The following is a 57,671-nucleotide window of genomic DNA, read 5'->3' as shown; positions in this document are numbered from 1 at the left end:
ACCTCGCCGAGCATGTTCGGCGCGCGGTCGAATTCCCAGCCGTCCTCGGTGCGGACCAGGGAGCCGGAGGAGGAGAAGATGCCGACCACGGTCAGATTGTCGCCGTCCGGATCGGTGGCGCCGGCCAGCAGCGCCGCCATCGATATCGCCAGACCGTGGCAGGCCACCACGTCGGGAAGATGCACCGCGCCGGAGACGCGGGGCGCGCGGTTGCGGTGATCCGGCGCCGGCGGGTCGCGCGGTCTGTCGCCGCCGCCACCTCCTCCGCCGCCACCTCCTCCGCCACCGCCACTGCCACCACCGGAGCCGGAGTCCTCCTGGCGAGGCCGGTGGTTGTCGTTGGCGATCTTCGGACTCGCGCCGGACCCCTTGTTGTTCAGCTCGGGCTTGTCGGTGCGCGCCTGGGCGCTGAAATCGGTCGCACCGCCGCCTACGGCGCGCTCCTCCTCGGCGTGCGCGACGATCCTGCCCTCCTCGGTCCAGCCCGACGACCGGGGCGGCTCAGGCTGCTCCTCCGCGGGCTCCTCGGCCGCCGCGAGCGCGTCCTCCTTCAGGTTCTCCTCCTCACCCGAGCCGCGGACCTTTTCACGGTCCTCGCTGGCCCCCAGCTTCATTGGCAGGAAGCTCTTGAGGTAGGCTGTGCAGGATCCGACGATGAGCAAGAAGATCAGCGGCACGAAGCGGCGGCTGCGATCCTGCTTCTCTTCGTAGTCCTCGCGGCCGGGGGCAGTCTCGACGGTGGACTTGCGGGTGGCCTGGACGTTGATCATGCAGGCCTCCGCATTTGGGCTTCTACGGGAATCGTGCCGGCCGGGGTTAGCGCGGAAGGCTGCAGGACAGGAGTCATGATGTCCTGCTTCTTGCCGAAGGCGACCATGCGGCCGGCCTGGACGATTGCGACGAGATCGACCGCCACCAGCGCGCTCGGGCGGTGCGCGATCACGATGGCGACGCCGCCGCGAGCGCGGATGCCCTCGATCGCCGCGGTGAGCGCCGCCTCACCCTCGCCGTCGAGATTGGAGTTGGGCTCGTCCATCACCACCATGAAGGGATTGCCGTAAAGCGCGCGCGCCAGCGCGATGCGCTGGCGTTGACCTGCGGAAAGCGCGCAGCCCTGCGGCCCCAACCTGGTGCGATAGCCCTCCGGCAGCCTGACGATCATCTCGTGGACGCCGGCCGCCTTGGCGGCCGCGATCACCTTGCGGGAGTCGGGCTGGCGCTCGAGGCGACAGATGTTCTCCTCCATGGTGGTGTCCATCAGCGCGACCTCCTGGGGGAGATAGCCGATGTGCCTGCCGAGGTCGTCCTCGCGCCACTGGGTCAGGTCGGCGCCGTCGAGCCGCACGCTGCCGCGCAGCGCCGGCCAGATGCCGGTCAGCGCGCGCACCAGCGTGGTCTTGCCGCCGGCGCTGGGGCCGATGATGCCAAGCGCCTGGCCGGCCTCGAGCTCGAAGGCGACTTCGCTCAGCACCACCTGTCCGGTCCCGGGGACCGCCACGGTGATCTTCTCGACGGAGAGACGGGCGGTCGGATCGGGCAGCCGCATCGGCTCGTCGGCGGAGGCGAGCGCGATGACGGTCTCGCGCAGCCGTTGGTAGGCCATCCGCGCGGCGATGAAGGCCTTCCAGTTGCCGATCGCGAGATCGACGGGGGCCAGCGCGCGCGCCGAGGCGACCGAGACCGCGATGATGGCGCCAGCCGAAAGCTCACCCTTGATGGTGAGGTAGGCGCCGAGCCCCAACAGGGCCGACTGCAGCACCATGCGTAGCACACGCGAAACCGCGGCGAACCCGCCGGTGATGTCGTTGGCCTTCGTCTGCAGATCGAGATGCTCGGCATTGGCCTCGTTGAAGCGGCCGACGGCGCGGCCTGCGAAGCCCATCGCCTTGAGCACCTCGGCGTTGCGCGCGTTGCAGTCGGCGATGCCGTTGCGTTCCGTCGCCGCCTTGCGCGTGGACACGATGAGACGGCGGGTCATGACTTCGCTGACCACGGTGAGCACGACGAGGACGAGCGCGCCCGCGAAGGTCAACGCGCCGAGCATCGGATGAAGGAAGTAGATGAAGGCCAGATAGATCGGCATCCAGGGCAGGTCGAACAACGCCGAGGGGCCCTGGCTGCCGAGGAAACCACGGACGGTGTCGACGTCCCGCCCGCGCTCCAGCGCTTCGGAGGTGGAGAAGCCGAAACGCGGCATGTCGATGGCGACGCGATGCGCCAGCGGCGCGATCTTGCGGTCGATCCGGGCGCCAACCCGCACCAGCACCTGGGAGCGGACGACGTCGAAGGCACCCTGGAATAGATAGAGCCCGATCGCGAGCACCGAGAGCATCACCAGGGTGGGGATGCTGCCGCTGGTCAGCGCGCGGTCGTAGATCTGCATCATGTAGACGGAGCCGGTGAGCGCCAGCACGTTGATCATGCCGGAGACCACGAACAGAAACAGGACGATGCTGCGGAAGCCCCTTGTCAGCTCGGCCAGGCGCCGGCGCTTCGCGGGTGTGAGCTCTTTCGGTTTAGCCATTTGTTTGGATGCCCTCAGGTGCGAGGAACAGAAATCTGGCCGGAACGGAAAGATGGTCTCCCGTTCCGGCATAGGGTCGTGAGGCTAGAGCGTGACGTTGGAGCCGAGGTTCTGGTGGCCCGCGATCTCGATCTTGAAGTCGGCGGCGGCGTTGCCGTCGACGTTGCCCTGGATGACGGTGAATTCCTGACCGTTGTGAGTCTCGTAGCTCACCGCGAGCTGCCCGGCCGCGGTGAACGCGGCATCGGAAACCAGTGTGAAGCTCTGGTTGCCGTCGACGGCGTAGTTCGCGTCGATGCCGCTGAGGTCGATGCGGTCTCCCGGCTCGAAGCCGACGATGGTGTCGCCCTTGGCCGCTTCCACCGAGCTGAAGCGGAAGGTGTCGTCGCCGAGCCCTCCTTTCATCACGTTGGCGGCGGTGCCGGCGACGATGACGTCGTTGCCGGAGCCGGTGGTGACATTCTCGATGCCCCACAGCGTGTCGTTGCCGGTCTGCGAGCTCGAGGCGCTGCCGTTCGCGAGCGGGCCGGAACCCAGGTTGACGGTGACGGCCGTGCTCGCCGCTGACATGTCGAGCGTGTCGGTGCCCGACCCACCGGCGCCTTCGTCGCCGAAATAGGCGTCGTTGCCATCGCCAATCTCGGCCACGATCAGGTCGTTGCCGGCCCCGCCGAACACGGTGTCGTCGCCCGCACCGGCGTTGATCAGGTCGTCGCCCTGATCGCCGAAGATGCGGTCCGCCCCGGCATCGCCGTAGACGATGTCCGCGTCGGCTCCGGCGAACACGTGGTCGTCGCCCGCGCCAGCGAAGATCACGTCCCGGCCAGCACCGCCGTTGACGAAGTCGGCCCCCTCGCCGGCCGAGATCGCATCGGCGCCAGCATGGCCGACGGCGATGTCGTCTCCTGCGAAGGCGACGATGCTGTCGTCGCCGGGTGTGCCGACCAGCGTATCGGACTGCGCCGTGCCGTTCCGGACCACGCCGTCGGTTGCGGTCTCGGTCTCTTCTTCGTCGTCACCGCCCGCCGTTGGCGCCTCGTCATCCTCGTTCGGCGTTTCGGTTTCTTCCTCGTCGTCCTCGTCCGGCTCATTGGATTCGAACTGGGGCGGCACCATGCCCGAGAAGGTGACCGAATGGGTTCCGTTCGAGATGGTCTTGGTGCCGTCCTGGTTCTCGACCAGGTGGTAGGTCGCCGGATCCGCCCCTTCCGGAAGCTCGATCACGTCCTCGGCCTGGAGGGCGCCGATGATGGTGTCGTTGCCGCCGTTGGACTTGAACACGATGCGATGGGCCGAGGTGAGGGCCGAAATGTCGATCGTGTCGTCGCCCTCGTCGCTATCGATCGTGATGGTGTTGAGGCGCAGGCTGGTCGCGGTGAAGTCGCCGACGACCGTGAACGTATCGCCTGCTCCCGCGCCGCCCGTCGCTCCAGTCGGTTCGATGCCGTTGATGCGGATCTCCTCGATCTCGCTCAGTTCCGCGATCACGTTGGCGAAGGCCGAACCGCCTCTTGTGACGACGATTTCCGGCGTACGCCCGCCGAAGCTCGCGATGTCGTTGCCGGCAACGGCATCCCAGGCGGCCAACGTATAGATCGTGTAGGCCTCGCTGGAGGTGTTGCCATTGATGACGAAGGTGTCGCCCGCGGTGCCTTCGGTGCCGCCATTGACGATGTCGCGGCCATCGGTCGGGACCGCCGTCGCATTGGCGTTCCAGACAATGGTGTCGTCTCCCGCACCGCCGTTGACCGTGTCTGCCCCGGCGTTGAGGCCCGGCGCGGTGACGTTGACCGTGAAATTGTCGACGTAGAAGTTGTCGCCGTTGTCCCAGTTGTTGCCGTCGCCGGTAGTCCGGAAGCGGATGGCCGAGTTCGAGCCGATCTGGGCGGGCGTCAGGGCGGCGCTGAAGTTGAAGGTGCCGTTGGCACCGCCTCCCAGCGTTCCGCCGGTCAAGACCTCCCAGGCGTTGGTGTTGACATTCCGTGCCTCGACGATGACGGTCTGGCCGCCGTTGAGATTGTCGTCCTCGTAGGTGAACGACACCGTCGCCGCGGTCGCGCCGGCGAGGTTGACGGCGCGCTCGATCGTCTCGCCGCCATCGACGCCCTGATTGAACTGAAGGCGGCCGCCGGTGATCGAGATGTCGCCTGCTGTCGGGCTGGTCGTCTCGCCGCCGCCTTCGGTCCAGTTTCCCGTGAACGCGAGCGTGCCGTTGCTGTTCGAATACGACGCGGCTCCGAAGCTGTCGACGTAAGCGCCGTTGTTGCTGCCGGTGCCACCGGTCAACGTGTCGTTGCCGTCGTCGCCGTTGAGGGTATCCGCGCCCTCGCCGCCGAGGATGACATCGTCGCCACCGCCGCCGCTCAGCGTATCGTTGCCGCCGAGGCCGTCGATGAGGTTGGCACCGCCGTTGCCGGTGATGACGTCGGCGTTGGCGCTCGCCGTGCCGAACGGCGCCGGCGCGGCCTGCGCAAGGACGTAGTCGGACGCGTCGATCGCGGCCGTCGTCGTGTTGTTGACCTGGATGGTGCCGATCGTCGCCAGGGACGCATCCCTGACCGTGAGCACGGTATTGGCGCCCACCTGAGTCTCGACAACACGCGTCGCCAGGTTGGCGGCCGTGATGCCGAGGGCGCTGAGGTTGATCAGGTCCTGGCCCCCGGCCGCGGTCGAGTCGAAGCCGGTGATGGTATCGGCACCGAACCCGGCGGCGTTGTAGACCACCACGTCGTTGCCATCGCTGACGTTGATGGTGTCGCTGCCGGCGCCGCCGATAATGGTGTCGGTATCGCCGCCGGTGCCTCCGCTCAGCGTATCGTCGCCAGTACCGCCGTCGACCAGGTCGGTACCGTTGCCGGCATCGATGGTGTCGTTGCCGCCACCGCCGAAGATCTGGTTGTTGGCGCCGTTGCCGGCGATGGTGTTGGCCTGCGCGTTGCCATTGCCGTTGATGGCGTCGCCTCCGGTCAGCGTCAGGTTCTCGACTTCGGCCCCGACTGTGTATGAGACCGAGGACTGCACCGTGTCGGTGCCGCCGGCCGCAAGTTCGGTCACCACGTCGGCGGCATCGTCGACGACGTAGATGTCGTTGTCGGCGCCGCCGGCCATGACGTCGGCCCCGGCTCCGCCGTTGAGGGTGTCGGCCCCGAGCCCACCTGTCAGCGTGTCGACGTCGTCGCCGCCGTTGAGGGTATCGTTGCCGTCGCCGCCGTCGAGCGTATCGTTGCCCAGACCGCCGTTCAGGGTGTCGTTGCCCGCCAGACCGCTCAGCGTGTCGGCCAGATCGCCGCCGGTGATGACGTTGTTGCCGGCGTTGCCGGTGCCGATGAACTGGTCGGCGTCGACGCCGCGGTAGGTGAGGTTCTCGACGTTGGCCATGTTCGCGATGGAAAGCTCGGCCAGGAAGGTCTCGACGGTGTCGGTGCCCTCGTCCTGGGCCTCGATCGCGACATCGAGCAGATCGTCGATGCCGTAGGTGTCGTTGCCCGCACCGCCGACCATCGTGTCGGCGCCGACGGCGCCTTCGAAGTCGTCACCAGCGAGGTTCAGCCGGGCGTCGAGATCGTCGTTGCCCGCACCGCCGACCAGGAGGTCGTCGCCGAGCCCGCCGACGAGGTCGTCGTTGCCGGTGCCGCCGAAGATCAGGTCGTTGAGGCCGCCGCCAGTGATCTCGTCGTCGACGCCCTGCTCGCCCACCACGAAGTTGGCCTGAGTGTTGGTCACCGCATTCAGCGACATGTCGACGTCGCCGCCTGCCCGGTCGGCCGGATCGGAGCGGCTGATGAGGTAATCCTCCGCGCCGAGCGCATAGCCGGCGAAAGTCGCGCCGTTGAAGTTGATGCGTTCGACGCCGGTCTGCGCGTTGTTGCCGGTGAAGTGGCCTGCCACCGTGATGGACTGGGCGACGGAGCCCGTAGGCCCGGTCGGTAGGCTGTAATTGATGACCAGGTCGCCGGTCTGGGTCGCGGTGCTGCTGTCGAAGGCGTCCAACGCGGTGATCGTCGGTACCGGAAGCAGGGTCACCGGGTCGATGATGGGCTGACCGGACGCGTCGACCGCGTTCGGAGCCTGGATCGAGATGCGGTCGGCGGTGCCGCCGCTGGCGGCATTGACAGCTTCGTTGATGAGGTCGTTGCCGTCGCCGAGCCCGAACGCGTAGGTGTCGTTGCCGAGACCGCCGTTGAGGGTGTCAACGCCGCCGTTGATGCCGGCTCTGACGATCGTGATCGTCAGGTTATCGACGTAGAAATTGTCACCGTTGTCCCAGTTGTTGCCGTCGCCGGTTGTCCGGAAGCGGATTCCCGAGTTCGCGCCGATCTGGGCAGCGGTCAGCGTCGCGCTGAAATTGCCGTTGCCTGTCGCGGTGGTGCTGCCGAGCGTGCCGAGAACTTCCCAGGTGCCGCTGCCGCTGTTGCGGGCCTCGACGATGACACTCTGGCCCACGCCGAGATTGTCATCCTCGTAGCTGAAGGACAGCGTTGCGGCCGTAGCCCCCGCCAGGTTCATCGAGCGTTCGATGGTTTCGCCGCCATCGACGGTCTCGTTGAAACGAAGGCGATTACCATCGATTTCGATGTCGCCGCTCGTGGCGCTGTTGTTGTCGTTTTCCGTCCAGTTTCCGGCGAAGTTTGCAGCATTACCATCGTTGCCGGAATAGCCGCCCGAATTGAAGTTGTCGGCAATCGTTCCCGTCGCAGAACCCGGACCGCCGACCAGGATGTCGTTGCCGCCGAGACCGTTGAGCACGTCGGCTCCGGCAAGGCCGACGATGATGTCGTCGGTCGCCGAACCGTTCAGCACGGGACGGTTGTCGGACGGCGGGCCCTGCGGGGCGAGGCCATTGTCGCTGAACGGGGTGCCTACGACGATACCGAGAGTGCCGTCGGAAAACTGCAACCTCTCCATGTTGCGCAGCAGGTCGGTGCCATCGAGCGGATCGAGGCCGCCGGTGTTGGAGACCACGAGGGTGCCGTCGGCGCGCGCCGAGAACGAATAGTTGGCGCGGACGTCGGAGTAGACTGCGGTGTCGATGTCCGATGCCGCCGCGCCGTCGGAGACGATGTCGCGGACGATCTTGAGCTGGCCAGGATTGATCTGACCCGAGAACACTTTCTGGACCAGAGTCGTCATGCTGTCGTGGAACTCGAGCACGGTGTTGCCGACCGGGCCGTTCTCGTCGAAGTCGGACATCACCGCGATGCGCACCCGCAGCCATCGGTCGCCGTCGAGGATATCGTCGCCGCCGCGGCCTTCGATGAGGTCGCTGCCGGCACCGCCGAGCAGGATGTTGCCGCCGACGAAGCTGCCGTTGGCATCGAACGAGGCCGGTCCCGCGCCGGCGAGAAGCGCCTGCAGGCCCGTGATGAGGGCGATGCCCTCGGCATCCAGGGCACTGCCGCGGAAGCCTTCGGTCGGCACGAGGTCGGCGGTGACGTCGGAACCGCGGATGACGTCATTGTGGGCTGATCCGGACGCGCCTTCGACCTGGGTGAAACTGTCGAGCGCCGCGTTGCCCGGAAGCACCGGCAGACCGGGCAGGATCACCCGGTTGAGGTCGACGTCGACCGCCAGATTCATGTTGGCGTAGGTCGTCCAGTCGTAGCCGGACATGCCGTCGAACTTGCCGCGACCAAGGCTGCCGAACCAGATATCGTCGCCGCCTTCGCCAATGAATTCGTCGAAGCCGCCGTCCCCGTGGAACACGTCGTGGCCCTTGACGGCATCGAGCTGGAACTGGTCGTCGAAATTGTCGCCGACCGCGCCGGTCCAGGCGCCGATCTCGATCCAGTCGTCACCTTCGCCGCCAAGCGTCTGCTCGGTGGTCTTGCTGCCGAGAACGAAGTCGTTGCCGACCCCGCCGAAGGCCTCATCGAGACTGTCGGCGCCGAGCACGATGAAGTCATTGCCCTCGTCGGCGACGATCAGGTCGACGCCCTGGCCGGCGTTGACCGCGTCGTGGCCGCGGCCGGTGCGCATGATGTCGTCGCCGAACTGGTCGGTGATGATGTCGTCACCGTCGCCGCCGATGTACTGGTCGTTGCCGGCGCCGCCCTCCATGCGGTCGTTGCCGGCGTCGCCATAGAGGGTATCGTCACCCTCGCTGGCGATCAGCGTGTCGGCCTGGTCGGTACCGCCCAACAGGACGTGGTCGGCGCCGGTATAGCGCAGGTAGTTCGCTTCGGCTCCATCGGTCGCCGGGTTGTCGCGCAGGACCAGCGGGGTCAGGATCGTGCCACCGGTCGGATCGGCCGAATCGAGCCCCGGATTCCACTGCCGGGTCTGGTCGACTTCGAGGATGAGGCCGGGCGTGGAGAACACGTCCGAAGGCAGATGGCCGGCGTCGGCATTGAGGCCGATTACCTTGGCGAAGGTGTTGTTCTCCATCTCTGACAACAGATGCAGCCCGTCGAGCCGCTGCAGGTAGTAGAAGCGGTCGCCGTCCTGCAGCTTTTCGAGCTGAACCTCGAACACGAAGTTGAAGGTAGAGCCCAGCATGCCGCCGAACGGCATGACCTTCTCGGCGAGACCGCCGATCCAGAGATCGACGTTCTCGAGGCCGCCCAGCGAGCCGCCGGCGTAGATGCCGGTCGCGTTGAGGAAGGCTATGCGGTCGGCATTGAATGCCGCGAGCTCGGCCGGGTCGGTCGGAACGACGACGTCGCCGAAGCTGGTGCCGAAGATCAGCGCCATGGCCGCGTCGCGCTTGCCTTCGACCGTCGTCTCGCCGGTGATCAGCGTGTGCGTTCCGTAGGCGGCGACGAAGTTGATAATCGAAGCCTCGTTCTTGAGGTGGCTCGCGAAGTCGACCCAGCTCGCGTAGGGCCGCAGCTCTTCGGCGTGGCTGCTTGCCTCAAAGAAGTCGCGGCGCGCAGCGTTCAATGACGGCACGCCGGCATCGCGGCCGCGGGCCAGGTTGATGGTAGCCAGATCGAGCGGCAACCCGAGCAGATTGTTGCGCAGCGCGCTGGTGACGAACTCGTCGATCTCGTTGCCGACCTGCCGCGTCATGCCGCGGATGATGTTGCCGGCGGCGACGCTGTCCGCGACGGTGTGGCCCGAGTCGAATTCGATCGGGTTGAGGAAGGCCTCGATGAGCCCGATCTGGTCGTTAGTGAAGGTCGGGTCGAGCCGGTCGATCGTCTCGGTCAGCATTGAGTGGCCGAAGCGGTAGACCACGTGCGCGAATTCGGCGACAATGCTCGGATTGATGTCGGCGTGGTATCCGTCCGGCACGACGAAGAAGTCGATGTTGGGCTGCACCTTGCGGGCGAAGTCCTCGAAGACGAGATGTTGGTATTGCATCTCGGTGCCGAACTTGGCGGCCTGGAACAGGCGTTCGCCATCCCAGACGAGGGCGGCGATCTGAGCGGGCGTCGTCGGCAGTGCGGCGAGGTCGACGGCCAGCCATTCGTTGAGGAAGGCCAGGTCGTTCGAGGCCAGGACGATCTCTTTGGTGTGCTCGACCAGCCGGTTGTGCTCGGAGTGGAAGATGTGGTGGACCGCGGTCAGGCCGATGTTCTCGTTGGCGCGGCCGTCGCCGGCGATGAAGTGGGCGTCCAGCAGTTCGTTGTCGTAGACCGCCGGGTTGTTGCCGGGGTTGAGCAGCCCGATTTCAATGTCGCCGTCGGCGATGCCGTTCGGCACGGCGTCGTGCGCGATGTCGGCAAGGAAGGCGGCGTTGATACGGATCGCGGTGGCGACGCTGACCGGCGCCGTCGAGGTGCCGGAGATGACGATGTCGTCCGCAGTGTTCGGAATGCCGTCGGCGCCGACGCCGGTGATCACCTGGGCGAAGCCCGCGGCATTCGGAATGAAGTTGCCGTACGGGTCGGTGCGAAGCAGCGGCACCGCGCCGACGTCCTGGTCGGTCAGGAGGATGCCAAGCATCTTGGCCTGTTCCTTGACCTCGCCCCAGGTGGCCATGCCGCCCGGCTGGTCTCCGCCGCCCTCGATCAGCTGGCCGGTAGCGTGCGGGACGCCGTTGGCGTCGAGCGCGTACTGGCGCAGGAAAACCTGGTGGGAGGCATGCGACGTATAGGTCTGGTTCTGGTCGACAAACGGCGTCGTGGTGTTGACGGGACGCACGTCGTCGGCCGTCCCCATGACGCCGTCGGCGCCCGGGCTGACGGTGGCGCGGGTCAGGACCATGAAGTTGGTCGGGCTACCCGGCACGTACAGCGGATCGTCCGGCTGGAGCGGAACGAACACGGTGCCGCTGCCGCCCTTGTTGACGAGATCCAGACCGTGATCGAAGAACTGGCCGAACAGAGTGAACCAGGAGTTGAACGGGGCCGACAGGCCGACGTCCGGAGAGACGTTGACGACCTGGACGTTGTCGCCGTCCATTGTGATCCCGAACGGCTCGAGGCCCGCATCGCGGACCGCGCGCGCCACCGCCAGATCGTTGAGCATGTCGTTGTGCACCGCCGTGGCCGCCGCGAAGGCGTCGATCGCCGCCTGTTCGGCCGCGCCGGGAACGGTGGACTCGTCGCCGTCGCTCAGCTGGTTCGCCGCCGCCTTGGCGTTCTGCATCACCACGCGGGCCTGATACTCGGCGTCGAGCGCGGGTTTGAAGGCGTTGTAGATATCTTGCACGAGGGCGACGTTAGCCAGCGTGGCCTCGACGATCCCGCCGGACTGCAGGCCCTTCATGATCGCCGCCGGGTTCGCGAGCGTCTGATCGACGATCAGGTTAGAGATGGTGCGCAGGCTCGAATCGAACACCATCGAACCCGGGTTGTTGGACGGCGCGTAAGACGTCGGCACGGCGGGCGCGCCCGGCGGCAGGAAATTGCCCGGTACGTTTTCCGCGGGCCTGAAGGTCGGATCCAGCAGTTCGGGGAACGGCATGTCCGCGGCGCCCCACTTCTCCTGGCCGGGCAGCAGGTTGTTGTTCTGTCCGTCGACGGTACGAAGACCGATGCTGAGGTTGTAGGACGGGACCGAGCCGACCTGGCCGGCCAGACCGGCTCCGTAGAGCGGCGCGGCGTTCGGGTCGAGCGGATTGACGATATAGGCGGCGTGCTTCTCCGCGACCTTGATCTGCGCGAGAATGAAATCCAGATCGCTCCTGATGTACGCAACCATGGCGGCCTCACCTGTTGTGGCGCACGGTCCGCCGCGGCGGCCGAGCCGTTGAAATTTTTGCGAGCCGTCCGCGTCGGATGGCTCCTATGGGCTCAGGTTAGATTTTTCTGTGAACAACGGGACAGGGTACAAGGTCCAACGACCTCGTGGGACCGAGGTCTGGCGCTTCGGCCGACCATGGTCGTAGGACCTTGGTCCGATCGGCCGTCCAGACTGCCTAAGCGAAGGGCTTCTGAGCAAGTCGTGCCTGCGCATTAAATAGGTTTCCCGGTGTGACCTAGCTGACATTGCGCTGCGACCGAGCTGCGGTAGGTTGTTGATCACCGGGGATGGCTGCATATTTCACTTAGATCATTTCACCCGAATTTTTTCGAGAATGAGGTCGCAGCAGTCCCCCTGGTGCGGCCTTCGTTCTAGCACCCCAGCCGCCACACTATTTTCATTTTTTGTCGGAATCAAAATGGTGTCGTTGCTTCATTTTTGAGGACCGCATTCATGACAAAGGAAAATTGCTTAGTCGTTCACGCGGCTGGAAAACAGTTGGATTTGCTGCGCGGAGAAGCTGCTCGCATTGCGAAGGGCACCAAATTGGGGTGGTGGACCGATCGCGCAGACATCGGCACTCGCTTCTGCTTTGAGGATGCAAAGGCGAAGGAAGCCTTTGCGTTGACCTGCGACAATTTCGGCATTCGGTGCCAGGACGGCTAGCTTAAAAGATGCCTGCGTCGGCCCTACTTCAACGTAATGCTATCGACCCGCTGGCATGGTCGACACAAGTAAGCGTGTACTGCGGGCAGGCTAGCAATCTTCGGAAGTGTAGCGAGATACACCATCGGTCGCCTACATTCTTGGCAGATGAGGATAGGCGGATTGTCCTTGTTGCGGCGGCCCGTCATTTCCTCGCTCACTTCAGAGCGCGGCAACATAGTTCTGGATGACGCCGAGCACACCTCCGTTGAAATACCGAAGCCTATCGAAATTCGGCAAGTTCAACGTGAGGCCCTTCGCGCAAGACGGAGGACGTTCACGAGACGTAAAGCACGCGCGCTAACATTGCGGCGGCATTGTTCACAAGTGGACCATGCGTGGGAATGGATGCAGCCTACCCTCGCTGAGCGTCGGTTGGATTCGCCTCCGTTCCGAAGCTCAAGCGGCCTCAGCTATCCCCCTTCCAAAGCTGAGGTCGCTTGCTCCGTCCGAATTGCGACACCAGAACTTCGGACGAGAGTCGATCCACGCGGGAATTTAGGCGTTACTGCGGCTTTGCCGGCTGCTGGTTCTCGGGCCGGACCGTCTTGTTGCTGTCTGGCATTTTGTCTCGACCCTGATCTCCATTGTCGTCTTTGCCGCCAGAAGTGGACGTACCACTTCCGCTACTCGAACCAGGCGACATGCCAGTGGTGCCACGCGGGTCTCTGCTCGGCGCCGTCGAGCTGGCTGCCGGGTCACCATTGACCGCCCCACGTCCGCTTGGTGAGCCGGCGGGCTGCGCCGACGCAGCAGCAATCGAGACAGCCAAGCCGGTTGCTAATAGTAGGATTAGTTTCACGGCAAACTCCCAGGGTTGTCGCGCTTAACCCGCAGGAAGTCCGATCCGTTCCAAAGACCTAAGCCGGCGCAAGCTGAAGAGAGATCAATGACCGTCTTCGTCTACGTGAACACCGCCAAACAGGTCGGCGACGTCGACCAAATCAAGGTCTTCGCCAGTGTCGATGCCGCAGAAACGGTTCGAGGAGAATGACCCCTAAGGGGTGGCATTTGAGTACGACGTGATAGGGCTGCCGGCGTCGTTCGTTCTCGCAGACGCAAACACTCCTAGCGCTTACGCACCGGAAGCGTTTTTCCAATCAACGAATTGGTTCTTGCAAAGTAGATCCGTACGCGCCACGCCACACTGCGCGAGCCCTCTCATGAACGCCGCGATGGAGAGCCTTTTCCGAGAGTCCGAGAGCATCCAAGCGCAATCGGCCTTTGGCTATCTCAGGCCAGTGAGTTCGGGCGCACGTTGGGAATTATCTCAACCGGGTATACGTCAACCGGAAGCGGCACATTGCTGGGTCTCCAATACGACGCGGTGAGGAGCAGCAAAAAAGTCGCTCGTGCAGCCATATACTGTGCCGCTGGTCGGCTGCGCTCAGTACCCTGCAGGACGATTTTACCCGCTTCGCCAGAAACACACCAGCGCCAGCCGCGACCGCGCCGTGTGATCGAACTATCAAAGACAGGAAAATCCACATCGCTCATGAGACGCATACTCCAAAAACGACCACCTAAAATAGCCACATTACTCAAGAATTTTAAATGGGCTAACTTCTTTGTGGCTACGGAGTTCCTCCTCGCCATGCGATTGCTTGAAGCTTAAAGTATTTTTCGTGCGTCTCGTAGCCCTTCGTTCAATTGCTGGTCTCTCGGCGAAGACCTAAATCGGCTCTCTGGAAAGCCCGCAAGTCATGTCATCCGCGTCGACTAACAAGATTGCGCTTTTCATCGATGGCGCGAATCTTTACGCGACGGCGAAAGCCCTGGGCTTCGACGTCGATTACAAACGCCTGCTGGAGGAATTTCAGAGCCGCGGGAAACTGTTTCGGGCATTCTACTACACCGCAGTCATCGAGGATCAGGAGTTTTCCTCGATCCGTCCCCTGCTCGATTGGTTGGACTACAACGGGTTCACGGTCGTCACCAAGGCGACTAAAGAGTTTGTCGATGCATCCGGCCGCCGCAAGATCAAGGGCAACATGGATATCGAGCTCGCGGTGAACGCCATGGAGCTCGCCGAACACATCGACCAGATGGTGCTGTTCTCGGGCGATGGCGACTTCCGCTCTCTGGTCGAAGCCGTGCAGCGCCGCGGCGTGCGAGTCACGGTGATTTCCACTATCGCCAGCCAGCCGCCGATGATCGCCGACGAGCTGCGCCGCCAGGCCGACGTCTTTACGGATCTCGTCGAGCTGCAGCCGAAGCTTGGCCGCGTCCCATCCGAGCGCCCTGCCCCACGTGATCGCGAACCGCGGGGACACATGCCGAAACTCTTACAAGAGCCGAAAGGAAACGACCCTCCTGGCTAGTAAGGGTCGCCCGCATCGATGAATTTGCGGCAGAACCACTTCAATAGAACAGCATTACCGACATCCAAGCAGTCAGCGACGCGCATAAACCAATTCCGAGATACGGCAATGCCTGGCGCATCCCAGACGCGAAAATATGCTGCCAGCTTCGCATTCCTGCCGGCGACCGAGGCCGAATCTGCGTCTGCATCGACCGGCGCGGAACAACTAGCGCCGAAGGCCAATTGAGGACCTGCCAAGCATCGCCGCCGATGCTGGCGGAGCAGCCCCGGTCTACTTGCCCCCAAGCCCCCCAACCGGGACCGTCTCCCCGACCTTGAGAAACGGCATGTGAGGATTTTACAAGTACGGCATGACCAAGGGCGGAATGATGAAGGCTGACGCGTCCGGCCAGGGCGGCTCTGGTCCCGGCAGCGATCAGGCCGGCCCCAAAGCAACAGGAAGTAAGCCTGGCTCCTCCGGGGATTTGCTTCCCAGCCGCGTTGTCTTACCCCGGCAACGCGGCTGTTCTTTTACGACCGGAGTCGCGCGAGTGCGCCACCTGGCGGGAAACGTCTGGATCGAGGAACCCTTACGCACGCCTGGCATTGAAGTGGCGAAGAGGAGGACTTCGCATGAATGGAATCATCTATCTCGTTGGCCTGATCGTCATCGTCATGTTCATTTTGTCTCTACTCGGTCTCAGGTAGACGCCATGGCCATTGAACCAATCTCCGGGATCGCATCCGAAACAGCCACCGCATCCAACTTAACCAGGCTCTGGGGATTGCAGTGGACACCCATCGTCGTTGGAGCCTTCGTCGCTACGAGTTTGTCCCTGATACTGATCTCCTTTGGAACAGCGCTTGGACTGGGCATGGCCTCCGCTGCGCCGACCTGGAGAGATGCTTCCGTTGCGCTATGGCTGTTGTCGGGCGTCTACCTGATCTTTCAGTCCCTCATCAGTTTTGGCTGCGGCGGCTATTTTGCCGGGCGCGTGCGGCCGCCTTACGCTTCCGCGACCGATGACATCGAGACGCGCGACGGACTGCATGGCGTTGCTGCCTGGGCGCTCGCGGTCTTAATCGGAGCTGTTCTGACCGCGCTGATAGCGGGTGCTGCAAACCGCCCGTCCGCAACGACTCAACCGCCGTCTGCTACCGAACCGTCGATCCTAAGTTACGAGCTTGATCATCTCTTCCGTGCGCCCCGGCGGCCGCCGAACGTTGATCTGACGGGTGAGCGTGCTGAAGCCGCGCGAATTCTAGCCACTGCTTCGAGTCACGGCGGCGTTCTCCCCGAGGATCGCACCTATCTTGTTCAGCAGGTCACTGCATTGACCGGGCTCGCAGCGACGGACGCCGAGAGGCGAGTTGATACGACGCTGGCAAATGCGAAGAGCGCGATCTCGAGGGCTCGTGCGGCAAGTATCATCATCGCCTTCTCGGCGGCTGCAGCGTTGCTGTTCGGAGCCGCGGCGGCTTGGGCTGGTGCAGAAGCTGGAGGCCGGCATCGCGATGGCGAGCCGATTTCCGAGTGGATGGCTCATTCCAATCGATGGCACAAAAGCCGCGTCGCGGATCCCCGGCCACTACCTTAACCTCATTTTTCCGCACAGGGTGACAGGCTGGAAATCCTTTGACCTTCCGCTGCGCCGGTTGTCGGGGGTGGTGAATTCATCGCGACGCGCGAAGTACGAGATCAGTTTTTGCCGCGTCGCTCGCTTTTCCATAGCTCTCCCGCCGAACCTTTAAAACGTAGGAACGATCGCCTCTCGATCGCAGTTGTCGTGCGTCAATATTTCTAGGAGGAGACGACGATGGAAACGGAAAGGCGTGAAACAGGTACGCTGATCGGTAGCGATAAGGTCGAAGGCACAGCGGTCTATGGGTCCGACGCCCAGAAGATCGGTTCGATTGAGCGCGTCATGATCGACAAGGTCAGCGGCCAAGTGTCGTACGCGGTTCTCGGCTTCGGTGGCTTCCTCGGCATCGGGGACGATCACTACCCCCTGCCCTGGCAATCGCTGAAGTACGACACAGGTCTTGGCGGCTACCGGACCAATCTTACCGCCGACAGGCTTCAGGGCGCGCCGAAGTACGGCAACGACAATGCCTGGGACTGGAACGACCCGGGACGCGCAAGAGCGGTGAACGACTACTATTCTGGGTTCTGACGGTTACCGGCAAGCCCGCTTGCGAGAGCGGGCCTGCCGCGCCGGTCAACGCGCCTGCTGTCGGCAGAAGCGCTCCACCCGTCAGTTGAAGGAGTCGCCAGTGCGATGCTCGTCGTCGAGGACGACGCCTCATACGCGAGCTCGTCGTGGAAACTTGGCGGGAGGAAGGATACGACTACGCGGCGCATGGCGCAGAGGCATTGGCGTGGTGCGGGCGGCAGGTTGTCGACGTTCTGATCACCGACGTCAGGTTGCCCGGCGGCATCGACGGATGGAAGATCTCCGAACATTCTCGAGAACACGACCCCGATCTACCCGTGATCTATGCGACCGGTTTCTCTCCCGTCACACCCCGTCTGGTGTCCGAAAGGCTAACACCGCAGAAGCCCTATTATGCGGACGACGTCGTCAGGGCCGTCAGCCGGGTTCTGCGGATCGAGCATAGGGGCCCTTGCAGTTCCATCGATGGCTCTTGATGAAGATCAACGTTCTTGCTAGGCCGAGAACCAGGCCGTCTGACGAGGCGCGCATGTCACTGCTGAAGCCGAGCCGCAAACGAAGCGCTGCGTCAGCCGCGGTCCTTGAGCAAGTATAGGCCCGAGCGTTCCGACCCCACGAGTTGCGAGGCCGTCTGAAGCAACTGTTCCTGCGTAAAGGGCTTCGTCAGCACCATCGACCGAGCGAAGCTTTCCGGCAACGCCTGACGCCCATAACCCGTCACGAACACGAATGGGACATTCCGCCGAGTGAGCGCCGCAGCAATCTCGTCTACGGGTTCTCCCCGCAAATTGGCATCAAGCAGCACTCCGTCGAACGAACCTTCCTCGACCGCCCGAAGCGCGTCCTTCACCGAACCGATGGGACCCTCGACGTTCACACCGGCGCCTTCCAGACCAGCGACGATGTCGAGCGCAATCAGGGGCTCGTCCTCGACGATCAGGAATCGCTTGCCTTTGAGCGGTTCGGCTGGTGCGGCCTGACGCATGCTGCGTGGACGACTTGACGATGTGGACCGGCCGCGCTCTTCCGGCGCAATCGATTTTTCCGCGCTGAGAGGCAGCGTGATCTCCCAGCGTAAGCCCTCCGCCTCCGCGGACACGTGAGAGCTTCCACCCTCGCTCTTCGCGGTCTGTTCGATGAGGTTGGTTCCGAAGCCGCGTTTGAGGGGCGATTTGACCGGCGGCCCGCCTCGCTCGCGCCATTCCAGCCGCAGCTTGTCGTCGTTCACCGCCCAGCCCACGTACACAGTACCCTCGGGCTTCGACAGGGCGCCGTACTTGACCGAGTTGGTGCCGAGTTCGTGCAGCATCAGTGCCACGTGCAACGCGACCTGCGGCCCAAGCCGTACCGGGGGACCAGAAGCTACCACACGAGAAGCATCGTGCGCAGCAAGCTGATCGCGCAGAATGTCGAGGAGATCCGCGTGCTGCCAGCCGGACTGACTGAGGAGCCCGTGCATACTCGAAAGCGATTGAATGCGGCCGCCGAAACTCACCGCGAACTCGGCCGGGTCCTTCGCGCGCCGGAGCGTCTGCTGGGCGATCGCCTGGACGACCGCGAGCATGTTCTTCACGCGGTGGCTGAGTTCGCTGACCAGAAGGCGCTGCGTCTCGTCGTGCCGCCTTCGCTCGCTGACGTCGCGCGCGGATCCGAACCATTCGACGATCTCGCCGTCCTCGTCGAACACCGGAACGGCTCGCGAGTGCACCCAGCCCAACGTACCGTCGATCTGCTTGACCTGATGCTCGAACTCGAACGGTGTCTTGGTCCGGATCGCCTCGTCGATGGCCGACAAGACCTGCGGCTGATCGTCCGGATGAATGTACGTTTCGAGCCAGGTCTTGCTCGGGCTCTCCGTATCGCGGACGGAGTCCTTGCCCTGGAGGTTGCGCATCTCGCTCCAGTCTGGACTCATGCGATAGACAATGTCCGAGGTCGCGGTGACGAAGGCGCGGTACCGTTCTTCGCTTTGACGAAGGCTTTCCATCACCTCGCCACGCACGCTTGCGATCTTCAGATGCGCGTCTACGCGCGCCAGCAGTTCTCGCGCAGTGAACGGCTTCACAATATAGTCGTCCGCGCCGGCACCGAGGGCCTCGACCTTGGTCTGCTCGCCCGCGCGCGCTGAAAGCAGGATCACTGGCAGTGACCTGGTGCGGGGGTCTGCGCGTAGCCGCATCAGCAATTCCATCCCGCCAATCCGCGGCATCATCACGTCACTGAGCAGGAGATCGGGCAGTTTTCGGGAGATTGCTTCCAAGGCCGCCTCACCGTCCGGCACCGCGTGGACGCGGTAATGCTCGCCGAGAATGCGCGTCAGATATTCGCGCATGTCGGCGTTGTCGTCCGCCAGCAAAACGAGCGGCCGTTGCGCTTGAGGCGCAGCAGCCTGTTCCACGGGCAACGCGACCTCGATGATCTCGTCAGGCACGGCCGAGGTATCGGGAAGCCAGCGCAGCGCCTCTTCAACGAACGGCCTCGCGCTCAGGCCCGTCGAGGCTTGCGTGCGGACGCCGCCGATCTGCCGTTGTGGCAAATGAGCGGTGCCGTTGGGTATCGTCACCCGGAATGTCGAGCCTTTGCCAAGTTCGCTTTCGGCGGTGACCTCGCCGCCGTGTAGCCTCGCAAGCTCCTGCACAAGCGCAAGCCCGATGCCCGAACCTTCGTAGGTCCTGCCCCTCGCACCCTCCACGCGGTGGAAGCGCTCGAACAGCCGAGGCAGCTCAGCGGTCGAAATGCCGGTGCCGGTATCGGCGACGACGAGCTCGAACTGCTCGTCTGCCTGTCGCAGGGACACCTCGATCGTACCTTCGAATGTGAATTTGAAGGCATTGGACAGGAGATTGAGGACGATCTTCTCCCACATTTCCCGGTCGACGAAGGCGGTGTCCGAAAGCGGCGGGCAATCGACGACCAGTGTCAGACCAGCCTTCTCGATCGCCGAGCGGAATTCGCTGGCAAGATGCGCCGTCATCTCGGCGAGATCGGTCGCCTCATAGACGGCCTGCACGCGCTCCGCCTCAATCCGCGAGAAGTCGAGCAACGTGTTGACAAGTTTGAGCAGGCGCAAGCCGTTGCGGTGGACCAGGTCCATCTGATCGAAGTACGCGGCCGGAATCGTCGCTCCACCAGACTCGCGATTCATCTCTTCGAGCGACCCAAGCATCAAGGTCAACGGCGTGCGGAATTCATGGCTGATGTTGGAGAAGAACCGCGTCTTGCCGCGGTCGATCTCGGCGAGCGCCTCGGCTCGCCGGCGTTCGGCCTCCAACTCCCGCTGGTTCTGTTCGGCCCTGACCCGTTCCGTGACGTCCATGCCCGTCGGCACGACGACGACCACGCGGCCGGACGCGTCCCGCACCGGCATGCAGGCGAAGTCAACGATGTGCTCCGAACCGTCACCCCAAAAATACAGCGACTCGCCGCGGAACGGCTCGCCGGCTATAGCCTGCTCGACGGCGTGACGGACCCACGCCATCACCTCCTGCGACCGATTCCACCAACCGCACTCCCAGAACGGGCGGTCGAGGACGTCCGCACGCTGGAAGCCGCAAACCTCGAGGGCCGACCGATTGATGTCGAGGACCGTCCCGTCCAGGCGGAGGCGCGCGGCGAACAGGCCCTGGTCGTAGACTGCCTGGAACTGCTCAGTAACCTCCCGCAGTTGACGGTTGGCCTCCTGCAGCTCTTGCGCCCGCAGCATGACTTCGAGCCGCATGGTCTCGTCTGCAAGCGCGGCCACGCGGTCGCCCCGGGTGATGTCGGTGACGTCTTCGACCCGGTGCATGATGTATTGAGCCCGCCCGTCCGGTCCGATCACCGGAGAGTTCAGGGGCGACCAGTGCCGTTGCTCAAAGTCGCCGCCCGGTCCGCGGACGTCGTACCTCTGTACGGCCATCGTATCTGGTCGACCCCCGGCAAGGACTCTTTTGAGGGACGCGCGAAGGTTCGTGATTCCGGTCGCAGACGGATCTTCGGGGTTGTCCGGGAAGACTTCGAACAGAGGGCGACCTATGATCGCATCGCGTTCCGTGTGAGTGGCCCGAAGGTAGGCATCGCTGGCGTCCAGGATGGGGAAAGTCTCGTCGGCGCCGAGGACAAGGAATAGCGCGGGAGAGCTTTCGAAGATTTTGCGATAATCCACCATGACCAGCCGCGCCCCGTTTCAGAGTACCGAGCGATACCCGAAAAAAGAAACCTACCGGCGAAGCATACAATCCTACCGGTGATGCTAAAACTGAGAGATAACCGATTGTCTGGATTCAGGTTCCTTCGGGCCTGTTGGACGGGCAGCCCGATGCGGCCGTCACTGGCGCCGATCTTCGGCGCGCAAAACTCGGTTTTCGTGGCATCAAGCGGAAAAAAGACAGGCCATACCCGGCTCCCGCGTGCCCCACGACTGCTGAAGATGCGCAAGGTCCGCGAAACGTGCCCACCTCCGGGCGCTGTCTCCTCCAACGGCTGTAACTTATGGCCGCGAGGCCCTCAATGTATCGGCACAAAGTGCAATAGCGAAACACTGAGGTTCTGCTTGTCTGGAGCGCGCCACGCCGATCTTTCTCAGCCCCAAGCTTCCTAGATTGGCGAGGACATGCAGGGCCCTCGTGCGGTCTTTGACCTCGCCGGGCCGGTGGTCGCGAGATAGTCCTAGACGATGGACGGAGCGGCAGACCGGCAACGGCGTTTGGAGTTGGGTCGCTGGTGAACAGAGCATGGTCCGGCGCGTGAACTTGCCACCATGGTGAGCGGCTCATTCGATGATCTCAGCCAATTCTGCCACCAGACGTATCTGATCAGATCGTTGGTGGCTCTCGCGAAGGCGTGTGGCGCCTGGCGCGGAGCCTAGGCTTTAGCACAGGGCGAGGCAGCGAGCGTACGCCGGGTCCCGCTCTCCGATATTGGGCAGGAAACGGCCCGTTAACCCCCAAAGCCCATCATTATCCCGACTAGCGCATAGTCGATATCAACGAACTCCCACTGGAGTCGTCGCTGAACTCAACCCGGCGACGGCATTTTTGTTGGACTGATGGACTATCGAGCTTTCACAAACGACAGCATCACGATGATGTATGAAAGTGTTCGCGGCGCTCTCGCGTCGGACGATGCTCAGAAGGCTGCCGGAGAGAAACCGCGCTTCCAAGTTCGCGAAACGTCTAATTGGCGGGAGCATGCCGCCAATCTAGAGACCGAAATGCTTCGTCGGGGCATGTTCTTCGAGATTATTGATTGGTCCGAAGATCAGGGGCGATTGCCTCTCTAGTTCTGCTTTACGGAACTTTAATAGGACGTTGCCAACGTTGAGATGATTGCAAATCGTCGCGGAAAGCCTGAATGCGATTTTCCGGAAACGCGAAAGGCCATCCTCGATATCGTTTCGGACGATCATCGCAATCCGCTGGTCGAATTCGCCGCCAGGAATTCCACGGCCAAGGTCAGCCTGGAGAATAACAAGCCGCTCTACCTTCTCGGCGAGAAGATCGTGACGACCTCCAGGAGCAATCAGAAGCACACCTTGCAATGCAGCGGCGCGATTTCAGTCACGGTGGGTGATGTGAAGGCCTCGAAAGAGATCGAGTTTTCCGTGCAGAAGGCGACAGACGGCAAGCTCTCAGTATCGATCACGCCCTTTCAATTCTAGGGCGTCGCGGGTCGCGGCGACGTCCCGCCAATGTCCAAGGCCGCACGAGTCGTTCGACCGCGGCGCCAAGCGCAAAACCGGCAACGACGTCGCTTGCCCAATGCGCAAGCAGCGAGATCCGCGTCAGCGAAAGTGCGACCGCGATAGCACGCACGGCGCGACGCCGCGCTGGCGGCAGCAGACCCGCTGCGGACGCCAGTGCACCCATGTGGACGGCATGACCGGATGGAAAGGCATCGCGTGCCCGCCCGGAGACGGGAACGCCATGCCGGTGGCCGACGATTGTCAGCCGATCAGGTCTGGTCTGGTCGAACGCGGATTTGAGGATATGCGGTAGTACGGCCGTCACCAGTGAGGCCGTCAGAATGTGATTTGCGAGTGGGGCCTGCTGCGGCTTGCGGAGCTGGACATAAAGCCAGCCTGCCGCCGTCAGTGCGAGCAGCACATGCTCGTCCGCGCCCCAAGTGAGGGCCTTGGAAGCGTCCTCGACCTCGTAGTCGGTGTGAGCCGCGATCTCATCGGCGATCGCGACATCGATCCGTGTAGGTTTGACAGTTACGAGCTGGGGTCCAAAGCTGGCGACATGTTCTCCATGACAGTTTTGTAAGACTCAGGACCGATGATGGTTCCTGAGCTCAATCGTCTGCCTTCAGCGATTACGGCTGTCCTGATCCGCCTGCCGAGCCATAAACCTGGCCGGTCGCATAACTCGCATCCGCTGCGGCGAGCTGCACATAGATCGAGGCGAGCTCAGCGGGCTGGCCTGGGCGGCCGAGCGGCGTCATGCCGCCGAACTTCTCGAGCTTCTCCATCGTAGCGCCGCCCGAAACCTGGAGCGGCGTCCAGATCGGCCCCGGCGCAACGCCGTTGACCCGAATGCCCTTCGAGGCGAGCTGCTTCGCCAGCGACTTCACGTAGTTCATGGTCGCCGCCTTGGTCTGTGCGTAATCGTAGAGATCGGGTGAGGGATCGTAAGCCTGCTCGGACGTCGTGCCGATGATGCAAGAGCCGGGCTTCAGATGCGGCAGTGCTGCCTTGATGATCCAGAACGGTGCGTAGATGTTGGTTTTCATTGGTCGCGTCGAAATCCTCCGACGAGACGTCGAGGATGGAGGTGCGCGTCTGTTGACGAGCGGCGTTGTTGACGATGATGTCGAGACCGCCGAGGCCCTGCATAGCCTGCTCGACCAGCTTCTTGCAGAAGGCTTCCTCCTTGAGGTCGCCGGGAAGCGCAAGGCCGGTACGGCCTTCCTTCTTGATCAGGGCGATGACCTCCTGTGCGTCGGGCTCTTCCGCGGGCAGATAGTTGATGGCGACATCGGCGCCTTCGCGCGCATATGCGATCGCGGCCGCGCGGCCCATGCCGGAATCGCCGCCTGTGATCAGCGCCTTGCGGCCGGCGAGCCGCCCGGAGCCCTTGTAGCTGGACTCGCCGTGATCGGGACGCGGCTCCATCTTGCCGGCGAGGCCGGGCCAGGGCTGTGACTGCTTCTTGAAGGTGGCTTCGGATAGCGGGTGACGGGATCGACCAGGTCCTGCTCGGCCATATCAGTGTTTCCTTTCGCTGTTGAAGATGCCAGCGAAGCCGCGGCGAGCGTCGCGCTCGCCGCGCGGACGATTTGCCGGCGGATACGGAAGTCTTGTCTCGATGTGCCATGAAGGGCTCCGCGACTTTGCAGTTTCAACCAGCGGAGCGGAGTATCGTTGCTAAACGAGGGCGCCGGATCCCATTTGGGGTCCACAATCCCTCAGCTGCGCCGTCACGTAGGGAACGCCACAACCTTTGATGAGTTGCCCTTACGGTGCCCGAGCGTTTGTGGGAGCGTCCTATCTTTAGAGATGACAACATCGAACAGGACGACCTGCGAAGCCCATATTCGCCGTGGGCCAATCTACCACCCCCGAACATCAAGCCTGTGACCGAGAGTTTCCGCTGCGATGTGCTGATCGTTGGCGCCGGCATCACCGCCGCTCTGGTCGCTGAACGCCTGACCCGGCAGGGCCGGCAAGTGGTGGTGATCGATCGTGAGCTGCCGAGCCTCGGTAGCACGGTTGCAAGCACGGCGATGCTGCTGTGGGAAATCGACCGTCCGCTTCTCGAACTCACGCAGCTCTACGGTTTTGAAAAGGCAATTCGCTGCTATCGCGCGAGCCACGGTGCAACGCGGGCATTGATGTCGCTCGTCGCGCATCATGGAATTCCCTGCGAGATGCGGCCGCGTCTTTCGCTCTATCTTGCCGTGGGCGATAGTCCAAAACTCATCAACGACGAGTATGCAGTCAGGTCCCGCGCCGATTTGCCGTCACACTTGCTCGACTATGCCGGATTGCTGCAGCGTTTCACGGTCGGCCGGGCTGCCGCGATCCTGTCAAGCGATGCGGCCGACGCCGATCCCGTGCGACTGACGCGCGGCCTGCTCGGCATTTCTGTCAAGCGCGGCGCTCGTCTGCTCAAAGCCGATGCGATTGCGTTTGACGGCAGCGCATCAGGCGTAACTGTCGGTCTTGAGGCCGGACTGTCGGTTGAGGCGCGCAACGTGGTGCTTGCGACCGGTTATGTGATGCCGGACATTGTGCGACCCAGAGCCCAAAAACCAGCGTCCAGTTGGGCGATCGCAACGGTCCCGCAGCCACACAATCTCTGGCCTGAGCAAGCACTGATCTGGGAGGCGTCTCAGAACTATCATTATGCGCGTACGACAACGGACGGCCGGATCATCGTGGGTGGTGAGGATGATGACACGCTCATTCAGCCACACGCCCGCGATGCAGCGACGCCGGACAAGGTGAAGGCGCTCAGGGCATATCTGAAAGCGCTTTGGCCGCAGGCATCCGGCGATGTGGCCTTCAACTGGTCGGGCGCCTTCGATACCACCAGTGACGGGCTACCCCTGATTGGGAGAGTCCCTGGTTGCAAGAATGTCTTTGCTGCTTTCGGCTACGGCGGGAATGGCATCACATTCAGCTTTCTCGCGGCAGAGCTGATCGCCACCCTGCTTTCGGGAGGCACTTCACTCCTACTTGATGATTTTGCGATCGACCGTGACATCGTCGGCTGAAGAATAGAGCTGGGCGTGAGGACAGGCCGGCTGCACCGCGTTCACGCAAGCGATGGGCCAGAAGGTGACGTAGCAGGATGGTGAGCACGAAAGCGGCCGCCAACTGAGGCGGCCTTACTCACTCTTGAATTCCGCAATCTTTCGATCTTGACACCATAGTTCTACGTCGCACCCGTCAGCTAAGGATCTGGCGCGCTTCTTGGCTTCGATTTCGTCCTCGCACAATAGATCGATGCGAAGCTCGATATGTCCGTCGAGGCCCATAATATATGCGCGGTGCCCTTGTTTCTGCTGCCCGTCCAATGCTTGAAGCCCGTATTTTGAGTTACTGCGTGTTCCGTTCATGCATACACTCGCGTTTTCAAATCGTTCGATGAGTCGAATTCATTGATCGATTCCTCGGTTGGCCTGAGACGGCCTTATTCCTCCGGGGGTTGTAGGCCCGGCGACGTTAGCCACCCGTCTATATGAGAAGCGGTTTCGTGCTGCCGCAGTTTGCGTTCTAGGAGATCACGCCGCGGTCCTGGCGGCGTATTTTCCAATTCCGCTATGATGCGGGTTCTTTCCACGTTCAGATTGTCGTCAATGTGGGATCGTGGGCGTCGTCCCATGGCACTCTCCTTTCCCTGCGTGAATTGGGCGGGAGCGCAACCGGCGTTCTCATCACCGATCAAAGCACGGTGCCGAGCGGTGAGGGAACCAGTGTGCACCCGGAACCAGAGCGACGCCAGAACAAAAGTTAGCCCAGCAAACGTCTGCCGGGGTCAGAAGCCGACTTCGGGCCATCGGCCGGGATACGGCTGCTATGGGCCTTGGCGGATGATCCGGCCGACAAGGCACGTGGCGAGACGAGGAAAATCGGGCGGCGGCATACCTGAAAACAAGGAACGACTCTCCGAAGCTCGAATTGGCTCTTTGGGATAAAATTGGCCCGGCGGTGCTGCCGTTTGTGCCTCCTGTCCAAAGCAGGACCTGCGCTCTGGGAGGTTTCGTGATGGCCCACCCAACCGAGGAGCAGATACGGAAACGCGCGTTTGAGCTGTGGGAGCAGGCGGGCAAACCCGAAGGACGCCAAGACGAGTTCTGGGACCAAGCGCAGAAGGAATTACAGGGCGCAGAAGAGCGTGGTGCCCCCAACAAGGGGGCCGACATTTAATTCCGCTGTCGCCCTTTGGCAGCGCTCCAATCTTGGTTCACCGTGCTCTGGCGTTAGCCAAGCGGGAGCATGCTCCGACCATGCGCTGAGGTGGGTTACTCGAACGTACGCGCGTCGCATTTATTCGCCGCCACCCCCGTCTCGCGCAAATGTCCGAGTTGGGTCATAAGCCGACCTCACGCCAACGGTCCCAAAAATGTCAGCTTAGGGCCAACAGGGGAAGCAGCGCGGCTTGGCCGTTCACTGAACAAGCGCGTCCTGATAGCGTCCGGTGCGGCCAAAGCCTGGAATGCCTCAGCGACAAGATTAGCGGAAAAGCCGCCGCCGGGTTGAGCGCGGCGACGGCTTCTTCTTTACGCACTCAGATGGCGGCGACTACCCGTCGCGTCGCATGAAGGAAACGGTTAGCGGGCGCTGCGACGCCATCAATTGGATGACGTTCCTGTTTGCGCAATTCATCGACTAGACGTTCGAGGTACGGCGGCAGAGGCGAGGCTCCGAGAGATAAGTTCTGCTGCAATCTGTCACCCACCTCGTCACAGATCGACCGGGCAGTCTGATGATCGATGTGGTCCGATATTCTGCTGGTCGGTTCCATATCGCGACCTTTCGATTAGGCCCCACGATTAACTCAAGTTACAGGGATGCGAAATTGTTTCGCGCACCTTCGAAGAATGCCGATGGCTTCATTGAATGGAACGAAGACACTGTGCGTCAGGCCGATTGCCATTGTCAGCGCTGATACCTGCAACCCGCCGAATTAGTGAAACTCTTGGGGCGCGACTTTCAACACTCAGAATGTCCGTTCCGGTTCGCAAGCGGCCATCACGACCAAGCAGCACGGCGTCCGCTGCAAGCTCACAAGCTGACGCTAGTGAGCACCGCCCCGCCTACGCCGTCCGCAGCATCGGCGACGGCGGCTGCGAAGGCCGGATCAGCCGCGAACGCAACCTGGTTGCTGGCAAGACCGAGAGCCACGGCGATGCGCCAAGCCATGGTGTAGGAGCCAAGCGCGTCGTACAGCACTAGAGCAGAAGTAGATGTAGGTAGGAGGACGTTGATACCTGAACCAGGCTAACGAAGACCGTCTTGCCTTTTTCGGCGACGAAGTTCGCAACGCAAAACACTTGACACCGATCCCCGTCATTCTAATTTTTTGGCGGGATGATCCCAGCAATTGAAGGATAATCGAAGACGATCAAGAGCGACGACCATGATCGACGAGAACCTCGCCCGCTTGCGTGCCCATCGCAACAACATCACCCGTTATCGCAGCCTGCTCGGGACCAGATTGTCGGATATCGAGGGTCAGTTCATCACGCGACGACTGTCTGAAGAGATGGCCGCGCTTCAACGCCTAACTCAGCCCGAGCCCCTAATCTATGTTTCAGAGCCTTCCGCGCCGGGGATTTCGGCAAGAGACATCGGCACGGTGGCCGGTCGTGGGAAACGGACGCTTCGATTGTGAAGCGTGCGGGCGGTCCCTTCATAGATGGTGGAGCCGATACGACTTTACAGATTGGAAAGGGCCGCTCGACCCGTAAGGCCTCACCGGGTTACCGCACCTCGTCGGCCCCGCTAAAATGCGCCCATGACCGAACTCGGATTAGAGCCGGAGGTGATCCACTCACAGCCTAGGCGGAAAACCGCTGAACAACCTAACCTACTGATTGGGCCAGCGATTGTGAGCCCCACGACGTGCATCAACTGTGACGATCACGGCTGGGTACCGGGACAGAACATCACCCTGATCAGATTTGGGCGACACAATCAATGAAGGTTGGCCCGAACGCTTCTTGCAATGCGCGCGAATGCGATCGGCCTTCAAAGAATCAAAAAGAAATAGGAGCCAGTGAGCCCTTCTCACGTTGTCGCACTTGCAGCGATCGTTCTTGCCGCTGGCTTTACGCCGGTCATAGCTCAACAGAGCTCGCCATCGCAAAACCTGCAAAACGAAGCCGATAAAGGCATCAAGACTCACAACTCCGGTGCGTCGGGCTACGTCGGTGAACAGGACAGGCCAGGTTCCGCGGCGCAAGCGCCGGGCAGCAACTCCGGTCGCGCCGATTCCACGGCGACGGCGCCTAGCGCTCAGAATTCCGGGACCGGAATTGCCGGAGCACCTGGTAGCGAAAGCGGTCCCTCTCCCGCCGGTACCGTGGGTCAGAACATGTCGACCCAGCAACAGGACTCATCCAACGTCAAAGGTCTGCCGGGAAACAAGAGCGGCCCGCCCGCCAAACGTTGACGGCTCGTTGCTCGAAGGCGCGTGGCGTAATCGCCACGCGCCCTGATTGCTCTTATACCGGCAAATTATCGGTCATGCCGGGCGGAAGTTCATCTGCTTGCGACCGTTCCGCCAGAAGCTGTTTCTCGGCTTCAAACCAGAAGGCCTCCATGTCCCCGTTTGGCTCGCCCGCTGCACGCCAAAGCTCGTAGGCACGAATACGAATGTCTTCCTGACTTAAGTTTGGCATCGGTCGCTCCTCCTATTGCGCAAACCTTGCTCTAAAAGTTCTCGCGATCGATCTTCAGTGCCGCCGGAAAACGTATCGACGCTTAAGCCTTGCGGTTGTCGTCCGAGCGGCATACTCGATGCGATCTATGTCGGCGTTATCGGCCGCAGTAACGTCCAAACGCCAATTCATGTCGTTCGGATAACCTTCGTCGCATTCGATTTCGACCGCGATGACTAATTCGCCCCCCGGAAAGCTCCGGATCTCCCGCAGTGCTATCAGCTCCAGATCCTTCCTTGACACGCTGATCATTGCGAGGCTCCGCCGGCCATTTCCTCCGACAATATGTTGTGTTATTGCCTCGTTCCTAAAGCGTGAGACGAACAGCATGCCGTCTTGTCGCACACGTCAGGCACAGCAGACCCCCTCAGTTCTGGAGGAACCAGGCTCTCCGCGGTTCATTGTCGCTCGAGGAGGACGCCATGACTGACACGCCATCCCAAACCCAAACCTCAACTTTCGCTGCCGCCAACGAAACGGTCCGCGAGGTCGCACGCGATGTCCGCGAGGGGCTCGGCGACGGCAAGCCGCCTGGCCAGTGGAAGGCTATCGTCAGCGACCTAACGCGCGAGGCTCCGCTCGCATCGCTCGGAATCGCCTTCCTGATTGGATATGTATTGGCGCGCCGTTGATCGCTCTCCGCTCTTGGCGTCGAGGAGGAGGAACGTGCGGCCCTTCGAAGCCGAGGCCGCAGCCAACGGCAAGAACGCCGAATGCGTCAAAGCGCGCTGGCCAATATCCACGATAACCGCGGCACAGCCGCGACGCTGCTCGCTGAGGCCGGCGCAGAGATCGCCGAGGCGCTATGCTGGAGCGTCGACAAGGCGCAGAAGGTGATCGATCTCTACCTCGCCAGACGTGGCGTGCTGGCGGCCAATGCAATGCAATTTCGAGATCGAAAGACTGCACCACCGGAGTAGAAGCCAAGCAGCGGCTGCTGGAGGCGAATATGATCTGCGCCTTCAGTTTTGCGGCTTCTACGGCGTGATGCGTCGCAGCGATGGCTGCCTGGTGCGCTGCGTCTAAACACTCTTGGAACCACCCATCGGACCATCGGTATGCATTCACCTTTGTTCTGCACGTGGATGCGCGTGCAGGAACACAGGCCGATGAGTTCGCATTGTCCATCAGTTTCATTTGTGCGTGAGGCCGATCATGCAAGTTCTTTGTAGAATGATCGCGATTGCAACAATCCCAGCTTGGATGGCGATCTACTCAACTCCTGCTGTCGGACAAAACTTCGATGACAGGTGGTCCATCATTCCAAGAGCTCACGCGGAGCCAGCTCCTGAAGGAAGCGACCAGACAAAGAAGGACGAAACGCAAACGCAACCTTCGACCACACAGCAAACGCAACCTCAGACTTCGGAAGAGCCCTCGAAAGATCGTTCAAGAGCTCAATCTCAGAATCGAGTCTTCTCCGGCACGGCCTCCTACTATTCTTATGCCAAAGGCAAGACAGCGAGCGGTTCATCGTTTGATCGTAATCGGCTAACAGCAGCGCACCGCCGCCTGCCCTTCGGTACCAAGTTGCGCGTCACCCACGGAAGCCGAAGCGTCATCGTCATAGTCAATGACCGCGGTCCGTTCGTCCGCGGTCGTGTCCTCGACCTTTCGTTGGCCGCGGCGCGGAGCTTGGGTATTACGGATCGTGGCGTGGCTCAGGTTCATGCGGAGGTGTTGTGAACATTCGACCACTCGAGGAGTATCGGACAGATCGCTTGTGCAGATAGATAGGTGACGAGGATCGCTGACGCTTCGCCTTCTCCGACTGCGCGGGTTGCTCGATAAGGGTCATAGGAAAAAAGGAAATCAACTGCTCGGCGGGCGACAGCCGGGCCGTCCCTCGCTGGGCAGCGCGAGTCTCGCTCGCGGTTCGCACGAGTTTCCAACCGCCGCTGCCACGAACAGCCAGCGAACAAGATTGTAAACCGGATGGAAACGGGCGGACCGACGTAAACCGGCCGCCCGAAAAAGGCTTTGAAATTATTGATGAATTTGGTCGGAGCGAGAGGATTTGAACCTCCGACCCCTAGTCTCCCAGATGCAAGTATAGCTTTGTTTTTGCTGAAATTTTTTGGCAACTCTGGATTTTTCCCGTCATTGAAATGACTACGCTTTCCATTTCGCATGGCAACCATTTGTTCGCGACGCGCGTTTCGCGAGACCTAGTAGCCGCTATCCATGTGGTCGGTACGAAAACTCGGCTGTGCGCATGCCCATTTTTTGCAAGAGATCAGGAAAAGCCCGATGCCAGTGCTTGCGACCTTCAGGCTCTGCAGAATAGCGCAGTGACTGACCCAGCGCGTAAGCCGCTACGTCTGCCATATCCAAAAGACCGGCCTGGTCCTCGGGCAGCTTTACGGATCTCGGGTCAATGCGCGTGAAGTGGCTCGCTTGCATTCGATTGACGGGCCCCCAATCCACTTGGGTAGCATCAGGATCGAACGCCAACCGATAGTATCGGGACCATCGGCGCGCGCGCCGGCGTGCCCGTGCACGCTGATCAATGGGGTTGGTCGATCGGTTTCTATCCCGGCATGGAGCCAGGCACATGGCGGAGTGGCATAGCCGCCACTCGAAGCCGCGCGCGAGGCTTTCGAGACCGCATGGTCGGAACTACAGCCGAGCATTCCCGACAATGCCTTCGCCGAATGGCGCCACGATCGCGACTGGCGGGCCGAGGTTGCGGCCAAGCGGGCGCGGGGCGAGAAGCTCGACAGCGAAATCCGGAGCACGCTGATGCGCTGCGTCTGCGGCACCACATTCGACAGCTGGAAGCCGGCGGAGAGCTACCAGCACCGCGCACACATCACCGCCGCGCGGGCGGCCAATGGGATACGCCGATGAAGCACACCGAAGAACGACCCTATGCTGACCCGGAAGCGGCCGCGCGCAAGCTCGTCGAGCTCGCAGCGAGCGTCGACCCTGTCCAGGACGGCCGGATCTATATCGAGAGGATCAACGCGCCCTTCTTGTTCAAGCTGGAGGGCAGCGGCAGCGAATTCGGCGCCGGGCTCAAACACGCGATCGAGCGCGGCTGGCTCCAGATGCACGAGAGCGGAACTTACGTGCGCTTGCTAGGCTCGGGCGGCCTACTCACTCAATAGATCAGGGTAAAGGACAACCAGCCCGAGAGAAGCGCGCAAAAACCAATTCCCACATAAGGCAATGCAAGGCGCATCGGGTATTCCCTCCGAGACGCGAAATATGCCGTCAGTCTTTCATGGCGGTCGGCCGACGACAACGAATCTGAAGTTGTATCCTTGCGCTTCTTGCGCCGCGCGCCACCTGCAGCATGAAAGAGGCCGCCAACTGAGGCGGCCTGCCTTAATGCCTGCTGATCGGCTCAAATCTATCGAGCCTGGTTGCGCCTTCCCAAAGCTCTACCGTGTACCCGTCTACAAGCAATTTGGCTCGCTCCCTAGCCTCCGCCTCATCGTGTACCTCAAGGTCAACTCGGAGCGTTATGTGCCCCTCATCATCGATTATGTATGCGCGAAACTCTCGCATGACTCCGCCCAAAACACCGCCTCGTTCCGAAGCAGGAACGCTATCGAAATTAGGCGACAATTTCAAACTAGGCCACTGAGCCCGGAAACCGGCTAATGAACAAAAATGAGGTACAGGAGGGCTGCCGCCAGCAGGACGCCCAAAACCGTATTGGCATTGGGACCCATCTTCGAATCCTCTGCCCGTGGAGGCCCCAGCATCGGGCCGGGGGGCGTAATGATGCTGGGGCTTCCGGACAGGCTTCTGTCTCGTGGGACCGAGACCGTCACCGCATAACACAAGCCGGGCGCGACATAGACGTTCCCAGCCAAGTTCTAAATCTCCCCTGCGTGTGGCTGTTTCACACAGCGCGCGCTCGGCCGATCGGGGTCCAGCTGGTGCTACCCCTGCACCGTTGACGTTTTGCGCCGCGGGGATTCTGCCGAGCCAGGAACATCGTGGTTTTTGCCAAGTTTTCCCGACGCCCTCGGGCTCGCCGAAGGTAACCTCTAGGCCCCGGCTCATCCCCATTTGAGCTGGGGCCCTTTTTTGGGAATTGTATAGGCGCCCGCACGACGAAAAGCTTCGCAAGAGTTCCTTCACCTTGATCTAGGGATACGGCCGGTGGGCAATAGCGGGAGATCGCTTCGCATGGAAGATGGCGCTCAGCCGTTACCTCGGATGCGAGATACATGAAAATGTCAGGCATAACTTTCGTTGTTTACAATCCGCCCCAGCTGGGGCTCCCGTACCTTGCCGTGATGATTGCACCGAACGGCGAAGTCGTAGCGGTGCCATTCGAAACTCCAGCAGAGGCCGAAAACCACAACATTGAGATCGCTGCCAAGACTACGCGCTATGCGCCCGCGAGCAGTCGCGAATGACGCCCGCCATCTTGGGGCCAGCCCCGCTCCAAATCCGCCATCCCCACAAACACCCCCGTGGTGCGGCTGAATCTTTTCGCCGCGCATCTCTTAGTGGATATCCGGGATTTTGCTGATTCGTTCCGGGCTGGAAGCCGCCGCCCGCGGTATATTTAAGTGGGCGGCGTTTTTGCTTTTCTCAGCGCCACACAACGAAACGGCCTCGCACATCGCCGGTCGTTCGGCGCAGTTGAATCAGCGCGCATTTCCGGTTGTTCCCGATCTTTAAGGCGGGCGTAAGATGTGTTCTATCCCGCCCAACACGTCTTCAATAGGAACGCTGGCGCTCGAACAGCATTTGAATCACGCTTCGGGCCAGTCCAATTCGTCCCAGAGCGCTTTGCACATCGCGACTGCGCGGCTCCAGCACGCTCGCAACCCTACCGCTGGAGCCGCCTTTTCGGCGCGCTGAGGCTTTTCCCATGCATGCACTCGTCACAATCTTCGTTCACTTTAGACAGATCGCGACTTGACTGGGGCCCATGTGAAGAATCCAAACAACAATCCAAATTGCGACAGCGGCAAGTGCCGCTACTCCGCAGGAGAGGTCCGGAGCTACCCCGACAGCCATCCTCCGCTGACCCTATGCAGAACGTGCTGGGCGCACGAGAGTGCGCGCAGGAGATTTAAGACTGGCCTGCCTGCGCTGAAGTGGGCGCCGGGCGACGGACGCGTCAGCGTTCGGTCCGCATATACGGATGAACTCAGACCTCGGTTGAAAAGAATCCGCAGCGGCATTCAAAGAAAGTGATGCTTCACCTCGCGGATGCCCAGACCTTGTTTTCGAATTTCCGAGATGCTCCAGATAAATGCGCTCAACACGATTGAAACGGCGAGCAGGAGCAAAAGGTCACGGACCATGATGTTTGCTGTTCAATCGGGGAATAAGCCCAACGTTCGTAGCCGAGCCGTTCGTGGCCAGGCTGCAACGGTCACGAATTCGAGGGCTCGCAGCCGGGTGGCGGCGCGGCTTATCGTTGCTGGACGGCTTATGAAATCACCCAGTTGATCAGGCGCCAACTGGTCCATCCGATGGCGCCGAACCACACAACCGAGGCCGCGCCGGCGACGGATAAGAACACGACTGGCAACAGATAGCCATCAGTCCATCGACGGTCGTTGACCGGCGAGGTTTGCTCAGTCCTACTAAGCAGGTCGTCCCGTCTCGGAAAGACGGACATATCGGCTGAAGAATGACTTAGAAAATCGCTCATTGATGAATGTCCGTTTAGGGGCGCGCGATCACCGAGATCTCGCTATAGTTGCTCGATCACGACCGCGGCTGACACGCGCAGAAAAGGCCCGTTCTGATCTCGCAATTCGATTTTGGTCACGCCCGGAGTGCCACGGCGCGATCCATCCAAAATCGCCTGACCTAGCAATTCCAGAGCCATCTGCGGGGCCACGCAGGTGTCCGGCAATTCGACGCCCTCGTCGTCGATGATCGTGTCGGCATCACTGAGAATGTCGAAATAGATGGTGGGCATGCGGCGGAAAGAACCGGCATAAGTACTGGGGGTTCCTATTTTTCCCGGCTGCCGATTGTCTGCACGGTTGGGTGCAGACGTGGTGCTGCATGCGGGATATGCAGCCTGGAGTCACGGTTCCATCGATGCGACTGAACAAGCACCGCCATCGAAGGAACACCTCAGACAGGATATATCAGCCTGATAGCCAAGACGGTCGTAAACGCGCCAAGGGCGATGACAGCAATTTTGAAATGAAGATCCTTATCCAAGCCACTTGCCTCCACTCACTCAGCGGCGTCAGCCCCTGGCCACTGGCAAACCGGAAAAACCCGGCGGCCCTTGGAGGAGACCGCCGGGCTGATCCGCCGATCACACCACTTCAATGGCTGACAGGCTGAATAAATGGCGCTGGCTCGTCTGTCCGAATCCCGACAAACCGTCTCGGTTTAGTCGGACGTGTGGCCGACAAGCCACGTCCCCAGCTTGCACTCCCCCTGCCTGGCTGCAGCCGCTTGTAGCTCAGTGGTAGAGCGGCTGACCTGTAATCAGTGTGTTGCCGGTTCGAGTCCGGCCACGGGCGCCAGCAAGCCATCGCGCAGGAACATCGTGGCTAGTGCCAAGTTTTCCCGACGCCCTCGGGCTCGCCGAAGGTAACCTCTAGGCCCCGGCTCATCGCCATTTGAGCTGGGGCCCTTTTCTTCCGGGACAAGGATCTCAAGGGGAAGACAAGAGCAGGCGAATATTTGAATCGTCGCTGGCTCGCTGCCAGAGTTGGCGGAGCGGACTCGGCCTACCCCCTTGATCCCTCCGGAGCCGGGGCCGTTCTCTTCGCCTTTGTAGTATCGGAGTAGCGTATGCGTTCCTCGATCTCGCCAGCCGACCGCCTCGACCGCGACATCTATCTGGTGCGTGAAGACTTCGGCGCGCGCGCCGGTTGCGCCTGGCGGGAAACGGATGAGGCTGACACTGACCTCGAGGGCGTTCTGCAAAATCTCCTGTCCGGCCAGTACGCCTATCCGCTCCGAATTGTATCTTTCAATGCCGTCGAGGGGTGGTCGCGGGATGCGACTTCAAACAAACAAAAAGTCATTCGCCGTCATCAAGTCGGTGAAGTTTGCAAGCGTTACCTGATCAGCTCCCGCCATGATAATGGTGCTAGTTCCGCTCTGGGTGATGACAAGGTCACCAAACGAGTGCACACCCGCAACGTCAATGAAAGCGATCCTATCATCCTGGCATTGGCTGAAATCTTGGATGAGATTGTTGGCTCCAACAGTCATTAGACCATTGTCCTTGAATACAAACGTATCGGAACCTCCATGAGCATTGCCGCTCAGTTCACCATCTCCCCACATCTCATTGCTGACTGTGCAACCTTGCCCAGCCGTCCCCGCGTATAGGACATCGCTGCCGCCCTTAGCACGACCTGAAATTTGCGCCGCATCGCCCCATAAGAAGTTGTCGACCCGGCCGCTGTCAACGGCGTGGCCCCCGAAGATAAGATCATCGCCTCCTTGGGTCGCCCCGCCCATGACTTGCGCGTCTCCATAGAGCTGGTTCACAACATCCGTCACCGAACTGTCGCCGCCGCTGAGACTGTCATTACCTCCGCTGGTAGCGTCGAGCATCGTAACAGCATCGCCAACGGCGAAGTTCTTGGTACCCAGCAACGTCGCAAGGTCGTTCCCGCCTTGCGCATGGCCGGACATTGTGGCGCCGGCGTCCCCGTAAAAAGACACCGTGGAGCCGCCCTCGTTTATGAAAGTATCGTTGCCACCCTTGGCAAAGCCGGAGATGTCACCGCCGGCATCGCCATAGAAGGTCTTTGACATGATCGCCCCACCGGAGCCCGTGAAACGGTCGTCGCCTCCCTCAGCATGGCCGGACATGTTGCCTCCGGCATCACCGTAGAACACCTGCGTTGCGAACAAGGCCCCGTTGAAGGTGTCGTTGCCACCTTTGCTGTGGCCGGTCATGTCACCGCCGGCATCCCCGTAGAATGTGTTGCCTGAGTCCGTTCTGGCGGTGAATGAGTCATCGCCGCCCTGGGCGTGACCGGACATGTTGCTTCCGCTATCACCAAAAAAGATGTTTCCAGCCTGCCTAGAGCCCTGAAAGCTGTCGTCCCCGCCCTTGCTATGGCCAGACATGTCGCCGCCCGCGTCACCGTAAAAGGTGTGGGTGCCGCCCTGTACCGTCTGAGTTATGAAACTGTCATCGCCGCCCTGAGCATGACCCGACATGGTGCCGCCAGCGTCGCCGAAGAACGTATTGATTTGCTGTCTGCCGGTACCACTCAAGAAGGTATCGTTGCCGCCCTTACTTTGGTCCGACATGTCGGCACCCGCGTCGCCGTAGGCAGTGACACTGGTCGCGGTGAGTCCGTTAAAAATGTCATCGCCGCCCTGAGCAGAATCGAAAATACTGCCGACCACGTCCCCATAGAATGTGTAGTTGGAAGGTCCGATTTCATCGAAAGTGTCGTTCCCTCCCTTCGAGAAGTCGAACATGCTGCCACCAGCATCACCGAACGAGGTCGGTGCGCCTGGGGTGCCTATCAGGTTGTCGTCGGTGCCGAATTGATGATTGACCAGGTCACCCGGGGTAAGCGGAACAGGCTGCCTGCGCATCGGAAGTCCTCCTCGGCTGCATCCAATACAATCTTAGGCTGTTTCGTCAGGCCAGCGAACCAACTATAAGTGGGTACATCCTTTAAGCCATCCCGTCCTAGAGGCCGAAGACGTCGCGTCTCGCTTCATCTAACCGGGATGAGGTATGGGCGGCTAGATCCGCTTTGGGTCACACGGCGACATGCCGAGATCTCGCCACGTGACAACTACATGCCGTAGCTTGCTCTTCCTGGTGCGGCTCCGAGACCCATCAATTCCCGATAGCGCAACAGCACGGCTTCGCGTAGCGCACGGCTTGAGCTCGATACGGAGCCGACTCCTAAGACGATCAGCAGCAAGCCCAGCCAGGTCACCGCCCAGCCCCTCCCCTCATCGCCGGCCCCCCTAGGGCCCATGCCCACCGGCAGAACCGGGGGCATCGAGGCAGCAGCGGCGTCACTCGCAACCGCAAGAAGCTTCTCTACGTCAACTTGGGGCGGCACGGAGAACTCCGACGTGAGCTGGTTGGTACGCCGATACAGGTCGGGTACCGCTGGTATCGGGGCCGTCGTGCTCGTTCCAAGTTCGGAAGCAGCCTCAGCTACTTTGAATTCAGGGACAGGGGGCTGAGACTGCTCGGCCGGTCTGGGCCGCAGCAACTCTGCGCGCGCGTCAACGACCGGGCTCCGCTTACGACTAGCCACGGGATCTTTAGCTATGCGAGAACGAACGGGCTTCTTCACCGTCGCAATGCCCTCAGCCAGGAACCAACATTTGCGGCAACCATCGACTCGATAGACCCAATGCTGGCCATCGGGGACCGAGTCGCCGGGCCGCGCCAAGCATTCCGCTCGCGCCGGATAGGTCGGAGCACGTGCGCGCGGAGCGATATTGAACAAGTCGTCAAGAGGGTCGGAGGACGCGGGCATCGTTGAAAGAATTCCAGCGAGAGCAAAACCAGCGAAGCAAAATCTCAAATAACCGGACATCGAAAACTCCCGGTGTATCGCCCCCACCCCCTCGACCCTTCGCGCCGACATGGGCGGCCATACGGCTCAAAACTGGCGGCGCGGATTCATTGTGTTCGTGACTAGTCCGGGTCCGAAGCAGCCGCAGCTGCGAAGTGCAGCAGCCTGCCAAATCTCTTTCGCCGCGGCACTCGGACCGTGGCTTACGACCGTGGATGAGCTGGGGATTTGGCCGATCAGTTGCCATATCCCTTTGCACGTGCGGAAGAATGCGGCCAGGGTGCGAAGGAGTGGATATCCGCAAACGTTAATGGATCGGCCTGCAGGCGCTGCTTTCCGCGTTTACTGTTCGTATGTGCGTTGCAGAGCTACTGCCGTTGGGGCATCAGCGGAGGTGAGTCCTACCCTAAGCTAGCCTGCTCAGTCCGCTTCAACCTGGGCCAGGAGCCGACTAGTTGGTAAGATTCGCGTTTGAACTCTCCCGCGCCGTCATTACTGTGACTGGATTGCCAATTGCCTTTCCCGCCGCGCGGATGGTGTCAATGAACAGCTTCGCGGCCGGGTTCAAACCAATCGGACCACCATGTCCTCTAGCTCCAAAGCTAGTATCGCCAAGAAAGCGCGCACGAAGGCTGAAGCGGATTTTGCCACCTGGCTCATGATGGCCAAGCTCGGTGGTTTCGATGACCTGCCGTCCAGCGCCCAAAGCTTTCTGACTAACTATCGAACCCGGCTCGAGACAATGAGCGAGGCCGAGTCCACGGCCCTAGCCGTTCGCGAGGTCTACAGCGCTTATTACAGCGAGATGGGAGGCGTGGGCGCGCCCCCGGAACCAAAGGCTCGCACACCAATGACAGAGGGCAAAGTCGTGCGGCTCAAGAAACGGCCTAATCAGCCCGGTCTATCGGCTGCACTGCATTCGACGAAGCCAATGATCCGAGAACCCCTTCCAGCACTGCTGATTTTCGCGAGCATGGTGGCTCTGATTGTCGCATATAGATTTCTGGCGCAGTAACACTGCCCGCGGATTGTGGGGACGAAGTGCCGCTCACAGTAACCGCGGACATCGCTGCACTTCGCATTTATGCCAAAGGCGGAAGTGATCCCGACTCGCGGCGTCGCGAAACGGCGATTGTGCGACACATTGAGAATGCGGCCGCCGCGCCGGCCCCTCCCCATTTTGGCTGCGGGGGCGAGCCACGTCCTCGTGTGCCGTCGGAGACGGGCAATGACCATAAGAACCTTTTGCACGCTCGCCGCCGCCATCTTTGCCTTGAGCGCGCTTTTGCAGTTGATCCGGATTGTGATGGATGGTCCGTCACCTTGAATGGCGTCGATGTGCCGTTTTGGGTGAGCTGGATTGCCGTCACCGTGGCGGGCGCGTTGAGCTTCGTCGGTTTCCGCGCCGCCATGCGCAGCTAATTGCTGGCAGAGCCCACCCGGGCCGATCTGTCGCCGGGCAGCGGAGCCACTTCCCTACTCGCGGATATCGAGCCGTCGTGCTCTACCGCGACAGCGGCTTAGTGCAATTCGCGTCGGTTTGGCATACCTGCATCCATGTCCGGTCTTCCCCGAACAGCCGACGCCGAAGTGATGGGTACGCTTCGACGCTAAGGGCCAAAGTCGGACTCAGGCGGCTACTAGGATGGGCTGTCCGAGTCTACCGGAACCGTGAAGTGAAAAATGGCGCCGCGGCCTTTATCGGCGGTCACCCATACTTGTCCTTCATGCGCCTCGATGATCGACCGGCAGATTGACAGCCCCATGCCCATGCCATCCGTTTTGGTCGTGAACATCGGGTTGAATATCCGATCCACGGCGCCGCCGGGCTCTAGACCTTCCCCCGTGTCTTCTACCGATACCATCACGTATCTGGAGTGATGGACTTCAGACCTTATGGATAGGACCCGCTCCCCATTCTTCGTGGCCATGGAGTCAATTGCGTTCGTAATCAAATTCACCAGCACTTGCTGGAGCTGAACCTGTTCGCCTCTTATCCGCGGCAGCCGTTTGTTAACGTCGGCTTGAACGGCGACCCGATGTCTCCGCAATTGGTCACGGACGACGGCCAGAGCTTCCTGGATGACATCGTCGATATCGAGCGAAGTCCGGGTCCGTGCACCCGTCTTGAAATGCACCCGGATATTTTCGATCACGGCGTCCGCACGGTGTCCGGTGGTCACGACGCGCCGAAATGCATTCCTGGCACTATCGAGGTCAGGCTCGACACGATCAAGCCAGTGCAATCCCGCGTTGGCACTGGCTATGATCGCCGTTAATGGCTGTTTGATTTCGTGGGCAATTGAAGCCGAGACGGCGTCGCCGGTCATCAGCCGCGCCTCACGTTCGCGACGTTGCGCCAGGACCGCGCCGAGCAGCTGCGCGTGAAGCGTCGTTATCTCATACAGCAGGACAAAGAGTACAAGAATGCTGGACACGAACCCGAAGACCCGGCCAGCATACCAGCCGGCGCTGAACCGGGCAAAACCGGGAAACGAGACCAGATAGATCTCAAATGCATATGCGCAAACAACCACCATCAGCCACAGATCGAGCACCGAACGCTGGCGCATCCAGAGCAAAGTGAGCGCAACTGCGTTCCACAGGATTAGACAACTGGCAATATAGAGCGCGAGGGTAGAAAAATGGACCGGGTCGAGCATGATGCGGGGCAAGTATGCCTCACCCACTGTGACAAGAACTGTCACGGCACACACAACGGCTGACGTCATCGCAACACTCGAAAGAATCGTCGCGCCCACTGAGCCCTCCCACAATCGCTTGGGCGGATCGGCAACCTTCAAAAGGGTATATGCGATGACGAACGTAGGAAAACCGGCGTACCTCAGAGCGTTGAGCCAATCCGTGCTCTGTAGCCCCGCGCCAAGCAGGCCAACTGGCGCGAACGCCCCTGGAAAGACCAGCATCCAGGGGACAAGCATGAGCCCCGTGAAGAGATACCCGGTTGAGATTGCGAGGAGGGCACTCGAACGCAGGGTGGCGAACTGGTTGAACAGCAGGACCGCGGTGATCATGTCATTCACGAACATCGCCGTGCCGTAGGCCGGGACGAAGCTATCGATCCGCGCCAGCTGGACGTTCGAGAGCGCCCCTGCCAAGATTAAGACGACGCCCAGGAAAGCGAGCATGACCGCAAGGGCAAGCCGTTTCTGCGCCCGGCCGGGCGGTAAGGTCGCAAGGGCGAAAGACTGATCCTCCGGGATAATGACGGCGGGCTTCATCATCGGAGCGAATCTTCCTAGCGGCTGGAACGCGCGGCACGAAGCTGCCCTGAGTTTCGTCTGGACGGAGCGTATGTTTTCGAGACGATGTTTTCAACTTGCCGAAGACGCGCTTGCAGGGTTTCGCCTGCTGCTAGTCCGGACCGGGCGGCACTTAAAGGTCCGCTTCGGGTCAAAATGCGAAGAACTCAGAGTGAGCAAAGTCAGTCCGCTCTACTCCACCAAGCGGACCTCAATGAAAGGTGTCGCCACTTCGCTGATGGGCCAAGGGCTGACTCATCCAATGCAGCAAACGGCACTCTTACTTGATCACCTCATCGATATCAGGATCACTCGCCTCCGTTCCCGGCATGGTGAGCGCAGAGTGCATGGCGTAGACCGCAATTGCCGCTATGAGACCCGTGACAAAGAGCCCGAGGAAGCCAATTCCTATCGCAAGTGCGCGCGTCAACGTCTGCCTCGGGACGAGATCACCGTAACCAATTGTAAGGCCGGTAATGAAAGTAAAATAGACTGCATCCCCGAGAGACCAGCCCTCAACAAAACCAGTCAGCAAGCCCAGGGCAAGCTGAATCGCCAGAATTGCCGACAACACCGGCCACGTCACGTGAATGGCATGACCAAGCGCCAAGAAAAAGCGCCGCTGCAACGTTTTCGGTGTTGGTCGGTTCATGTCGGGGCGATCTCCGCAAATGCCGCGCTGCAGAAGTGGCGCAGCTCATCAACGGATCGACACAAAATTTAGTTCGGGCACTTCGCGGTTAGAAGCTCCGTGTCCCGATTGCTGCTGTGGACCCTCACGTACTACCGCCCATCTGATCGCGCCGATTTGTCAGGGCCGCTGGCGCTCGCGAGAAACACGTCGTGCTTGGGAAACTTCTCGAATAATTCCGACGGTTGGGCGAAATTGACGGCGAGCACGTCAGCGGGGTTGCCGGCAATCCACTGCGACAGATTGATCGTCTCGTAAGTGCCGGCGTTGAACCCAATCAGGATGCGCGCAGGCGTATTGCCAACATTTTCGATCGAGTGCCCGTAGCCCTGCGGAATGTAGCCAACGTCGCCTTTCTCCAGCGTCTCGACGCGGAACCGTCCGTGGGAGCCGAACAGGGTGACGGACACCCGCCCGTCGATCACGTATTGCCACTCGTCCGCGTTAGGATGCCAGTGCAGCTCGCGTAACGCGCCAGGATCGAGATCGAGGATGACGCCGGTCACGGTCGTCGAGATCGGGAACCGACTGGCATCGACGCGCCACTCCCGGCCGCCCTTGTAGACCCCGTGTGGTTCCTGGGCGAGCAAACGGTATTTGTGCGTCTGCGGCGGCAGATTCACGCCTTGCAACGGGGGGGCCGGCTGTGCCGGAGCGATTGCCCCGCGGGCAAAATAGACCTCCGTCTTCGGAAACGAGTCAAACGTCGCCGCGGGCACGCCGAAGTTCTTGGCCAGAAGAGTCTTCGGCGCGTGGCCGATCCAGTCCGTGATGCTGAAGGTGCCGAACTCGGAAAAGTACCCGTTGTCGAAAATGAGAATAAAGTGGCAGGGCTGGCTACCGAGACACTGCAGCATGTGGCCGTGCCCGCGGGGAAAGTACCAGATATCGCCAGGTTCGAATTCGTTGGTCTCCGCCCGGCCCTGCGGATCGATGACCGTGGTGCGAACGCCGCCCTCGATGACGAATGCCCATTCGGCTGCTGTGGCGTGCCAATGAAGCTCGCGCATCGCGCCAGGTTCGAGCCGCATGGAGACCCCAGCAATGCCTTTGGAGATCGGCAGCTGCTTGACCGTCGCCTCCTTGCCGGAACTTTCGCCGATGACTTTTCCCTCGGATTTCTCCAGGGCGAACTTGAAGGTCGGCAGATCATCGGCCGCGAGAAGCGGATCGGGGACGTTGTTCATGAAGCTCGGATCGCCGGCCAGCGCTGGCTTTGCCGCGGCCACAGCTGCCGCAGCAAGCGCTGAGCCGATAAGAACGTCACGCCGCTGCACGTTTGACATGATGATATCTCCATGATGGCGTTGATCGTGATGTACCGACACCACGCGCCCGCTCGGGCCATTCATTGCGGCAGGTTGCCCCGACACCTGATGTCGCACTACCGAGCGACCGCGGTAAGTTGCTGGAAATATTTAGACCGCTCGCGGGCCGGCGCCCCGAATGCCTTGCCTCCTTTTGATGCAATGTTACAACTGGTCAAAACCACCGTACAGCGGTGTTAGTGTCAGCTTCGGGTCAGAAGCGGCCCATCACGACCAGGCAGCGCGACGTCCGCTCTAGACTCCCAAGCGGCCGCACATAAGGACAAACCCCTAGGCCACCTGCAGCACCGACGGGGCCCCGCGCGACCCCGTTTTTATTTGCGGCCGATGGTCGTAGCCTCCACGTCCATGATCGCAGCCTTGGACGAGGGACATGTCGGTGGCTATTCGGTCGCTTATGGCCGCGACGATACTTATTTCCCGGTCTACGTCACGGCGGCGCTGGCCGCGATCTTCTGCACGGCCGCGCTTCTCACCGGCGCGCTCTACTGGCTTGCGCTCGCGGCGCTCGCGGCCGGGTTTACCTACTACAACATTCCGCTGCTCGAGACCGGCCGGCCCACAATCGGCGCGAACCAATACGGCATCTTCATCCAGGCCTTCGGCCTGATCCGGTGGCGCGCCATCGAGCGCATCGATCTTGTCGAGATCGCCGAGCGCGCCATGACGGTGCACGAACTCCAGATCGTGCTGAACGCACCGCTCAGCAGCGCGCTGGTGGCCGACTGGCGCAAGCAGCCGTTCTGGCGCTGGTTGATGCGCCTGCCCTGGCGGATGAGCCACACCAACATGGTGCGGATCAATGTCGAGCCGTTCGATCAGCCGCCGGACATGATCCATCGCACCTTCCTGCGGATGTGGCGCTACTACCGCAGCTAGCGACCACGCATGCATCACGTCCTCAGCACGAGGTGTGCGTAGGCCTCAGCCCTCATGCCGTAGGTCCATGCGACCGCTTCGCGCGCCGTGCGCAGATTGGCCGGCACCTGGAGGAAGAAATGCCTGCGCGTGCCGTCCGGCTCGGGCGTGGCGTTGACGACCTCCACGGCCGCCCAGGCGTCCGCGGCAAGCCAGTTGCGGCGCCACAGGATTCCGGTCTCGTCCTCGGCCACACAGGTGGCGCCGCCGAGCGCGACGTAACGTTCCGGCGTCATGATCTCGATCATGCAGCGGCGGACCTGGACGTCGACTTGCTCGTCGATCGCAGCGAGCGTGATCCGGTCCCGATGTTCGATGATCCAGCGGGGCACCTCCACCCCGCGCCAGGCCCAGATCGACCAGCCGTCGGGATAACGCAGTGCCGGACCGCTGGCGTGATGCAGCCGGTCGCGCGCGTCACCGCACATGAGGTTCGGTCGCTCCGCGAGCCAGCAGGTGTGCTCGTGCGGCTGTAGCCAGCCCACGCTCGTCGCGAGCTGCATCAGGCCGCGCAGCGGCTCCGTCTCTGCGTGCAGACCAAGGACCTCGCGGAGATAGTCATAAGCGCCAAGCCACGACAGATCGTGCGGCCCCGCTGCGCAGGTCGAAAAGCCCCGCGGAGCAGCGAGCGCCTGTAACACGCCGGAGAACGACAGGCCGGTTCGGCGCAGCTGGCCCAGCATGGACAGATTTTGCTCCGGCACGCTGCGTATCACCGCGTCGGCCGCAGCGGCGACCAGCAGGTCGGCGGGATTGACTGCGCTGTCGACCGCGGCAAGCACCTTCCGGTGAACCCGCGCTTCAGCCTGCGAAGCTATGCGCCGGCGCAGGCGATCGAGGAGACGAAAGCGCACATTGCCGCCGTCGCCCTGCGGCATCCGGCCGGCAAGCCCGGACAGCGCCAGCGGGCTGTCGCACCATACGATGCGGGCCGGCGGCTCCAGTCCTGCGGCCTCATAGGCAAGACGCACGCCCTGCTCCGGGGTGTCGCGATCGGCAGGCGCCGTTGAGCGTCGGATGGCTCTCCACCGCGCGCGGTAATCGCCCAACGCCGCCATCTGCCCCGCAGACAGCGCCTGCTCAGTCGGCGAGGACGCGCGCATCCCGAGGCCCCAGTTCACGCTGGCGGCGCACCCGATAGGTCCCTCGCGGCAGCGTCAGCGGCGCATGCTCCTGATGCGTCACCCGCGCATAGGCCGAGGCGATCTGGAGATGCCCGAGATAGAGCCCGGCCGGAATGTCGCGCGCCAGATCGTCGTCGCGAAACAGCGTCACGCGCTCGCGGATCGCATGACAATGTCCCGTGGCCTCGCCCTCCAGCAGGACCAGAGGCGCACCTTCGGCGATTTCGGCGAGCGTTCCCGATGGCGCTACATCGGGTACCCGCTCGATCAGCAGGTCACCTTGCGCAAAAATCTCGGTCATCGTGCCTTCTCCCGTGCCGGCGCATCCGCGGGGAACGCGGATGGCCGGATTCGTTCAACATTGCCGTCGGCGATCTAGTGCACGACCTCGCCATGCAGTGCGAGGTCGAGACCGTCGCGCTCCATATCCTCCGACACCCGCAAACCGATAAACAGCTTGATCACGTACAGGATGATCAGGCTGACGACGGCATCGTAGACAAAGACCGTGGCGACGCCGATGCACTGGTTGATGAACTGGCCCGGGTTTCCCTCCAGAGCCCCCGCGGTGCCGCCATATTGCTCGACGGCGAAGACGCCGGTGAGCAATGCGCCGACGATGCCGCCGACGGCGTGGACGCCGAAGCAATCGAGCGCGTCGTCATAGCTGAACATGTTCTTGAGCCCGGTGCATCCCCAGTAGCAGAGGACGCCGGCCGCGATGCCGATCACGAAGGCGCCGATCGGGCCGACGAAACCGGACGCGGGCGTGATGGCGACGAGGCCTGCCACCGCGCCCGAGCAGATGCCGACGACCGTCGGCTTGCCCTTGAGCGACCACTCAACCAGCATCCAGGTGAAGCCGGCGACCGCGGTCGCGATCTGCGTCACCAGCATTGCCATGCCGGCCTGCATGCCTGCCGTCACCGCGGAGCCCGCGTTGAAGCCGAACCAGCCGACCCACAGCAGCGAGGCGCCGATGAAAGTCAGCACCATGTTGTGGGCCGGTCCCGCCTCCTTGCGCTTGCCGAGCATGATGGCGCACATCAGGCCTGCCACGCCGGCATTGATATGCACGACAGTCCCGCCGGCGAAGTCGAGCACCTTGACCCAGGCGGCGTCGTTGCCGGAGGCGAAGATGCCGTCAGGGCCCCACACCCAATGCGCGACCGGCGCGTAGACGAAGATCGCCCACAGGCCGATGAACCAGAGCATCGCGGAGAACTTCATCCGCTCGGCGAAGGCCCCTGCAATCAGCGCGGGCGTGATGATCGCGAACGTCATCTGGAAGCAGATGTAGACGCTTTCGGGGATCGTCGCCGCGAGCGGATTGGGGTTGCCGATCCCGCCCTTGCCGATGTCGCTGAGGATGTCCTTCAGGAACATGCGGTCCAGCCCGCCGATGAACGGCGTGCCGGTGCGGAAGGCCAGGCTATAGGTCAGGATCGCGAACAGAATCGTAACTAGGCAAGTCACCGCAAAACTCGTCATCACGGTGTCGCCCACGTTCTTCTTGCGCACCATACCGCCATAGAACAGCCCGAGCCCCGGGACCGTCATCATCAGCACCAGCGCAACGGAGGTGAGCATCCAGGCGGTGTCGCCGGGATTGGGCGTGCACTTCTCGAGGATCTTGCCGCCGCAGGCTGGCGGGCCCGCATCCTCCGCGAGCGCAACGTCGCCGAGGGCGAGGTAGAGCAGTGCAATTCCCAGCAACGCGACCACCAATGTCACGAGCCTTTGGCGGGTGGATGTTCTTGATTCCATCATCGTCCTCCCAAGTCGCAAGAGATGTCTTCTGGGCCCTGTTTGAGTGGAACCGCAGAGATGATCATGCGCGCCGGCGCGACGACGCCAGCGAGATCAGCTCGGATTTTCGGGACACAATGAGCGCGGCTCGGCGCGATGAGGTCGTCGAGCGTCGATGGCTGGAGACTGGCACCGACCAGCCTCATGGCTTATCGGCCTTTCCCTTGTCGCCAGATCGGAAAGCGTCAGAGACGGTTCCAATTCTTGGTCAAAGGACGTGCAAGATTCGCACCATCGACACGATTCATTCAAGCTACTGAATGCGCTTCGATTCCAGTTTGCTGCTTTGCGGCAACCGCGCCACGCGCTGCATCACGCAGCAGCCCATCGCCCAACGAATGAGCAGTGGCTGACGATGCCTATGCGGTTCGCATCAAGGGCGGCGCGGTCGGCTTGATCAGCGCAAACGCGATCTCGACGATGCCGGCGGCGAGCCCCACCGCCACGCCGATGCGCCAGGCCATGTTGTAGGAACCGAGCGCGTCGTAGATCAGCCCGCCGCCATAGGTGTAGTCGACCGGCCGCCGCTGCCGCTCCGTCGCCGGGTCGAGCGGGTCTTTGGCCGCCAGCACGTTCAACAGCATCGCCGCGTCGCGCACCGTCCGCGTCATCGGCCCTGCAGTGTCCTGGCTGTGCGCGATCGGCACGATCCCGGCCCGGCTGACCAGCCCAACGGTCGGCTTCGCAGTGACGAGGCCGTTTTGGCTCGCGGGATACTGCAGCGAGCCCGACGTCTCGGTGCCGATCGAGGCTGCGCACAGGCCGGCCGCCACCGCGACAGCCTAGCCCGCGCTCGATCCGCCCGGCGGCACGACCGGGATGCCGCGATCATCCATCAGCGCCGGCGCGTAAGGGTTCTTCACTTGACCGCCCATTGCGTGGCACTACGCCAACTGAAGCGATGGGCCAACTGCAGACATGCTCGAGTATGTAAGGTTGGCTAACTACTCGGGTAATCCGGCCGTCTGCAATGCCGCGCCGAGCTTCGTGGCGAGCGCCGGCGCGCAGTCAACATCGCCAAACTGCTGACTGATCCTAAAATTGGGCTGCAATTCAATTACGCGCGCAGCGGCTGCCTTCGCCTCGTCGAACCGGCGGAGCGTGACCAGGGGCCCGATCAGGATGACATAGTTGATGCTGTGCCCTGGATTGGACTGCACCGCCCGGTAAGCCGCCTTTGCCGCCTCATCCGGTCGCTCCAAAAGAAAGTGTCCGAGCGCCTGCGAGCCAAACGCCGCGAACGACCAGGAATCGAACGGAGACAGCCGCAGCGCGCGCTCGCCCCACGCAATTTCCGGTTCCGCTTCGGCGGCCCACATGAACACATGCCTTCCGGGATATCCCTGAATGCGGACATCACTCGGTGCAGTTGGATGTCTCGGACGGGCCATATCCGGACCAATACCCGTGCCGTTTCGAAGGATGAAAATTCACTGGCTTTCGGCTATTTTGCGTTGAGCCGCAGTTCTGTGGCGGCGATCTCGAATCGAGGTTCGCCATGACCTCCAGGTCCTCGATCAGGCGGCACGTCGCGCCGCTCGTCGCTTTTTTTCTGACCATCTGGCCGTTGGTTTCGCCGGTACATGCTGTTGAGGACGCCGGAAAGGTTGGCGTGGTGTCCTTTGGCCTGTTCGGCGATCAAGGCGTGTTTAGATCCGAGGCGACCGGCGCAGCTCAGGTCGTAGCCGGCCGTTTCGAGACTGGCCCGATCAACGTGGAGTACAATTCCAAGAAAGGCGGAAATGCAACGATCGAAGCTCTGACCAGGTCGTTGCAGGCGGCAGCCAACCGCTTGGATACCGAGAAGGATGTTCTCTTTTTGATTCTCACCTCGCATGGCTCTCCTGACGGCCTTGCAATCAAGGCGGGGCGGCTCACAGAAACGCTCACGCCATCTCGTCTCGGCGACATGCTCGCGAAAACAGGTGTGCGGCACAAGGTGGTGGTCATCTCGGCTTGTTATTCGGGGGTTTTTATCCCGCGTCTGGCGAATCCCGACGTGCTGGTCATCACCGCGGCCGATGCCAACCATCCGTCGTTCGGCTGTCAGGACAAGGCCAAGTGGACCTATTTCGGCGACGCTTTTTTCAATGTCGCGCTCCGGAAAGCGGCCAGCCTGAAGGATGCGTTTCTCGATGCGCGCTCACTCGTCCGGAAGCGAGAATTGCGGGAGCATTTCGAGCCGTCGAATCCCCTCATGGCAGGCGGCGTAGACGTGCTGCCATTGCTTGTCGCACGCCCTTGAACCCGCTGCCGATATCCCGCAATCCAATACCTCGCCAAATCAGCGCTTCTTTCTTGGCGAAGAGGAAATGGCCGACGTCAGTCTGGCCACGTTCCATCTTTTCGATAGAGAAAACTTTGGCAGCGGCGTGCAGCTAGCGCGGGGGTGCGGTGGTTGCGGGTGCGGCCATGGTGGCGGCGGGTGCGGCGGCGGCCGAGGTTGCGGTGGTGGTGGGTTTGTTGGCGTTCGTGGTTGCGGTGGCTTCCGTGGTTGCCGTGGCTTCCGTGGTTGCGGTTGCGGCGGCTGCGGGTTCAGCATCGGGTTCTATGACGACATCGGGTTCGATGACTGGGGGTATGGTGGCTGGGGGTTCGGTGGTTGCGCGGGTTGCTGCGGATCCTGGGGAGCGTGCCGCTTGTGCTAAGTCCCACCAAGGACTCTGCTAAGCTGCGATCAGCCTCTCGCTGGTTACGAGTTTAAGGTCGCCTTCGGGTCTTGGTTGTGTGAAAACGCCAGGACGTTTGGCGGCGATAGAACAAGGTATTCGTTCAAGACCGTCTTAGCGGTCAAACTCGCAAGCGCGTTCAACTTAGAGAACGAGCTGAAGAATGTAATTCTTGCCATGTTTTGATCTTCGCGTTTTTACACGGCCAGGGTCATAAGCGGTCTTGAAACAACCCGCTGTGCCTAGTCCGGTCTACCCCTTGGAGCAGACATCACAGTTGCCCGACAGAAGGACGGCTACGGGCCAATAGGGCGCATGACCATCATTTATCACCTGCTACCCGTCGCAGTCAGGTTTGTGGGTGCCGACTGTCTGTGGCAGACGCGAATTCATTCTTTAACAAAGATATGAGATTTTATCTTCCACTGCCCGTCGGGTTGGCGTTCAAGCAGTCTCACAGTGCTGCCGGAAACTGGCGCCGCCTTCTCATTCACCACTAACGTGGCCGTGAAATGGGACGTGGTATAGGCATAGTTCCCGATGGGTAGCACGTCCACAAGCTCAAGCTTATGATCTCTGACGCTTCTTCCCCGCCCAGCAAAGAAATCACGGATTGCGAGAGGGCCAGTGACGGGCTGCGCGCCAGGCGGCAACAATCTGCCGTCATCGGTATACAATGGTAATAGAGCATCGAAGTCCGCGTTGTTAATGGCAGCATCCCATTGGGCGTTCATCGACGTCAGCTTATCCGCGAGCGGATCTGCCAATCCTTGATTGGCATGGCTGACGATCAGAATAAGCGCGAATGAAGCGAGTGATATGCGAGTCATCTTTGCCTCCATTAGCTGAGATACTCAGCGCGTGAGCGTATTCGCAGCTACTGCTGGGGGAAGCGCTAGTCCAAAAAGTGGACTGGAGATGGTGTTCTCAGCTGGCTAAGACTTGATCTGCGGCCCGCAGGCGCCTCACGGCATATTTGCTGCGCGGGAACCAAGCCGGCATGCTCTTCACAAGATGGTTAGGACCGTCGATCTCAATCTTGCCGAGCTCATACGCCCGTAGCAGCGGCTGGTCGCCTATGAAAACCTGTACAAGCGTCACCATGCTCGCATAGAGGCTGATATCGACCTCGAAGCCGGGATCATTCCAGCAGAGATCGGCTTCCTTCCTCTTCACAACAAACCACCAGCGCTTCTGCCGGGCGTCCGCAATCTCGATGTACAGCACAAAGTCGGATGGAATGTACTTCAGATCGAACGAGCGGCGCATATTCCACATGAGCCGGCCCGCGTGGAGTTCATCGGGCGTGAGCTGGCTGCGCGCCCATTTGTGGCCCCAATAGCCCATTGCATCGATGATTGGCCAGGCTTCCATGGCCGCCTGAGTCGGATGGTACTCCCAATGCCCATTATCGCCTGATCGGCGTGAGACTAGCCCTGCTTCTTCTAGCGATTGCAGGCGCTTGGAGAGGAGGGTCGGCGACATCTGGGGGACGCCACGGCGAAGCTGGTTGAAGTGGTGAGAACCTAGCAATAGCTCGCGTAGCACGAGCGGAGTCCATCGCTCCGTGAGAATTTCCGCAGCTTTAGCTACGGGGCAAAATGATCCATAGCCTTTCATGCGAGAACTTTATCATCACGAGGGGCAGCCAGGTAGTTCTGTTTCTGAACCAATTGCAGGCGCGTCGGTAGAGAGGCTCTCCTGGTGCGCGAGATTTTTGAGACAGTTCAACTGTCGCAGTTTGAGGGCCTGCTAACCCACCCATAGCGCTAATCGCCCAAGCGGGGCGCTTGCATCGCATCCAGGCGGAGCTGAACCGCTGCGAATACGGCTCCTGGGGATCTGCAACAGCGGCCATGTCACATGAAGCTAACCACTCCTGCAATTAGTCGGCTTGGAGTCAAAAGCTGACGGTGTCCGACCAAGAGGCGGCGGTCTCCTGTCGCTCGATAAGCGGACATGTCGCTTAGCATCCAGTCCTTTTCTCGCGATCGCGCTCAGACGGATTGCGGGGTGCGTCTCGAGCGTTGTGGTAGCAAAGGACTTCCCGAGCTGGAGGCTTGCCCAGTCTGAAACCCATTGCGACGACGTATCGCCGCTTGGGTTTATGGTGCGCTCGGAGGGCGTTCGCATTTTGCGCGATTTCAATGGGTTAGAGAGGCGAGAAGCGAACTGAGGTGCATTTCGCGCAGAAAAGTGCCTTTTGGCCGAACCGCTGAAGAAGAGCCCTGCCCTATGCGAGGTCAGGTCAGACCCACCAACGGTCTGGTTGCAGGTTCGAGTCCTGCCGGGCCCACCAAGCAAATCAACCACCTAGCTCGCCTTTTTTGGGCCGAACTGGATCGCCGCACCAGATACGTGCACTTTTCGTTCGTGCGCAAGTTCGCGCACCGCAAATCCGTTCGATGGCGCTAGACCGAGTTGGGTGATGGTGAGCGTAATCGTGGCCTACTCATCGGTTGGAGATGCTCCGACAGAGCCGCTGATTAAGAGGCGCCTGATTTGCCAAGTAATTCATTCCGACAAAAGTATCCTCGAACTTCTATTGACCGAGCAATGAATTTCACCCTTGTCGGAATTAGTCCTAGGCAGAGAGCGTCACTACTTGATGATCACGGAGCCTCAAAGGGTCGGAGTCGAGTCAGAGGAGCGGCACCGCTCTTTCGGACCGAAGCTGGCAAGAAGGCGCGCGAACCTCAGCACAGAAGGAGCTGGCGCAGATCGCCGAGGTGGAGCAGCCCAGCATGCGCTGTTCGCGCAGTCACTGCCGCGGCATCTCCACCGCGAAGTAGGCATGCGCGACGTCGACCGGCACACCATGCCGGCGCAACTCCGAGAGGATATAGTTCATGCCCGCAGGCGTGCAGTGATCGACGCCTCGCCTCTGACCCTACAAAGTGATCCCCGCATGCCGATCCTTGAAAGGCTCACTGAGCAAGCCGGCCAGCCTTAGGCCTTCCAGGATGCCCTCTAGCCGCTGTTCCTGGATCATCGCGGCAAGCAGTGTGACGGCCCCGGCTCGGTCGACCGTGAAGCGAACCTCGCGGGAACGTTGGATCAAAACGTCGGCGAGACTGGGAAGATCCACTTCGTGATGGCGCAGGGACGAGACCGCCTCGTCCGCAAGATAGGTTGCCAAATCCGCACTCGGTATCGGTTCAGGACCAGTATCCCCTTCAACGCGTTCCGTGGCAGCGCGACGGATCAACTTACTTTGCCGCTGCGTTTCCATCCAGAGCATGAACACCGCGTCCGCAAGCTTCTCGCGCGGCAGGGATCTTAGTGCGGCAATGCGGGCTTGGAGGTCCCCGGAACTTACTTGGCTGCCATGCGATCGCTGCGCGTTCGTCCCCGCCACACTCTTTTGTTCTCGAACCATTAGTCATGCCCTCCGGCGGAGCGATATATCCGCCGAGCGATCCGAACGAAAGCGCAAACTGATGCGCCGACCGCGATCTTGAACGACCGTAAGGTCCGCGCGCCCAGCGATCTCAGAAAGCGTCGATCTCGTGGTCCGCGCGAGCGTGCGCGTCGTAAACTCTGATCTGCAACATGGGAAATCGTCGCTTCAGATCCCGCGCGCCGCTTTCGACGCCATCCTCCGTCTCGAACTCCGTCTTCACACAACCGTCGACCACAATCGCATAACCGCTCGTTGGCAAATCTCGCGCAGAATTTCGCATCTTTAGACTCAGATCTTGGAAAAGAGTTTTGTTCCGATTGCTTAGGGTGAGTCTCAGATGCCCCGCAAGGCGGTCAAAAAGATCCCGCTTGGCTTTATCGGTAGCTAGATCGTGGATCAAGGCGCATTCCGCCGCATCCGTCCGCAGCTTCTCGACCGTACCTCGTAGTCCTTCATCGGATGTCCCGTTGCCATTTTTTCCCGTTCATTCTAACCCAATCTTTCCATAGAGAAATGCTATCCGCCAACTGGGCCGCGGCGGCCAAGGCTATCGCGGCGCGCAATGGGCCGAAAGCTGAGACGATTGTGCGTAAGGCGCTGTTTGAATCGCGCGACAGCGCGATGGCGATGCTGCGGCGCTCGCGCGGCGGCGACGTCAACGCTGCGAAGTTTGTGCGAGATTGAACATCGATCTTATATATTGGTTGAACCTGCGCTGGTCGTCGCACGCCAACATCTTAGCAATCACTGACAATTTCGCGGCGCGTAGGTCAGCGAGGACATCACTAGCCCGTGCTACATGTTACGCACGCGGATTCCAACACTGCATCGAAGGCAGCGCAGAGCGTGTCCTACTGGATGTCGGCCCAGTCGCCGGCGCGGTTCGCATCACTTCCCGGTGCCGAAGCAGTGTCTTTCGCCACCTAAGGTCGTCTGCAGGTTGCGAGATGCGCCAATATATTGAACGCAAGTCCATCGGCAGTGACATAGCGAGCGAGCATTGTTTCCGCCTCTGCTAGGATGCGATTGATTTGAGGTTCTTGCAGCACAACTTGTCAATCGGCCTGTAAATTTGACCCCTCATCGGCGTCCAATTGTGACCCCTTCGTGCGCCGCGGTTTGACGGTAGCGCTCGGCTCGTTGGAGCTGGCCGGGATAGCGGAGACGAGACGAGCGCGGGTGGCGTGATCGTCGTCGCGGCTTTTGAAGCGCCAGCTGTCATTGCCGGTCTCGACGATGTCACAGTGATGGGTCAACCGATCGAGCAGCGCGGTGGTCATTTTGGCGTCGCCGAACACGCTCGGCCATTCGCCGAAGGCGAGATTGGTGGTCACGATGACGGAGGCGCGCTCATAGAGCCGGCTGACGAGGTGGAAGAGAAGCTGGCCACCGGACTGGGCGAAGGGCAAATAGCCGAGTTCATCCAGCACAATGAAGTCCATCCGGGTCAGATGCTCGGCGAGCCGTCCTTGCCGTCCGTTGCGGGTCTCGGTCTCGAGGCGATTGACGAGGTCGACTACGTTGAAGAAGCGGCCGCGGGCACCGGATCGGATGCAGCTTCTGGCGATGGCAATGGCCAGGTGGGTTTTGCCTGTGCCGGTGCCGCCAACCAGCACGACGTTGCGTTGTTGGGCGATGAAGCCGCCGCCAGCAAGATCATTGACGAGAGTCTGATTGATCGGCGTGCCGTCGAACTGGAAGTCGGCGATGTCCTTGGCAAGCGGAAGCTTGGCAATGGTGAGCTGGTATTTGATCGACCTGGCTTGCTTCTCGTTGATCTCGGCGTTGAGCAGGTCGCCGACAATGCGCTGAGGTTCGTGCTGGCGCTTGACGGCAGTTGCCATGATCTCGTCGAAGGCAGCCTTCATGCCGTAGAGCTTGAGTTCGCCCATGAGGTCGAAGATTTGGGTTCGTTCCATCAGATGGTCCTCCGGAGGTTGTCGTAGCGGGCACAATCGGCGATCGGTGCATGACGGAGCGTCAGTGCGGCCGGCGTCATGATGTTGGCCGGTGGGGCGGGTTCACGTTGACGGGCCAGGATATTGAGAACGACATCGGCCGAATGGACGCTGTGACTGAGCGCTTCGGCACAGGCCGCTTCCACCGCGGGCAGACCGTCAGTCAGCACCGCGTTGAGGATGTCGACCATCTGCCGATTGCCGTCGTCGGTGCTGGCAAGCTTGCGCCGGATCCGCTCGATCGCGGCTGGCAGCACCCAGTCTTTGAAGGGAGCACCGTTGCGCAAGGCGCCGGGTTTGCGGGCGAGCACCGGCACATAATGCCAGGGGTCGTAGACGGTATCGCCGCGGCCAAAGGATCGCGGGTGCTCGGCAACGATGCGTCCATCCTGACGGATCACGATGCGATCGGCATAGGCTTGAACCTCGACCGGTCGTCCGACTGCGCTGGCTGCGACCGAGTACTTGTTGTTGTCGAAGCGCACCAGGCAGGTCTTCGAGACCGATGCCGTCACCGCATGGAAGCCGTCGAAGCGGCCGGCATAGGGAACGAGTTTGGGGCGTTCGGCTTCGAACACTTCCCAGATCGTCTGATCGACCAGCTCCGGATGGCGATGAACCTTGGCGTAGGCGATGCATTTGTCGAGCAGCCAGGCGTTTAACTCGTCGAGGTTTTTGAACCGCAGCCGCGGCGTGAAGAAGCGTTCCCTGACCAGCCCGACCTGGTTCTCGACCTGCCCCTTCTCCCAGCCCGACGCTGGCGTGCAGGCGACCGGATCGACCAGATAGTGGCTGCACATCTGCAGGAAGCGGCGATTGTAGAGACGCCCTTTACCGACGAAGATCGTCTCTACGGCGGTCTTCATGTTGTCGTAGATGCCGCGGGTGCAGGTGCCTTTGAACAGGGCGAACGCCCGGTCGTGGGCGTCGAACACCATCTCCTGCGTCTCCCGCGGATAGGCCCGCACGAACAGCATGCGGCTGTGACAGAGCCGGACATGGGCGGCCTTCACCATCACCGTGGTGCCGCTCAGCAAGACCACCTCGTGGCTCCAGTCGAACTGGTAGGCTTCGCCTGGGGCAAAGCTTAGCGGGACATAAGCAGCCGCGGTCGATTGCCCGCGTTCCTTGCTCCACCGCCTGGCGTAACGCCGCACCGCATCGTAGCCGCCGTCATAGCCACGGCTGCGCAGCTCTTCGAAGATCCGGATTAACGTCAGCTGTTCACGAGCCGGTTTGGCCGCGTTCGCCGCCAGCAGTCCGTCGAGCTCTACTGCCCATCGTCCCAGCTTTGGCCGCGGCTGCACTTGCCGCTCGTACTCGAAGGAGGTCTCTCCTGACCTCAGCACCTTCCGGACCGTGTTCCGCGACACCTTCAGGTCACGGGCAATCTCCTTGATCGTCTTGCCCTTGATGAAGTGCTCGCGCCGAATCCGCGCAATCGTCTCCACGATCAGCATCCTCGACCACCTGCTTCATTCCAAAGCAGGCAGCGCAACAGACCAACCTATAGGGGGTCAATTTTGGACGCCGATCCCCCGGCTTAGGGGGTCAATATTGCAGGCCGAATGACACCTTTGGAGGCAGAAATGCTCTTCTCCTTCCCCTTAAAAAGCGCCGCAGGAAAAACAAAAAGCCCCGCCTCCGAGGAGGCGGGGCTCACGATTCCGGACGATCAGTCGCCGCTGCGGCGCGACCAGATCAGGGTGAAATCCGCCTCGCCTTCGACCTTGACCAGCGAGGCGTAGATCGGAGCCGGGAAACTCGGATCGTCGAGTTTGACCGAGAGATATTCGCGGTCGCTGTCGCGAACCGTCTTCTTCCAGGCGGCGCCGAATTCGGTC

Annotated in this window: 42 protein-coding genes and 4 pseudogenes (2 of these 46 cut by a window edge); 19 read left to right on the top strand and 27 right to left on the bottom strand. The window is 61.4% G+C overall.

The features are described 5' to 3' along the window. The 3 genes from AB7G19_RS10840 to AB7G19_RS10830 form a co-directional block, all read right to left on the bottom strand. On the bottom strand, positions 1 to 770 hold the 5' end (the start) of the coding sequence (locus tag AB7G19_RS10840) for a calcium-binding protein (protein ID WP_441267805.1). The gene continues 1,795 nt to the left of window position 1, outside the view; only the first 770 of its 2,565 coding nucleotides appear in the window; it begins with the start codon at positions 768 to 770; its stop codon lies off the left edge, out of view. Next, complete coding sequence (locus AB7G19_RS10835) at positions 767 to 2,524, bottom strand: type I secretion system permease/ATPase (protein ID WP_063981733.1); 1,758 nt, start codon at positions 2,522 to 2,524, stop codon at positions 767 to 769. The genes AB7G19_RS10840 and AB7G19_RS10835 overlap by 4 nt, the downstream gene beginning before the upstream one ends. A gap of 84 nt (positions 2,525 to 2,608) precedes the next feature. Further along, on the bottom strand, positions 2,609 to 11,611 hold the full coding sequence (locus AB7G19_RS10830) for a peroxidase family protein (protein ID WP_441267804.1): 9,003 nt from the start codon (positions 11,609 to 11,611) through the stop codon (positions 2,609 to 2,611). A gap of 495 nt (positions 11,612 to 12,106) precedes the next feature. Between AB7G19_RS10830 and AB7G19_RS10825 the strand changes: the two genes are divergently transcribed. Next, on the top strand, positions 12,107 to 12,319 hold the full coding sequence (locus tag AB7G19_RS10825; RefSeq protein ID WP_441267803.1) for a hypothetical protein: 213 nt from the start codon (positions 12,107 to 12,109) through the stop codon (positions 12,317 to 12,319). A 1,272-nt stretch (positions 12,320 to 13,591) separates the two neighbouring features. On the opposite strand, the gene AB7G19_RS10820 is transcribed toward AB7G19_RS10825, so the two are convergent. Further along, positions 13,592 to 13,855, bottom strand: a complete 264-nt coding sequence (locus AB7G19_RS10820; protein ID WP_441267802.1) for a hypothetical protein — start codon at positions 13,853 to 13,855, stop codon at positions 13,592 to 13,594. 206 nt (positions 13,856 to 14,061) lie between these two features. On the opposite strand from AB7G19_RS10820, the gene AB7G19_RS10815 reads away from it, so the two are divergent. The 4 genes from AB7G19_RS10815 (at position 14,062) to AB7G19_RS10800 (ending at position 17,310) form a co-directional block, all read left to right on the top strand. Beyond that, complete coding sequence (locus AB7G19_RS10815) at positions 14,062 to 14,679, top strand: LabA-like NYN domain-containing protein (protein ID WP_028160060.1); 618 nt, start codon at positions 14,062 to 14,064, stop codon at positions 14,677 to 14,679. A 694-nt stretch (positions 14,680 to 15,373) separates the two neighbouring features. Next, positions 15,374 to 16,258, top strand: coding sequence for a hypothetical protein (locus tag AB7G19_RS10810; protein ID WP_080669683.1), 885 nt, complete (start codon positions 15,374 to 15,376; stop codon positions 16,256 to 16,258). 219 nt (positions 16,259 to 16,477) lie between these two features. After that, entirely contained in the window at positions 16,478 to 16,834 is a 357-nt protein-coding gene (locus tag AB7G19_RS10805) for a PRC-barrel domain-containing protein (protein WP_028160059.1), read from the top strand. A gap of 146 nt (positions 16,835 to 16,980) precedes the next feature. Further along, positions 16,981 to 17,310 carry a response regulator gene (locus tag AB7G19_RS10800; protein WP_441267801.1) on the top strand — a complete coding sequence of 110 codons (330 nt, stop codon included), beginning with the start codon at positions 16,981 to 16,983 and terminating at the stop codon, positions 17,308 to 17,310. A gap of 92 nt (positions 17,311 to 17,402) precedes the next feature. Here the strand turns inward: AB7G19_RS10800 and AB7G19_RS10795 are convergent, their stop codons facing one another. After that, complete coding sequence (locus AB7G19_RS10795) at positions 17,403 to 20,981, bottom strand: response regulator (protein WP_441267800.1); 3,579 nt, start codon at positions 20,979 to 20,981, stop codon at positions 17,403 to 17,405. Between the two features lie 1,155 nt (positions 20,982 to 22,136). Between AB7G19_RS10795 and AB7G19_RS10790 the strand changes: the two genes are divergently transcribed. Next, complete coding sequence (locus AB7G19_RS10790) at positions 22,137 to 22,472, top strand: hypothetical protein (RefSeq protein ID WP_441267799.1); 336 nt, start codon at positions 22,137 to 22,139, stop codon at positions 22,470 to 22,472. On the opposite strand, the gene AB7G19_RS10785 is transcribed toward AB7G19_RS10790, so the two are convergent. Continuing rightward, the gene (locus AB7G19_RS10785) at positions 22,453 to 23,010 is read right to left on the bottom strand and encodes a phosphatase PAP2 family protein (RefSeq protein WP_441268820.1); all 558 of its coding nucleotides are present in this window, start codon (positions 23,008 to 23,010) and stop codon (positions 22,453 to 22,455) included. The two genes, AB7G19_RS10790 and AB7G19_RS10785, sit on opposite strands and share 20 nt — an antisense overlap. Before the next feature lie 118 nt (positions 23,011 to 23,128). Further along, positions 23,129 to 24,019, bottom strand: a pseudogene (locus AB7G19_RS10780) (SDR family oxidoreductase). 393 nt (positions 24,020 to 24,412) lie between these two features. On the opposite strand from AB7G19_RS10780, the gene AB7G19_RS10775 reads away from it, so the two are divergent. Further along, on the top strand, positions 24,413 to 25,531 hold the full coding sequence (locus tag AB7G19_RS10775) for an NAD(P)/FAD-dependent oxidoreductase (RefSeq protein WP_354242066.1): 1,119 nt from the start codon (positions 24,413 to 24,415) through the stop codon (positions 25,529 to 25,531). 994 nt (positions 25,532 to 26,525) lie between these two features. Continuing rightward, positions 26,526 to 26,687: a DUF2934 domain-containing protein gene (locus tag AB7G19_RS10770; RefSeq protein ID WP_354242035.1), complete on the top strand. Its 162-nt coding sequence runs from the start codon at positions 26,526 to 26,528 to the stop codon at positions 26,685 to 26,687. An 890-nt stretch (positions 26,688 to 27,577) separates the two neighbouring features. Here AB7G19_RS10770 and AB7G19_RS10765 read toward each other — a convergent pair. Continuing rightward, a pseudogene (locus tag AB7G19_RS10765) lies at positions 27,578 to 27,713 on the bottom strand (MFS transporter); the annotation flags it as partial. 187 nt (positions 27,714 to 27,900) lie between these two features. On the opposite strand from AB7G19_RS10765, the gene AB7G19_RS10760 reads away from it, so the two are divergent. Further along, complete coding sequence (locus AB7G19_RS10760) at positions 27,901 to 28,155, top strand: hypothetical protein (RefSeq protein ID WP_354249149.1); 255 nt, start codon at positions 27,901 to 27,903, stop codon at positions 28,153 to 28,155. Positions 28,156 to 28,987: 832 nt separating this feature from the next. Here AB7G19_RS10760 and AB7G19_RS10755 read toward each other — a convergent pair. Together AB7G19_RS10755 and AB7G19_RS10750 are read right to left on the bottom strand one after the other, a co-directional pair. Continuing rightward, positions 28,988 to 29,164 carry a DUF2934 domain-containing protein gene (locus AB7G19_RS10755; RefSeq protein ID WP_080669714.1) on the bottom strand — a complete coding sequence of 59 codons (177 nt, stop codon included), beginning with the start codon at positions 29,162 to 29,164 and terminating at the stop codon, positions 28,988 to 28,990. 54 nt (positions 29,165 to 29,218) lie between these two features. Continuing rightward, positions 29,219 to 29,455, bottom strand: coding sequence for a hypothetical protein (locus tag AB7G19_RS10750; RefSeq protein ID WP_245285774.1), 237 nt, complete (start codon positions 29,453 to 29,455; stop codon positions 29,219 to 29,221). A 170-nt stretch (positions 29,456 to 29,625) separates the two neighbouring features. Here AB7G19_RS10750 and AB7G19_RS10745 point away from each other — a divergent pair, with 170 nt between their 5' ends. From AB7G19_RS10745 to AB7G19_RS10730, 4 genes are all read left to right on the top strand, one after another. Beyond that, on the top strand, positions 29,626 to 29,835 hold the full coding sequence (locus AB7G19_RS10745; protein ID WP_028160561.1) for a hypothetical protein: 210 nt from the start codon (positions 29,626 to 29,628) through the stop codon (positions 29,833 to 29,835). Between the two features lie 81 nt (positions 29,836 to 29,916). Continuing rightward, on the top strand, positions 29,917 to 30,123 hold the full coding sequence (locus tag AB7G19_RS10740; protein ID WP_028160560.1) for a hypothetical protein: 207 nt from the start codon (positions 29,917 to 29,919) through the stop codon (positions 30,121 to 30,123). A gap of 235 nt (positions 30,124 to 30,358) precedes the next feature. Beyond that, positions 30,359 to 30,889, top strand: coding sequence for a septal ring lytic transglycosylase RlpA family protein (locus AB7G19_RS10735; RefSeq protein WP_245285773.1), 531 nt, complete (start codon positions 30,359 to 30,361; stop codon positions 30,887 to 30,889). Between the two features lie 1,160 nt (positions 30,890 to 32,049). Continuing rightward, positions 32,050 to 32,313: a hypothetical protein gene (locus tag AB7G19_RS10730; RefSeq protein WP_028160558.1), complete on the top strand. Its 264-nt coding sequence runs from the start codon at positions 32,050 to 32,052 to the stop codon at positions 32,311 to 32,313. Positions 32,314 to 34,874: 2,561 nt separating this feature from the next. On the opposite strand, the gene AB7G19_RS10725 is transcribed toward AB7G19_RS10730, so the two are convergent. After that, positions 34,875 to 35,105, bottom strand: coding sequence for a DUF6894 family protein (locus tag AB7G19_RS10725; RefSeq protein ID WP_049826547.1), 231 nt, complete (start codon positions 35,103 to 35,105; stop codon positions 34,875 to 34,877). A gap of 836 nt (positions 35,106 to 35,941) precedes the next feature. Between AB7G19_RS10725 and AB7G19_RS10720 the strand changes: the two are divergent. Next, positions 35,942 to 36,160 (top strand): annotated as a pseudogene (locus tag AB7G19_RS10720) (hypothetical protein); the annotation flags it as partial. Here the strand turns inward: AB7G19_RS10720 and AB7G19_RS10715 are convergent. After that, entirely contained in the window at positions 36,158 to 37,717 is a 1,560-nt protein-coding gene (locus AB7G19_RS10715; protein ID WP_441267798.1) for a hypothetical protein, read from the bottom strand. The pseudogene AB7G19_RS10720 and the gene AB7G19_RS10715 overlap by 3 nt on opposite strands. A 1,530-nt stretch (positions 37,718 to 39,247) precedes the next feature. Between AB7G19_RS10715 and AB7G19_RS10710 the strand changes: the two genes are divergently transcribed. Together AB7G19_RS10710 and AB7G19_RS10705 are read left to right on the top strand one after the other, a co-directional pair. Then, complete coding sequence (locus tag AB7G19_RS10710) at positions 39,248 to 39,679, top strand: hypothetical protein (RefSeq protein WP_354248909.1); 432 nt, start codon at positions 39,248 to 39,250, stop codon at positions 39,677 to 39,679. Positions 39,680 to 39,705: 26 nt separating this feature from the next. Beyond that, complete coding sequence (locus tag AB7G19_RS10705; RefSeq protein ID WP_155256205.1) at positions 39,706 to 40,086, top strand: hypothetical protein; 381 nt, start codon at positions 39,706 to 39,708, stop codon at positions 40,084 to 40,086. 218 nt (positions 40,087 to 40,304) lie between these two features. Here the strand turns inward: AB7G19_RS10705 and AB7G19_RS10700 are convergent, their stop codons facing one another. The 3 genes from AB7G19_RS10700 to AB7G19_RS10690 form a co-directional block, all read right to left on the bottom strand. After that, positions 40,305 to 41,909 (bottom strand): MASE4 domain-containing protein, encoded by a 1,605-nt coding sequence (locus AB7G19_RS10700; protein WP_259187929.1) that lies wholly within the window; start codon positions 41,907 to 41,909, stop codon positions 40,305 to 40,307. A gap of 298 nt (positions 41,910 to 42,207) precedes the next feature. Next, positions 42,208 to 42,579, bottom strand: a complete 372-nt coding sequence (locus tag AB7G19_RS10695) for a potassium channel family protein (protein ID WP_441267797.1) — start codon at positions 42,577 to 42,579, stop codon at positions 42,208 to 42,210. 131 nt (positions 42,580 to 42,710) lie between these two features. Then, positions 42,711 to 43,904, bottom strand: a complete 1,194-nt coding sequence (locus AB7G19_RS10690; RefSeq protein ID WP_441267796.1) for a cupin domain-containing protein — start codon at positions 43,902 to 43,904, stop codon at positions 42,711 to 42,713. Positions 43,905 to 44,294: 390 nt separating this feature from the next. On the opposite strand from AB7G19_RS10690, the gene AB7G19_RS10685 reads away from it, so the two are divergent. Further along, entirely contained in the window at positions 44,295 to 44,825 is a 531-nt protein-coding gene (locus AB7G19_RS10685) for a hypothetical protein (RefSeq protein ID WP_028158031.1), read from the top strand. 14 nt (positions 44,826 to 44,839) lie between these two features. Here AB7G19_RS10685 and AB7G19_RS10680 read toward each other — a convergent pair whose 3' ends face one another. The 5 genes from AB7G19_RS10680 to AB7G19_RS10660 form a co-directional block, all read right to left on the bottom strand. Next, the gene (locus AB7G19_RS10680; RefSeq protein ID WP_441267795.1) at positions 44,840 to 45,835 is read right to left on the bottom strand and encodes a DUF6745 domain-containing protein; all 996 of its coding nucleotides are present in this window, start codon (positions 45,833 to 45,835) and stop codon (positions 44,840 to 44,842) included. A 109-nt stretch (positions 45,836 to 45,944) separates the two neighbouring features. Continuing rightward, positions 45,945 to 46,289 carry a hypothetical protein gene (locus AB7G19_RS10675; RefSeq protein WP_049826351.1) on the bottom strand — a complete coding sequence of 115 codons (345 nt, stop codon included), beginning with the start codon at positions 46,287 to 46,289 and terminating at the stop codon, positions 45,945 to 45,947. Positions 46,290 to 46,363: 74 nt separating this feature from the next. Next, entirely contained in the window at positions 46,364 to 47,758 is a 1,395-nt protein-coding gene (locus tag AB7G19_RS10670) for an ammonium transporter (RefSeq protein WP_441267794.1), read from the bottom strand. Positions 47,759 to 48,156: 398 nt separating this feature from the next. Continuing rightward, the gene (locus AB7G19_RS10665) at positions 48,157 to 48,570 is read right to left on the bottom strand and encodes an amidase family protein (RefSeq protein ID WP_354248906.1); all 414 of its coding nucleotides are present in this window, start codon (positions 48,568 to 48,570) and stop codon (positions 48,157 to 48,159) included. Between the two features lie 171 nt (positions 48,571 to 48,741). Further along, positions 48,742 to 49,116, bottom strand: a complete 375-nt coding sequence (locus tag AB7G19_RS10660; RefSeq protein WP_354248905.1) for a hypothetical protein — start codon at positions 49,114 to 49,116, stop codon at positions 48,742 to 48,744. A gap of 179 nt (positions 49,117 to 49,295) precedes the next feature. On the opposite strand from AB7G19_RS10660, the gene AB7G19_RS10655 reads away from it, so the two are divergent. Then, the gene (locus AB7G19_RS10655; protein ID WP_354248904.1) at positions 49,296 to 50,042 is read left to right on the top strand and encodes a C13 family peptidase; all 747 of its coding nucleotides are present in this window, start codon (positions 49,296 to 49,298) and stop codon (positions 50,040 to 50,042) included. Between the two features lie 813 nt (positions 50,043 to 50,855). Here AB7G19_RS10655 and AB7G19_RS10650 read toward each other — a convergent pair. The 4 genes from AB7G19_RS10650 to AB7G19_RS10635 form a co-directional block, all read right to left on the bottom strand. Then, the gene (locus AB7G19_RS10650) at positions 50,856 to 51,296 is read right to left on the bottom strand and encodes a YybH family protein (protein WP_354248903.1); all 441 of its coding nucleotides are present in this window, start codon (positions 51,294 to 51,296) and stop codon (positions 50,856 to 50,858) included. Positions 51,297 to 51,393: 97 nt separating this feature from the next. Further along, positions 51,394 to 52,086, bottom strand: coding sequence for a winged helix-turn-helix transcriptional regulator (locus AB7G19_RS10645; RefSeq protein ID WP_354248902.1), 693 nt, complete (start codon positions 52,084 to 52,086; stop codon positions 51,394 to 51,396). Positions 52,087 to 53,356: 1,270 nt separating this feature from the next. Then, the gene (locus AB7G19_RS10640; RefSeq protein ID WP_441267793.1) at positions 53,357 to 53,845 is read right to left on the bottom strand and encodes a hypothetical protein; all 489 of its coding nucleotides are present in this window, start codon (positions 53,843 to 53,845) and stop codon (positions 53,357 to 53,359) included. A gap of 112 nt (positions 53,846 to 53,957) precedes the next feature. Beyond that, positions 53,958 to 54,269, bottom strand: a complete 312-nt coding sequence (locus tag AB7G19_RS10635) for a hypothetical protein (protein ID WP_441267792.1) — start codon at positions 54,267 to 54,269, stop codon at positions 53,958 to 53,960. Positions 54,270 to 54,382: 113 nt separating this feature from the next. On the opposite strand from AB7G19_RS10635, the gene AB7G19_RS10630 reads away from it, so the two are divergent. Continuing rightward, positions 54,383 to 54,553: a hypothetical protein gene (locus AB7G19_RS10630; RefSeq protein WP_441267791.1), complete on the top strand. Its 171-nt coding sequence runs from the start codon at positions 54,383 to 54,385 to the stop codon at positions 54,551 to 54,553. A gap of 371 nt (positions 54,554 to 54,924) precedes the next feature. Here the strand turns inward: AB7G19_RS10630 and istB are convergent, their stop codons facing one another. The 3 genes and pseudogenes from istB to AB7G19_RS10615 all read right to left on the bottom strand — a co-directional run. Next, a complete protein-coding gene (gene istB, locus AB7G19_RS10625) occupies positions 54,925 to 55,788 on the bottom strand; it encodes an IS21-like element helper ATPase IstB (RefSeq protein WP_441253413.1) in 864 nt (287 codons plus the stop codon). Between the two features lie 8 nt (positions 55,789 to 55,796). Continuing rightward, a pseudogene (gene istA / locus AB7G19_RS10620) lies at positions 55,797 to 57,287 on the bottom strand (IS21 family transposase); the annotation flags it as partial. A 215-nt stretch (positions 57,288 to 57,502) separates the two neighbouring features. After that, positions 57,503 to 57,671, bottom strand: the 3' portion of a protein-coding gene (locus AB7G19_RS10615; protein WP_441268819.1) for a DUF736 domain-containing protein. The gene runs 143 nt beyond the window's last position; the window shows 169 of its 312 coding nt (coding positions 144–312); its start codon lies beyond the right edge, outside the window — the gene reads right to left on this strand; the stop codon is at positions 57,503 to 57,505.

It is taken from the genome of Bradyrhizobium sp. 215_C5_N1_1, from assembly GCF_052075935.1.
GTDB classification, from domain to species: domain Bacteria; phylum Pseudomonadota; class Alphaproteobacteria; order Rhizobiales; family Xanthobacteraceae; genus Bradyrhizobium; species Bradyrhizobium barranii.
The sequence above is the reverse complement of the archived record's forward strand: the minus strand, read 5'-3'. Positions and strand labels throughout refer to the sequence as shown.

Bases quoted from the DNA above. Each gene is read 5' to 3' on its own strand.
- AB7G19_RS10835 (WP_063981733.1), bottom strand. From the start codon at position 2,524: ATGGCTAAACCGAAAGAGCTCACACCCGCGAAGCGCCGGCGCCTGGCC.
- AB7G19_RS10830 (WP_441267804.1), bottom strand. From the start codon at position 11,611: ATGGTTGCGTACATCAGGAGCGATCTGGATTTCATTCTCGCGCAGATC.
- AB7G19_RS10825 (WP_441267803.1), top strand. From the start codon at position 12,107: ATGACAAAGGAAAATTGCTTAGTCGTTCACGCGGCTGGAAAACAGTTG.
- AB7G19_RS10820 (WP_441267802.1), bottom strand. From the start codon at position 13,855: ATGAGCGATGTGGATTTTCCTGTCTTTGATAGTTCGATCACACGGCGC.
- AB7G19_RS10815 (WP_028160060.1), top strand. From the start codon at position 14,062: ATGTCATCCGCGTCGACTAACAAGATTGCGCTTTTCATCGATGGCGCG.
- AB7G19_RS10810 (WP_080669683.1), top strand. From the start codon at position 15,374: ATGGCCATTGAACCAATCTCCGGGATCGCATCCGAAACAGCCACCGCA.
- AB7G19_RS10805 (WP_028160059.1), top strand. From the start codon at position 16,478: ATGGAAACGGAAAGGCGTGAAACAGGTACGCTGATCGGTAGCGATAAG.
- AB7G19_RS10795 (WP_441267800.1), bottom strand. From the start codon at position 20,981: ATGGTGGATTATCGCAAAATCTTCGAAAGCTCTCCCGCGCTATTCCTT.
- AB7G19_RS10790 (WP_441267799.1), top strand. From the start codon at position 22,137: ATGATTGCAAATCGTCGCGGAAAGCCTGAATGCGATTTTCCGGAAACG.
- AB7G19_RS10770 (WP_354242035.1), top strand. From the start codon at position 26,526: ATGGCCCACCCAACCGAGGAGCAGATACGGAAACGCGCGTTTGAGCTG.
- AB7G19_RS10760 (WP_354249149.1), top strand. From the start codon at position 27,901: ATGATCGACGAGAACCTCGCCCGCTTGCGTGCCCATCGCAACAACATC.
- AB7G19_RS10755 (WP_080669714.1), bottom strand. From the start codon at position 29,164: ATGCCAAACTTAAGTCAGGAAGACATTCGTATTCGTGCCTACGAGCTT.
- AB7G19_RS10750 (WP_245285774.1), bottom strand. From the start codon at position 29,455: ATGATCAGCGTGTCAAGGAAGGATCTGGAGCTGATAGCACTGCGGGAG.
- AB7G19_RS10745 (WP_028160561.1), top strand. From the start codon at position 29,626: ATGACTGACACGCCATCCCAAACCCAAACCTCAACTTTCGCTGCCGCC.
- AB7G19_RS10740 (WP_028160560.1), top strand. From the start codon at position 29,917: ATGCGTCAAAGCGCGCTGGCCAATATCCACGATAACCGCGGCACAGCC.
- AB7G19_RS10735 (WP_245285773.1), top strand. From the start codon at position 30,359: ATGCAAGTTCTTTGTAGAATGATCGCGATTGCAACAATCCCAGCTTGG.
- AB7G19_RS10730 (WP_028160558.1), top strand. From the start codon at position 32,050: ATGAAGCACACCGAAGAACGACCCTATGCTGACCCGGAAGCGGCCGCG.
- AB7G19_RS10725 (WP_049826547.1), bottom strand. From the start codon at position 35,105: ATGCCCACCATCTATTTCGACATTCTCAGTGATGCCGACACGATCATC.
- AB7G19_RS10715 (WP_441267798.1), bottom strand. From the start codon at position 37,717: ATGCGCAGGCAGCCTGTTCCGCTTACCCCGGGTGACCTGGTCAATCAT.
- AB7G19_RS10710 (WP_354248909.1), top strand. From the start codon at position 39,248: ATGTCCTCTAGCTCCAAAGCTAGTATCGCCAAGAAAGCGCGCACGAAG.
- AB7G19_RS10700 (WP_259187929.1), bottom strand. From the start codon at position 41,909: ATGATGAAGCCCGCCGTCATTATCCCGGAGGATCAGTCTTTCGCCCTT.
- AB7G19_RS10695 (WP_441267797.1), bottom strand. From the start codon at position 42,579: ATGAACCGACCAACACCGAAAACGTTGCAGCGGCGCTTTTTCTTGGCG.
- AB7G19_RS10690 (WP_441267796.1), bottom strand. From the start codon at position 43,904: ATGTCAAACGTGCAGCGGCGTGACGTTCTTATCGGCTCAGCGCTTGCT.
- AB7G19_RS10685 (WP_028158031.1), top strand. From the start codon at position 44,295: ATGATCGCAGCCTTGGACGAGGGACATGTCGGTGGCTATTCGGTCGCT.
- AB7G19_RS10675 (WP_049826351.1), bottom strand. From the start codon at position 46,289: ATGACCGAGATTTTTGCGCAAGGTGACCTGCTGATCGAGCGGGTACCC.
- AB7G19_RS10670 (WP_441267794.1), bottom strand. From the start codon at position 47,758: ATGATGGAATCAAGAACATCCACCCGCCAAAGGCTCGTGACATTGGTG.
- AB7G19_RS10660 (WP_354248905.1), bottom strand. From the start codon at position 49,116: ATGTGGGCCGCCGAAGCGGAACCGGAAATTGCGTGGGGCGAGCGCGCG.
- AB7G19_RS10655 (WP_354248904.1), top strand. From the start codon at position 49,296: ATGACCTCCAGGTCCTCGATCAGGCGGCACGTCGCGCCGCTCGTCGCT.
- AB7G19_RS10650 (WP_354248903.1), bottom strand. From the start codon at position 51,296: ATGACTCGCATATCACTCGCTTCATTCGCGCTTATTCTGATCGTCAGC.
- AB7G19_RS10645 (WP_354248902.1), bottom strand. From the start codon at position 52,086: ATGAAAGGCTATGGATCATTTTGCCCCGTAGCTAAAGCTGCGGAAATT.
- AB7G19_RS10640 (WP_441267793.1), bottom strand. From the start codon at position 53,845: ATGGTTCGAGAACAAAAGAGTGTGGCGGGGACGAACGCGCAGCGATCG.
- AB7G19_RS10630 (WP_441267791.1), top strand. From the start codon at position 54,383: ATGCTATCCGCCAACTGGGCCGCGGCGGCCAAGGCTATCGCGGCGCGC.
- istB (WP_441253413.1), bottom strand. From the start codon at position 55,788: ATGGAACGAACCCAAATCTTCGACCTCATGGGCGAACTCAAGCTCTAC.